The organism is Telluribacter humicola, from assembly GCF_017355935.1.
GTDB classification, from domain to species: Bacteria; Bacteroidota; Bacteroidia; order Cytophagales; family Spirosomataceae; genus Telluribacter; species Telluribacter humicola.
Genome location: NZ_JAFIQT010000006.1, coordinates 288356 through 346026, shown reverse-complemented (window position 1 = coordinate 346026; position 57671 = coordinate 288356). Strand labels below are relative to the sequence as shown.

The window sequence follows — 57671 nt, the reverse complement described above, 5'->3', positions numbered from 1 at the left end:
GGTCAGAAGAACATCTGCTGGCCGGGTCGTGTCAAGTACTTTGCTCTGAGCTCGGGTACTTCGGAGGCAGCCTCCAAGTATATCCCTGTAACAAAGGCCATGTCCAAGGCCATGCAGAAGACCAGTATCCGGCAGATCCTGTCGCTGGGCCGTTACGAAGATCTACCCGATAATTTATACGAGAAAGGCTTCCTGATGCTGGGAGGTAGTACCAATCTCAGCGCCCGTGACAACCATTTTGAAGGTGACCTGAGTGGAATCAATGCCAGCCAGATTCCCTTCTGGTTTAAGCCATACTACAAACCCGGTGAGAAGATAGCGGCTGAAAAGGACTGGGCGGTAAAGTTGAATGAAATAACCCTCGCCGCTAAAGACTGGGACATTGGCTTTATCGTAGGTGTACCGGCCTGGATACAGCTGCTGATGGAAAAGATCATTGCCCATTATAATGTAAAGACCATCCACGACATCTGGCCCAGCCTGCAGGTATTTGGTCACGGGGGGGTATCATTTGAACCATACCGTAAAGGCTTTGAGAAGCTCCTGGCTCACCCGCTTATCTATATTGATACCTACCTGGCATCCGAAGGCTTCATTGCCTACCAGACGCGTCCGGGAGCACCAGGTATGCAGCTGGTACTGGACAATGGTATTTTCTTTGAATTTGTACCCTTCAACGAAAAGAACTTTGACTCGGATGGTGGATTGGTAGAGAATCCGGAGACGCTGATGATCCATGAAGTCGAGGAAGGCAAAGAGTATGCACTGCTGCTATCTACCTGTTCCGGTGCTTGGCGCTACCTGATTGGTGATACCGTCAAGTTTGTAGATAAGGCCAAGGCTGAAATCGTTATTACAGGCCGTACCAAACACTTCCTGAGCCTCTGCGGTGAGCACCTTTCCGTCGACAACATGAACAAAGCGATTGACCTGGTATCGGATGAGATGGGAATAACCGTCAAAGAATTCACAGTAGCCGGTGTATCACATGAATCGCTCTTTGCACACCACTGGTACGTTGGCACCGACGATCCGGCCAATGCTGATGATTTAAAAACAAAGATTGATAACAGACTCAAAGAGCTTAACGACGACTATGCCGTTGAAAGAAATCATGCTCTGAAAGATATATTTGTTACCATACTCCCTAACGATGCATTCTACGGATGGATGGCTTCTAAAGGCAAAATGGGTGGTCAACACAAATTCCCCCGGGTACTTAAGAAAAACGTGATCAGTGACTGGGAAAGCTTTCTTAAGGATAAGCAGTACGTGTAACTAATCTCTACTAGCAAAAGCGAAGGGGCGGAATAGATGATTTTTCTATTCCGCCCCTTCGCTTTTATAAATTGTCCCCCTTTACCCTTTCAGGAAGTTGGTGTATAGAATCTGAAATGCTATTAGAACGAATACTACTCCTGTCACCTTATTGAAGATAGTCACGGTTCGGGGGGTAAAGAGCCGTTTGAGCTTATGGGCAAAAACCGCGATCATGGACTCGGTAAGAAATATAGCTAAGAGGCTGAAGCCAAAAAACACCAGTACCTGCTGAAAATCATATTCCAGGTTAGTACGTATGTAGGTAGCTATGGTGACCCAACTGATAAAGTTAACCGGATTGAGACCGTTCAAAAGAAAACCGGTAGAGAAGTAGTAAAGGAAGTTGCCAAACCGGGTCTTGGGATAGGCGATTTTGGGTTGCCCCTTAAACAGATTAGCTATACCCAGCACCAACAGGAAAAGTACCCCCACTCCGGCCATAGTCTTTTCAAAACCTTCAATGGAGGGTAGTAAAGTGGTGCCGAAGATGGCGAAAAAGACAAAAATCATGTCACAAATAAGTACGCCAAATGCGATTTTTACACCGCTGCGGTACCCGTTGTCAACACTGTTCTGGACCAGGGAGAAAAAAACGGTCCCGAACGTAAAGCAAAGTAAAACACCCGTTACGAAGCCGTAGGCTAAAGCTGCAATCATATTACAATCCCTTAATTCGTGCGACCATCAGTATACCCGCCACAGAAAGTGCGTCTGTTATATCTGATCTCATTACCATTTCTACTGCCTCCGAAAGAGGAAGCTTTCTGATTCGCAGGTCTTCGGTATCTTCCGGTTCCTGCTCATACTGGCTCAACCCCTCCGCCACGAACAGAAAACCTTCTTCATCGGTAGCCGAGTTAGAGGTATGAATCCGGGCAAAACGGGTCCAGGATTCGGCTACCAGTCCGGTCTCTTCTTTCAACTCCCGCTTGGCTGCATCCAGAGGATCTTCACCCAGAGGACCTCCCCCTTCGGGTATTTCCCATGAGTATTCATGCAAAGGGTACCGGTACTGCCCCACCAGGTATATGTTATCATCCGCGTCGAGGGGTACTATGCCAATGGCTTTATTTTTGAACTTTACAACTCCGTATATCCCTTCATTGCCAGCCGGATTGATTACCTCCCGGTGCTGGATTTCAATCCACGGATTCTCGTATACCGTTTCTGAGGTCAGGGTTTTCCAGTTATTTTCTGCTTCCATTACGTATGTTTATCTGGTACTTCTGTGGGTCTAAAGTTGGTTGTGGAGTGCAAATAAACCAAATAAAGTGCAAACAATGCCTGCCTTTGTCTCCATTCACAGCGATTTACCTCTCATCCTTGTAGCAGTCTATCCTCTTTATTTTTCAAGTATACCTCAGCAAAATTTCACAAGTACTGCACTTTTTTGCTCAGCCAATCGCTGCGTCCTTTCCTATCAAAAATAATATTTATCATTGTAATCATTAAATAAAGCGGAGTAGCTACTTTTATTAGCTGAACAAAATTCTACTTTCAATAAATAGCTTCAACCATGGATTTCTCAAGACGTGATTTTCTTAAAAAGGTAGGTGCCACGGCACTGGCTACTACCGCAATGACTGATATCTGGGCAGGACCAACTAAAAAGATGTTCTACGAGATATCACTGGCCGAATGGTCACTGCACAAAGCACTTTTCGCCAAAAAACTTACGAATCTTGATTTTCCTGAACTGGCCCGCAAGGAGTTTGGTATCGAAATCGTGGAGTATGTAAACCAGTTTTTCAAAGATAAAGCCAACGATACTACTTACCTGAAGGAGCTACTTAAGCGTAGTAAAGACAACGGCGTACGCAACCACCTGATCATGATTGACGGTGAAGGAGGTACAGCCGAGCTGGAAGATGCTACCCGTAAGAAAGCCGTAGAGAACCACTACAAATGGGTAGATGCCGCGAAATTCCTGGGTTGTAAGACCATCCGTGTTAATGCCTACGGGAAAGGCTCGGCCGAGGACGTAGCCAAAGCTGCTGTAGATGGACTTGGTCGTCTGGGAGAATTTGCTGCTAAGTCAAACATCAATGTAATCGTTGAAAACCACGGTGGGTACTCATCTAACGGTGAGTGGTTGTCAGGTGTTATGAAGCAGATCAACATGAAGAACGTAGGTACTCTGCCTGACTTCGGTAACTTTTGCATCGACCGCAAGCCTAACTCACGCGAGTGTGCTAACGACTACGACCGCTACAAAGGAGTAAAAGAACTGATGCCTTTTGCCAAAGGTGTAAGTGCCAAGACACACGACTTTGACGCTAATGGCAATGATACCGAGATTGACTACGTGAAGATGATGAAGATCGTGAAAGATAGCGGCTTCAAAGGAATCGCCGGTATTGAATACGAAGGAAGTACTTTGCCGGAATATGAAGGTATCAAGGCTACCAAAGCCCTGCTTGAAAAGGTAGGACAGATGGTATCTTAATCCTTAGATAAACAATTTGCTGATGGCTGGATGGTCCCGATGACCATCCAGCCATTTTTTTTATTTGAGCTTACCTATCCCACCATCCACTCCCAATACTTGCCCGGTGATCCAGGATGAATCCGGGCTTAGCAGGTACATGGCAGCCTGAGCAATATCAGCAGGTGTACCATACCGTTGCAAAGGATGCCGCCGTGCCGAAGCGTCTTTCTTATCGGGCGAAGAGAGTAACTGACCCGCCAGAGGTGTATCAGTCAGGGAGGGAGCAATAGCATTGAAGCGTATCTGAGCCGAGGCGTATTCGGCGGCCAACGATACGACCAGTCCCTCCACGGCTCCTTTGGCAGTAGCTACGGAGGCATGAAAGCTCATGCCCGTTCGGGCAGCCACCGTACTGAAAAGTACCACACTGGCTCCTTCCGCTTTTTTGAGTCGATTGATAGTGGCTTGCAGTACAGCTACCGCTCCCAGCGTGTTTATCTGCAGATCTTTACTGAAGTCATTCAGCGTCAGCCGACCGAATGGCTTGAGATTAATAGTTCCGGGGCAGTAAGCCACTCCATGAAGTACTTCGGGAAGGGCATCAAACGCGGCCGGATCTGGATGCTCCGCATCCCATTCTATATAGGTTGCAGCTAAAGAAGGCTGGGTACGTCCGGCCACAAAAACTTGAGCACCCGCATCAATGAGGCATTTGGCTATTTCAAAGCCAATACCTGAGCTGGCCCCCACGATCAGATAATTCTTATTAGTAGTAGTAAATTGCATACTATGACGTATATAGTTAAATAAAAAAAATCCGGAAGTGGCTTCCGGATTTGATGGTGTTAGTTGCTTATATGTCTGAGGAATTCCGACTTGGTGTCTTCCTCTCTGAACTTGCCTCCGTAGAAGGTAGTGATGGTTGAACTACCCGTATCCTGTATACCCCGCGAGTGTACACACATATGCTTGGCATCTATGACCACGGCTACGTCTTCGGTCTGCAGGGCTTCTTTCAGCTCATTGGCTATCTGTACGGTAAGTCTTTCCTGTACCTGTGGCCGTTTGGAGTAGTACTGCACGATACGGTTTAGTTTTGACAAGCCTATTACCTTACCACTTGATATATACGCCACGTGCGCCTTACCATATATAGGTACAAAGTGGTGCTCGCAGTTAGAGAAAACAGTAATATCCTTTTCAACCAGCATCTGGTCGTAGTTGTACTTGTTCTCAAAAAGCGTAACGCCGGGCTTATTCTCAGGATTCAGTCCGCTGAATATCTCCTTGATGTACATTTTGGCTACACGCTTAGGAGTACCCTTTAAGCTATCATCCGTCATATCCAGCCCCATGATCTCCATGATATGGCGGAAATGCTTTTCGATCAACTCTACTTTCAAATCATCATCCATATCAAAAGCATCCACGCGTAGAGGAGTTTCATAGGAGGTCATGATATGATCATTTCCTAATTCCTCTATGGCCTGGACATCAACCGACGGGGTATTCAACGAAGTTCCGTTCTGTTTCATATAATCTTATTTTCAGATCAAAAGTAGAGTCTATTTTATCTCGTAGTATGGAATAAATAACAATGGATATGTTTTCAGCCGAAGGATTCAGATCCCTGAATTCAGGAACATCTTCGTTAAAATTTTTATGGTCAAATCGATCCAGCACGTGCTCCTTGATCAGATCACTTAGTTGCTTCATGTCGTATACATAGCCTGTCTCTGGATCTACCTCGCCCGTTACCTGTACGATCAGATCATAATTATGACCGTGGTAGTTAGGGTTATTGCATTTACCAAACACACGTGCGTTCTTTTCATCCGACCAGTTCGGATTGTGTAGCCGGTGTGCTGCATTGAAGTTCTCTTTGCGGAACACCGCCACTCGGTTAGCCGTCATTCAATTTAGGTTTTGAGTAAAAAATATGCCTTAGATGTCGTTACAAAGTTTGTGTACAACACATTTAAAGCCTCAGAACAAGGTACCTTGTTCTTAGAAGTTAAATCCATAACTTAACAAGCACAACTTTCATTTTGTTTAACTAATCTAAAAATTAGTTAAACAAATCTGTTTAGTTAGTTTAAAAAAGCACCATAGTACCCAATAAAACCACTTTTAGGAGCATAGACAGGATGTACAATAATTAATAAAATAATTTAATATTTCCTGCAATGCTATTAATTTGCACAATTCAAACGACACCTACCCCTAAATCCTTACCAAACCCAATGACAAGTAGTCAAACTCTGCACAAAGCACCGGCTGCCCGCCTGGCAACCGTACCAAATCCCTGTATTCATAGTAAAAACCTCAACCGATCCGACAAAGTTCGTTTGACCTTCGACACTCTCGTAATCGCTCTTTTTTTACCTCTATTTTTTTAATTCTTGCCCTCTATGAACAAGCAAAACAGCTATCTGGGTCCATTGCTCATTATCGGAATCTTATTCTTTATTTTGGGATTCGTAACCTGGGTCAACGGTACCCTTATTGCCTTTTTCCAAAAAGCCTTTAATCTTGACAACACCAGCTCCTACCTGGTAACCTTTGCTTTTTTTATCTCGTATACCGTCATGGCCATTCCCTCTTCCTACGTACTGAAGAAGGTAGGCTTCAAGAATGGGATGTCCGTAGGTCTACTGGTAATGGCCGTAGGTACCATCATTTTCGCACCCGCCGCTAAGATGGCCTCTTACCCGATGTTTCTGGTGGGATTGTTCTCCATCGGTATAGGTCTTACTATTCTTCAAACGGCTATTAACCCTTATGTGACCATACTTGGTCCCCGCGAGAGCGCGGCTCAGCGTATCAGTATTATGGGATTGGCTAACAAGGGAGCCGGTATTATCAGCCAGGTTGTAATCGGAGGCTTACTCTTATCAGGTACTGCCGCAGCAAGTCAGGAAGAAGAACTTGATAAAGTAGTAGGTCCTTACCTCATCCTTACCGCCGTGCTGGTAGGTCTGGCCCTGTTGATCCGTTTATCCAAAGGTCTTCCCGAAGTAGATGAGGAAGAAGAAGATACCGTTGAAGAAGTTGGCGTAGCCAATACCAAAAAGACAAGTGTATTCCAGTTTCCCAATCTGGTTTTGGGTGTGATTACCCTTTTCTGCTACGTAGGTGTAGAAGTAATAGCCGGTGATACCATCATTGCCTATGGAGTATCGTTAGGCTTCCCCGAAGAAGAGGCTCGTCTGTTTGGTACCTATACGCTCTGGGCTATGATGATTGGATATGTGATAGGTATTATCCTGATCCCTAAGTTTGTGTCGCAGCAGGTATGGCTTCGCTTCTCTGCTATACTGGGGATTGTGGTGACTATCATAGCAGTTACCACTACGGGATTTTTGTCGGTACTTTGTATCGCCATTCTTGGTTTGGCTCATGCCGTTATGTGGGGCGCCATCTGGCCTCTGGCTATCGAAGGACTAGGAAAATTTGTAAAGACCGGTGCGGCACTGCTGATCATGGGTATATCGGGGGGAGCCATACTTCCGATTGTTTATGGTTCTATTGCGGATTCAATTGGCAGTACACAACAAGCCTACTGGATGATGGTACCCCTGTACATGTTTATCCTGTACTACGCTATTTCAGGTCATAAAAAGCATAGCTGGTAATGATTAAGATTTCGACCCCTGGCCGTATTTGTTTCTTTGGTGAGCACCAGGATTATCTGGGTCTTCCGGTGATAGCGGCTGCTATCTCCCGGAGGATTCAGATCGAAGGCGATAGACGCCAGGATGATCAGGTCATCCTCCACCTGCCGGATATTGGTCAGAAAGAGGAATTCTCGCTGTCTCAGTCGGAGCAGTACGGCAAGTCGCGTGACTACTTCAAGAGTACTATTAATAATCTCAGACGCAGAGGGCACCACTTCTCGAGTGGATTCGAATGTACCGTTAGGGGAAATATCCCGATTAACTCAGGTACCTCCAGCTCTTCGGCCCTCATTGTCAGCTGGGCACACTTCCTGTACCTGATGAGTGATAATCCCGCTAACTATTCTCCCAAAGAACTGGGTGAAATAGCCAACGCGGCCGAAGTACTCGAGTTTGGAGAGCCGGGCGGTATGATGGACCATTACTCAACCGCCATCGGTCATGTGATATATCTGGAATCCCGACCTGCCATCCATGTCGAGGCACTCACGCCTAAACTAGGTACCTTCGTCCTGGGCGACTCACTGGAGCCCAAGGATACATTGGGTATACTAGCCCGCTGCCGGTACGGAATGGAAGCGGTAATAGAGAAGGTACAGCAATATGATTCGTCGTTCTCAATATTCACCACCCCGGCTGAGCAAACGCGCGAGTACAGTCAGCTTCTGACTCAGGATGAAATGAGCCTGCTGATCGCTAATCTGGAGGACCGGGATATTCTGCTTGAAGGCAAAGACCTTCTCTCCCAAACTCAATCAGCGAATGGCAACGCAGACACCGACACCCGCTTCGGAGAGTTGCTCTATAAGCATTACCTCAATCTACGTGACCATAAACGTACTTCCACTCCAAAGATTGATCGCATGATGGATGCCGCGCTGTCTGCCGGTGCCCTGGGAGGTAAGATCAATGGCTCAGGAGGTGGTGGCTGTATGTTTGTATATGCCCCAGAAAAAGCCGAAGAAGTGGCCGAAGCCATCGAAAAAGCCGGCGGTAAAAGCTACATAATTACCGTTGACGAAGGCACTCGTTTAGAGGCATAAATAAAGTTTCTGCGCACGAACATTTAAATTGTACATCTGGTTTGTATAGTAAGGAAAACGAATAGCTTACATTTGCTTTTTAGATTCGATATTCTTCTTACTAATACAAACCAGATGACTACGATAGCCGCCCTATCTGACGTAAATCCCAAACTGTATTGCCCCTCACTGACTGAGTACAAACGCCGCCAGACCATTTCTGTTCCTATCGGTAATGTGTACCTGGGCTCCGAGTACCCTATTAGAGTGCAATCCATGACCACTGTGGATACCATGGACACCGAAGGCTCCATTGAGCAGGTGATCCGGATGGTGGAAGCCGGTTGTGAATATGTACGCATTACAGCCCCCAGTGTCAAAGAAGCTCAGAATCTGGAGAACATCAGGAAGGGGTTACGCCAGAGAGGTATTCAGGTACCGCTTATAGCCGATATACATTTTACCCCCAATGCCGCCGAACTGGCCGCCCGTATTGTAGAAAAAGTACGGATCAATCCCGGTAACTACGCCGACCGCAAACGCTTTGAACTTATTGATTATACCGATGCCTCCTACGCCGCTGAGCTGGAGCGTATTCGGGAAAAGTTTATCCCCCTGGTCAAGATCTGTAAGGAGTACGGAACCGCCATGCGGATAGGTACTAACCACGGCTCCCTTTCGGACCGTATCCTGAGCCGCTACGGCGATACCCCGCTGGGTATGGTGGAGTCGGCACTGGAGTTCCTGCGCATCTGCGAAGAGATGAACTACTACAACATCGTCCTTTCGATGAAGTCCAGCAATACGCAGGTAATGGTACAGGCGTACCGGCTGCTGGTGCAACGCCTCAATGAGGAAGGACTAAAGCCCTACCCGCTACACCTGGGTGTAACCGAGGCCGGCGAAGCCGAAGATGGCCGTATCAAATCAGCGGTAGGTATTGGTACTTTGCTAGAAGATGGCCTGGGAGATACCGTACGGGTATCATTGACCGAAGCACCCGAGAACGAAGCTCCCGTAGCTCGTGATCTCATCCAGCGTTATACCGTGCGGGCACCTCATGCTCCCATCGAGCCCGTTGAGCAGGTACCTATTGATCCTTTCCAGTACCATCGCCGGGAAACGAATGAAGTATTTAATGTAGGAGGTATCAATGTACCCCGGGTTATTGCCGATTATTCGCAGCTCACCATTGAGCAGCACGAAGATCTGCGCAGCATCGGTCACTTCTTCCTGCCCGTACCTGACAAGTGGCGTATGAACGACCAGGGCGCGGACTATATCTATACAGGTAGTACGCCGGTACCTTTCATGTTGCCCAATGGTCTGAAAGAAATAATCAATCACCCACAGTGGCTACTGCACCCGGATAAGGTAAATACCTTCCCGCTGCTGACAACCGTGGAGTATCAGGATACAACAGCTGATCAGCTAAGCGAAGTACTGAACTTTGTAGCAGGCGATATCCATAGCTTTAATGTAGCCCTACTGAATCAGGTGAAAGACGCTACTAATCTGGTACTAGTACTACGTTCCGAAAACAAGCATGCTATGCCCGAGATGCGGAGGCTGTTCTTCCGCTTACTGGACCTTGGTTTAAAACTGCCGGTAATTATCCAGCGCACCTATGGTTCAGATCTGGATGATCGTCTTCCCCTGTACTCCGCTACGGACATTGGTGGATTGCTCATCGATGGATTGGGAGATGGAGTTATTGTTTCACCCCAGTTTGCTGATGGTACAGCTAAGTCTGATAAGTTACAGGCACTGTCGACCTTTAACAGTGTTGGGTTTGGAATCCTGCAGGCAGCTCGTACCCGCATGTCCAAGACTGAGTATATTTCGTGTCCGTCGTGTGGCCGTACACTCTTTGATCTACAGGAAACAACCGCCATGATCCGCAAGCATACTGAGCACCTCAAAGGCGTAAAGATTGGTATCATGGGCTGTATTGTAAATGGTCCCGGCGAAATGGCTGATGCTGATTATGGTTATGTTGGCATGGGTAAAGACAAAATTGCCCTTTACCGGGGTCAGCAGGTGGTTAAAAGATCAGTCACTGCCGCCAAAGCCGTAGATGAATTAATAGAGCTGATTCGGGAGGATGGAAGATGGATAGAACCTGAGACCATTGAGGAACCTTTAACCTCCTAATCATGTACTACTTATAGCAGCATAGTACACTGCTGATCAACCCTGATTTTACTATTTCTTCCTATCATATGAAACGTTATTTTCAACTGGGAGAGGTATTTAGCTACTTCTTTCGCGTGTTCAGAAAGCCAGATCCCAATGCCCCCACCTCCTTCAATCTGAAGATGATGCACGGTATTAACCGGATCTCCATTATCATGTTCCTGTTTTGTCTGATCGTGATGATCACCAGAGCCATCATGCGATGAATATTGAGAATCTCCGTGACCTTTGTTTACAGCTTCCGGGAGTTACCGAAGAGTTTCCCTTCGGCGAGGAAACGCTTGTATACAAGGTCATGGGGAAAATATTCCTGCTTACTTCATTAGATAGTGCTGAATTTCGTTTTAATGTAAAATGTAATCCCGAAAAAGCCGGAGAGCTGAGAGAACAATATTCGTGCGTATTGCCGGGTTATCACATGAACAAAAAACACTGGAATACCATTATAGCTGATGGCTCCGTTCCGGACAAGCTACTTCGTGAATGGGTAACTGACTCTTACACATTAGTAGTCGAATCTTTACCCAAAAAAGTGCAGAATGAATTGATAAAGTAGCTATCTTAGTCTTACATCCAATGGAATGACTTCTCTTTTATTAGAGCTGGTATGGAAATATCATTATTACTCTTTTTGTCAATTCCTTATCTGATCATCAGGTACCACTTGCATGATCACGAAACACCTGCCGAAAAAGAATACCGGCATTACCAGGAGGGTATAGCACTTTTTCAGCAGCGTAAATTCGAAGAAGCATTCCAATATTTCAATCAGCAGGTCAAGCAAAATCCCAAATCAGCCGTTGCTTACGCGTTTCGTGGTAAGTGTAATTTGCGCGACGAGAACTACTACTCGGCTATCTACGATCTAACCCAGGCCCTCAGCTACAACAATACCTTAGCCGAATGCTACCTGGATAAAGGTAAAGCGCACATGGCTCTTGATGAGTACCAGGAGGCTTTCCGGGAGTTTGACAAAGCAGTCTGGTTCTTCCATAACTCCAATGCGGATGCCATGCGGATGCGGGGCCTGTGTCGACTGCGGATGCACCAGTACCACCAGTCTGCTCGTGATCTGCACCGTGCTGTTGAGATGGGTGACGAAGAAGCCCGATTCTTACTCACTCAGGCTCCCTTCTACGGACAGTTTTACTTTGTAGAAGAAAAGGACCAGCTTTGGGGCTGATCCTTTCTATATTTTCCTTACAGTACTTCCTTTAAATACTTCTCAGTAGTGCCTCCGCCTGGCTACTATCCGTTCTGGAAGCTTTGGAGATAGCTACCGAGCGTTGAGCTGTTTTAGTAGCTTCGGCTTTATTACCGGCTTTCTTAAAGGCTACTGCCATCTGGTAATGCAGGTCAGCCGCTTCTTTACTATTGGCACTTACTGTTTTCAATCCACTGGCAAACCACTTCTGGGCTGAGGGTACGTAGCTGGCATCAGGGCTCTTTTCGTTGAAGTACCGGATCAGGTAGATATAATCCGGAGCTTTCATGGGTACCTGAGTGGCGTGTGTATTAACCACGGCTACCGCCTGCGCAGGCTTCTTCTCTCTGAGGTAGGCATTCAGTAGTGGCAGAAGCACCCGGTTACGGGCTACTTGCGCACCGATACCAGCCTTGGTCAGGTAATCACGCATTTGAATTACCTTATTGCTGCTGTACTTGTTGCCCCGGCTGCTGTACAGCGAGTACATTACGATATTTTCGGCTGTATTCTGTACCAGTTTCGGATCGTACTTTTTTGAGTATACCGGTAGGTTTTTGATAAAGTACGTAGCCAGTGGGTTATCAATATCCATGACCAGTCTTTGCAACACCAGGAAGTTGGCTTCGCTTTGGTAGGCATTGGGAGCCTGTTGCTTGGCATAGGCATCCATAGCCTTGATATTAAGGGTGGTATCCGATACCACGCGGCTGTACATACCCAGGTCGATCAGAAACTGGTTAGCCCGCTCGCCGGAGGCAAAGCGTTGCCGCATAGATGAGGCCCGCTGACCTGGATTAAGTGCGACTTGTCCCTGCTGGATCACATTCTGAGCGCTGGGTTCGATGACGGCCATGTGCTGCAGGTTCTGATTTCCATCAAAGTACAGCATCAGAGGCAGCGAGGGGACAAATATCTTTTTTGCCAGAATAAATTGCTGGAAGTCCGGTGAGTTGACCTCAATTTTATAGTTTACAAAGCTCTGGTTATAAAAGTCTCCTACTTGCTTCTGATTGAAAATAGGAATAAAGCTCTGACACACATGGCAGGAACTGGAATATACTTCTACGAACACCAGTTTGTTCTGAACCCGGGCCTGATTAAATACATTACGCAGGTTGTTTTCAGAGAATTGTACGCCTTGGGCTAAGGCAGAATACATACTACTAACAACCAAAAACAAGCAGATAGAGATCTTTCTTAACATCATTCAATGATTTTGCAACTGTTATTACTGAGCAGCTTTCATTTCTTCATCCAGATTTTTGCTCAGGTTCTGACACAGCCCCTCAATGGCGTCAGCCATTTTCTTATCGCTGGTGGCCGTTAGGAGCGTATCCGCAATACCACTCATGATTTCGATGTAGAAGCGCTTCATATCAAACACTTCCATATCTTTTGTCCAGAGGTCAATCTTCAGGGTACCTTTGTGGTAGTGATCCCATACCGCAATAGCAATCGCACGGGTATCGTTAATCCCTTCGTTGGGGTTATCGGTAGCCTCCCAGAAGATCTTATCGGGGATATTTTGATTATCAAGCTCAACTGAAAAATGAATATCTGATTTTTTCATTGGTATTATTATTAATAAATGTTTTGACAAAAGTACATACTACTGACCGGCCTGCCCAAATACCCGGCGTAAAATATCACTCACACGAGCAGCAGGGTCCTGACGAATCTTCTTTTCTTCCTCAGCTATCAATACAAACAATCCATCAATAGCTTTCTGGGTAGCGTACTGTTTCAGATCCGGATTTACTTTCTGAACAAAGGGCAGCTTATTATAGGTATTGACCAGATCAGCGTAGTAACGGGTAGCTTCATTAAGATTCAATGTACTATCCACGACCGGATAAAAGGAGTTGTATAGTTCTTCGTTGGTGGTGCGGCGCAGGTAAGCCGTAGCGGATGTATCGGCACCCCTCAGAATACCCACTGCATCGTTAATAGTCATGGTGGTAATAGCGTCTATAAAAATAGGCTTTGACTTCTTGGCGGCATCTTCCGCAGCCCGGTTCAGCGAGAGGATAAAACGGTCTACCTCGTTGCCCAGTCCGATCTGACGCAGCCTCTGCTCTACCCGCTGGGCATCCGGTGGGAAGAGTATCTTAATATAAGCGTTCTTATAGTACCCGTCCGTTTGGGATGCCTGGGCAGAGCCATTGCTGATACCTACACGGAGGGCTTCTTTAAGCCCATTTACAATTTCTGATTCTGATAATCCTCCTGCCGGAGTAGTAACCTTCTCGAGTACTTTACCCAATTTGGTCCGGTTGATTTGCGCTTCGCCAGTACAGCTCGTAATCAGCATAATAAAGGCTACTAAAAGAATTTTACTTTCCATATGTGAATGAGTTTATCGTATTGTTACTACCCCACAAACGTAATTGTTAACAATAAAAATTGCGTATTTTTGAAAAATTAAGCCAATTACACACAAAACTAGACCTGTATGCGTCCTACAATTAGGGCTGAAATCATGACCATTGGGGATGAAATTCTCTTTGGTCAGATTACCGATACCAACACCCAATGGATAGGAGCCGAACTAACTTCTATTGGTATTCGTCCCGTCCGTAAAACCTCCGTAGGAGATAATGTCGAAGATATAGTAAGTGCTTTGCACGAGGCCTCTCAGCGAGCGGATCTGGTCTTGATAACCGGAGGCCTTGGACCTACCAAGGATGATATTACCAAGCATACGCTTTGCAAATATTTCAATACCGAGCTGATAATCAATGAAGAGGCGCTTGAGCTAATTACCGGTTTTTTTGCTAAAAGAGGCCGGGCCATGACTGAGCTCAACCGCCAGCAGGCGGCCCTACCGGCCAACTGTACCTACCTCGAAAACCGCTGGGGAACGGCTCCCGGGATGTGGTTTGAAAAAGAAGGTACCGTGTATATATCTATGCCGGGAGTCCCCTACGAGATGAAGAACCTGATGGAGCATGTTGTACTTCCTAGGCTGAAAGCTTTCTACAATCCACCGGTTATTATACATAAGATGGTACTTACGGTGGGGATCGGTGAATCATTCTTGGCGGAACGGATTGAGGCCTGGGAAGACGCTCTGCCTTCTCACATAAAACTGGCGTATCTGCCCCACCTGGGCCAGGTACGGCTCAGGCTTACCGCTACGGGTACCGACCAGGAGCAACTGGAGAAGGAGCTGACTCACGAAGTAGAACGCGTCATGCCGATCATCAAAGACCATGTGTTCGGCTATGATAACGAAGTACTGGAACAGGTAGTTGGGAAGTTGTTGCAGGATAAAGGAGCTACCTTGAGTACAGCCGAAAGTTGTACCGGTGGATATATCGCTCACCTGCTTACCAGCATTCCCGGATCATCCCGCTACTTCCTGGGATCGGTCATCAGCTATGACAATGCCGTTAAAATACGTACCTTAGGAGTAAAGGAAGAGACGCTACGGGAAAATGGTGCCGTAAGTGAGCAAACAGTCACTGAAATGGCCGGGCGTGTCAGGGAACTATTGGGCACTACCTACGGTATCGCCACCAGTGGCATAGCCGGTCCCGATGGAGGTACTGAAGATAAACCTGTTGGAACCGTTTGGATTGCCTGCGCTACGCCTTCCCATACCATTACTAAGTTACTTAAGCTAGGTGGTAGCCGGGTCCAGAACATACAGCTCACCTCCGTTTATGCTCTGAATTTACTACGCGAACAGTTGGTAAAAACAGATGAGCAACCAGTCCTATTACATCAACAATAACAGTTCAAATTCGTAATAGAATGAAAATTATTGAAATGGTTATGCCCCAAATGGGCGAAAGTATCATGGAGTGTACGGTACTGAACTGGCTCAAGCAGCCAGGCGAACCCGTAGAGGCCGATGATTCAATCCTGGAAGTAGCGACCGATAAAGTAGATACTGAAGTGCCTGCTCCGCACAGCGGGGTGCTTGTGGAGTGGTTGGTAAAAGAAGGAGATGTAGTACCCATTGGGAGTCCGGTAGCCCGCATAGAAGTGCAGAACGGAAGCGCTAAAACACCAGCCCAGGCACCAGTAATAGCACCGGAATCTCAGGAAGAAGTAAATGAAGAACAGGCCGCTCAGGAGCTGGAAGCAAAGATAGAGTCAGCTACTACCGGAGTCATTGACCCTGTACCTGCCCAGCAACCCGCCGCAGCTGTGACTGGTGACACCAACCATCGTTTCTATTCGCCCCTGGTACTTAGCATAGCCAAAGAGGAAGGGGTAAGTATAGAAGAGTTGGCAGGCATCACTGGTACCGGTGCCGAAGACCGTGTTACCAAGAATGATATCATCAGCTTCATAAAGAATCGCTCGGCTAAATCACCTTCTGCACAAGTGATGCCTGAGGCTAAAACAGCCTCTGCACCGCAGCCACGTTCAGTCAATGGGCAGGATGATATTATCGAAATGAACCGGATGCGCAAGATGATTGCCTCACGGATGGTAGAGTCCCTGCAGGTATCGGCACATGTGACTTCCTTTGTCGAAACAGATATGACTAATATCGTTTTATGGCGTAATAATGTTAAGAATGACTTCAAGAAGCAGAGTGGTGAATCCATCACCTTCACTCCTATCCTTATCGAGGCCGTCGTAAAAGCCATTAAAGACTTCCCCCTGATCAATGTATCAGTAGAGGGTGACAATATCATTGTTAAAAAGGATATCAATATAGGTATGGCAGTAGCCCTACCCGATGGCAACCTTATTGTTCCCGTAATTCACCAGGCTGATCAGTACAACCTGGTAGGTTTGGCCAAAAAGGTAAATGACCTAGCGAACAGAGCCCGTGACAATAAATTGACCGCAGGCGATCTGGCCGGAGGTACCTATACTATATCTAACATAGGCTCCTTCGGGAATATCATGGGTACGCCCATCATCGTGCAGCCTCAGGTAGCTATCATGGCCTTTGGTACCATTGAGAAGAAGCCCGCGGTCATCGAGACGCCACAGGGTGATCTGCTGGGTATACGTCATAAAATGTTTATCTCTCATTCGTACGACCACCGCGTTGTAGATGGAGCTTTGGGAGGGCGGTTTGTGAAACGGGTGTCGGACTATCTCGAACAGTTTGAACTGAACAGACCCATACTCTAATGCTGCGACTGACATTTGGTATGGATGATATTCTGGCTGATACTCACCAGAAACTGGTGAGTATCGTCATGAATGAATTTGATCCCCTTCACGACGAGGAGCTATTCTACCAGAAGCCCTTCCGCGAGCTGCTCCATCCCAAACAGGTTGACCGATTGTACCGGATGGTGAGTCAGCCCGGTTTTTTTGCAGATCTGCCGGTGAAAGCCGGCGCCGTAGAAACAGTGCATAAGCTTATGAAGTACTATGAAGTATTTATAGCAACGCGCGCTATGGAATTTCCAAACTCATTCCAGGAGAAGTACAACTGGCTGCGTCGTCATTTCAACTTTGTTCCCTGGACTAATCTGGTCTTTTGCGGGAACAAAAGCATCCTTATCACGGATTATCTTATAGACGATCAGCCCAAAACCTTATCATCATCAAAAAGCGAAGGAATTCTTTTTTCAGCTCCTCACAATTTACAAGAAAGAAGTTTTCGCCGGGTGAAGGACTGGGATGAAATAGCCGAACTGTTTTTACCATAAGTATGAAATTACTACTCATTGAAGATGAACCAAAAACCCTGCAGTCTCTTAAACAAGGCCTGGAAGAAAACGGATTCGAAGTAGATGTCGCCTACGATGGACTTATTGGTCTACAGATCGCCAAGCGTAATACCTACCAGCTCATTATTAGCGACATCATAATACCCGGGATTAACGGCATAGAACTTTGCCGCGAACTACGCAAACTAGGCAACCAGACGCCCATCCTGATGCTAACGGCGTTGGGTACTACCGACGATAAAGTAACTGGCTTTGACGCCGGTGCAGACGACTACCTGGTTAAACCTTTTGAATTCAAAGAACTCATGGCCCGGGTACGCGCCCTTACCAAGCGGGCAGGCAGTGTTACACAAACTGCACAGACCCTTGGCTTTGCAGACCTGGAGGTGAATCTGGATGCTAAAACAGTACATCGCTCAGGTATCAAAATAGAGTTGACCGCCCGTGAGTTTAACCTGCTGGTGTACCTGATTCGCAACCAGGGACGGGTGGTATCCAAAGCTGAAATCGCCGAACAGGTATGGGAGATTGATTTTGACTCAGGTACTAACATTATAGAAGTGTACGTTAATTATCTTCGTAAAAAGATTGACCGCGACTTCCCAACTAAGCTTATCCATACTCAGTTTGGGATGGGGTATGTACTTAAAGTAGATTAGCCATGCAGATTCGCACCCGACTGACTGTTCAGTTTTCTATGTTGGTAAGTGCAATCTTGCTTGTCACCTTTTTGGCTATTTATTACTTTACCTATATCAATACCAACGAAGATTTTTACGTTCGACTTCGTTCAAAAGCGATATCCACGGCCGAGTTACTACTTGAAGTACAGGAGGTCGATACTGAGCTCATTAAAATCATCGATAGATGGAATAGGAGTCTGATTTTTAATGAAAACATTCTGATTTTTGATGAAAAGAACCGGCTTATTTACCGTAATACAGACTCTCTTTCCATCAAAGTATCTAATTACTGGCTCGATGAAATCCGTCGGGCCGGGCAAATCAGGTATACCGACGGCGACTACAAGGTTGTTGGTATTTATTATAAGTACCCTTTTAATAAAGCAGTAGTACTTCTGGGTGCGCAAGATTTAAATGGTCAGGCTATCTTGTATAACCTCCGCTCCATGCTTGCTGTAACCTTCATTATCATGACTGCAATCGTAACCTTCGCCGGCTGGCTTTTTTCCCGTCGCGCGTTATTTCCCATTTCACGGGTTATGAATGAAGTAGAAGGCATCCTCCCCCAAAAGCTCAATACGAGGTTGGATACCCCCAATCAAAACGATGAAATCGGGCGGCTTACCATTACCTTTAATAAGCTACTCGACCGGATTGAAACGGCATTTCGGATGCAGAAAACGTTCGTAGCTAACGTATCCCATGAACTCAAAAACCCCCTGACCAAGATTAGCTCCCAATTGGAAGTAAGCCTGCTGAAGGAACGTACGATTGATGAATATAAAAATACAATGCATTCAGTACTGGAAGACATCCAGCAGCTCTCACAGCTATCGAATACCCTACTTGAACTTGCCAAAGTAAGCGAAGACCGTCGTGATATACTAACCGAAATAGTAAGGGTAGATGAGTTGCTCTGGGACGCACGTACAAGCATCAGTCAGGCCAATCGACAGTACCGAATTCAGTTCAATCTAGGCGAACTGCCTGAAGACGATACATGGCTGGAAGTAACAGGCAACCCCACCCTGCTGAAAACAGCTTTCCTGAATCTGATTGATAATGCCTGTAAGTTTTCGGAGGATAGTACTGTACAAATAAGTTTATCAGCCAGCCAGGAGGCTATAGAAGTTAATTTTTCTGACTACGGTAAAGGCATCCCCGAGAAGGACCAGAATCTGATTTTTCAGCCTTTCTTTCGGGGCGATAATACAGCCAGTGTTAAAGGGTATGGAATTGGCTTATCCCTAGTGGACCGTATTATGAAACTGCACAGTGGTACCATAGCCATAGAACCCAACGAGCCGGTTGGTACCACCTTTAAATTAACTTTTTTTAGGCTTTAAGGAAATTCTAAGCCCATTTTAACTTCATTCTAAGTATTCTATTATTTATTTGTATTGTCCGATAAAGGTTGAGGATGCTCATGGTTAACGGTATCGGGCAAATTTCCCATTTTGTATTTCATTTTTTGTGGTGTTAATAAGCAAACTTGGCAGGTACAGAGCGTACCTGCCAAAGTTTTTTATAGCCAATCCAATATAAAAGCTACGGCCGAACCCACAGGATTCGGCCGTAGCTTTTATAATTTATATAACTACTGTCTTTCCTTTTTCCTTACTTCTATGATCTTCAATTTATCCAACATCTTAATAACGGGATAAGTAGGATCAACCTCGTACCACTTCGAACCGAAGTTCAATGAGTTGGGACGCTTGTGGTGGTTGTTCTGGAACAATTCTCCCATCATCAAAAAATCTACGATCAGAGAGTTCTTTGACTTGTCGTTGTTATCAAAGTTCTGGTAGCCGTACTTGTGTCCGCTCCAGTTTACGATAGCACCGTGGATAGGCCCCATCAGGAAGTGAATAGGCAACAGGAAGAAGAACGCCCAGTGCATATCCAGATAAACATAAGCCAGTACATAGAAGGCAATATAAACGACACCCCAACCAATACGAGATGCCCAGGAGTCGCCCAGTTTCTCGATCAGGTTCCACTCAGGGTAGTTGCGCTCAAACTGCGACTCAATAGCTCTTTTACGATTAAGTACCGCGTTATAAATATCCTTGGTCTCCCACATCATAGTGAATACATTCTTGGTATGGTGGGGTGAATGGGGATCTTTTTCAGTATCACTGAATGCATGGTGCATCCGGTGCAGGATCGCATACGCCCTGGGGCTTAGGTACGATGAGCCTTGAGATACATAGGTAAGCAGATAAAAGAACCGCTCCCAGAATTTGCTCATCTTGAACATCTTGTGTGCTGAGTAGCGGTGAAGGAAAAACGTTTGGCAGAACAGCGACAGATACCAGTGTCCTACGAATGCGGCAATAACTGCGTACATGAATGAGTTAGTTTTGTAATCTTACTTTTATCCTACAAATTTAATGGTAAAGCGTCATTAAACAACTTTATACTTAAAAAGCCGTAGTAGCGTAATCAAGTAGGTTAGCCCCCATCCGAAGTGCTTGCTGGCGAATCTCTTCCGGATTATTATAAACACTCTGATCTTCCCAGCCGTTCCCCAGGTCACATTCATAGCTGTAAAAGCACACCAGGCGTCCCTGATAGATTAATCCAAATCCCTGCGGGGGACTTCCATCGTGCTCATGTACCTTAGGTAACCCATTCGGAAACTTAAACTTCTGATTATAGATCGGGTGACTATAGGGCAGTTCCACGAACGATAACTCCGGGAACACCTTCTTCATTTCACGCCGAATAAACTTATCCATGCCATAGTTATCATCAATATGCAGGAATCCTCCCGCCATGAGGTAGTTTCTGAGGTTGCGGGCTTCGGCATCTGTAAACACTACATTACCATGCCCCGTCAGGTACACAAACGGGTATGAGTACAAGTCAGGGCTACCTACTTCTACTATATCCTCTTCAGGGTATATGTTCATCTTAAGCTGTGTATTACAAAAGCGAATCAGGTTAGGCAGTGCCGTTTTATTGGCATACCAGTCCCCCCCGCCACCATATTTCAATTTTCCAATTTTATAGGAAGACTGGCCGTAACTCAAACTCGTAATAAACAAGGCCAGCAGACTGACACTAAGCCATTTACTATACTTTCTCATATACTTATTACTACAACTAATAGAATACAATTGTTCAAATATTAAATAAGCTGAGCCAGATGTACCGAATGACAGGCCATCACAGCCGCCGTTTCGGTTCGGAGGCGGGTTTCCCCCAGTGATACCGGCTTAAATCCTGCTTCCATAGCAGCGCCAATTTCCTCCGGTGAAAAGTCGCCCTCCGGCCCTATCAATACTACTATATCATTTCCGGATTCAATTTGTTTGAGCAAATGTTGGGGAACATCCGTATCCGTAACGTACGCTATAAACCGGTTAGTCTGCTGAGAGGCAGAAAGGTATTTTTTAAAGTCGTTATGAATCTGGATCTCAGGCACCAACACCTGCTGAGACTGTTTCATGGCAGCAACAGCTATACGTTCCAGTCTATCCAGGTTCACTACTCTTCTAACGCTCTCGTGGTGGGTATGCTCCGTCAGCACAAAATGGATAGCATCCACTCCCAGTTCCACCATTTTTTCCACCATCCACTCATTCCGCTCCGCTTTGCGGGTAGGAGCTATGGCCATACTAACCTTATACGGACGAGTGGATACCGGCAGAGTTTCAATGATTGTATACTGTACCTGCTTTTCTTTTACCTGAGTCAGACTGGCTTTGTATAATTTGCCTTTTCCGTCCGTCACCCAAATACTATCCTTTGGCCCAAGGCGCAAAACCTTTGCACAGTGCCTGGCTTCTTCTCCTTCTAATGTATGCTGATTATGATCCGGCTGATAAAATAGATGCATTCTACTTTTACTATGATTGGTACTTGTTACAAAATCCCTGTTCAATCAACTTATATAATCAACGCTAATCCTCTTTTTGTTCATCCTAGATATAGATGCTCATATATAGATATATGTCGATAGTGTGCCTCTGAGATTAGGGGTAGTGTAGTAATGATTCTACTCCCTCGCAAAGCTTACTCTACTCCTGCTTGTCTCTGACACCTGCAATCAATGTTAAGAATATTTTAGGGAAAGCGTTGCTAATCCCAAAAAAAGTCATATTTTAATATTTACACCATTTTTTGTCACTTTTACAATTTTGAACCCAGAAGCATATTATATTTATACTACTTTCTCAGCATTTCACATCTTTTATCAACCGAAGGGATTATTTAGAAACTGGTTTGTTTTAATGAAAATATCACACAAAAAACCCAGAATATTACAACACACACAACTTTCTGCAAGTAATTTCAAATTTTTATTCAATAATATTTTATAAAATTAACTATATACCTTACTTTTGTCATGTAGTTATTAAAAGTCATCTATCACCTCTTCTTTTTTAGTACCATTATGGCAAAAGCTAAACTTGAGTACATTTGGCTGGATGGATATAAGCCAACACAAAGTCTTCGTAGCAAAACCAAGATTGAAAACAATTTCAGCGGAAAACTGGAAGACTGCGACATGTGGTCATTTGATGGTTCCTCTACTGAACAAGCTCCGGGTGGTTCATCTGACTGCTTATTGAAGCCGGTGTTCATCTGTACCGATCCTCAGCGCAAGAATGGCTACCTGGTGATGTGCGAAGTTCTGAACGCAGACGGAACTGCCCACGAATCAAACGGTCGTGCTACAATCGAAGATGATGACAATGATTTCTGGTTCGGATTTGAGCAGGAGTACTTCCTGTGGGATCCTGAAACCAACCGTCCCCTTGGCTTCCCTGCCAACGGATACCCAGCACCACAGGGACCTTACTACTGTTCAGTAGGTGCCAAGAATGCATTTGGCCGTGAAATCGTAGAAGAACACCTGGATGCATGTCTGGACGCTGGTCTTAATGTTGAAGGTATCAACGCTGAGGTAGCTGCTGGACAGTGGGAATTCCAGATCTTTGCCAAAGGTGCAGCCGAAGCTGGTGACCAGATCTGGGTTGCTCGCTACCTGCTCGAAAGAATTGGTGAGAAGTACGGTGTTGCTATTAACTGGCACTGTAAGCCGCTGGGTGCTACTGACTGGAATGGTTCAGGTATGCATGCTAACTTCTCTAACACTACGTTGAGAACGGCCGGCAACAAAGAAACTTATGATACTATCTGTAATGCTTTCGCTCCTTACGTAGCTGAACACATCGCAGTATATGGTGCAGATAACCACCTGCGTCTGACAGGTAAGCATGAAACTCAGTCTATCGATACATTTAGCTACGGAGTATCTGATCGTGGTGCCTCTATCCGCATCCCTATCGCAACCGTAGACAGAGGCTGGAAAGGCTGGTTGGAAGACCGTCGTCCAAACTCTGCTGCTGATCCTTACAAAGTAGCAGCTCGTATCATCAAGACTGTTAAAACAGCAGAAGTGTAATTTGGAATATTGATATAGAAAAGCCTCCGACGTTTGTCGGAGGCTTTCTTTTTATAAGCTCTTCCTGACGAAAGAGCCTATGTCATTTCATTACTGCTGATTATTCTTCGTCTTCGCTGGAAAAAGTGTAGACCGCCTTATCCAGCTGCAGGCGTCCGGCGTTGAACTGGGCTATAAAGTCGTTGATTACCTTCTCCGAAATATCGGTGCGGTTCAGACCAACCTCCAGACCAATACCGTATTCAAATTTGTTATCGATTTCGACGTGTTCACTTACTTTAACCTCTTCGTTCTCCTCGATCTCTTCAATAAACTCGGTCAGAAGTAGCTCGGCCTCCTCATCTACCTCGGGGTCTACCTTATCATTGATAGTACGCTCATCGGGCGATACATAGCCAGGTATCTGCTTCTGTATCCGCTGTAAAGCCAAATCGTATACGAGTGTAGAATGGTGTAATCGTAGTGTGTAGATCAGGGCGTCGTAGATACATTCCTGCCCCTGGTATTGTCCTACAAATTGTATGTGAGCATGCTCATCATTCTCTTCCTCATCTTCAAACTCATCTTCCACATACACGAAGTTCATCCCTTCCGCTTTACATTCGCGTTTTAGCTGGGCTATTTCTTCTGGATCGAATCCGGGATTCATAGTTTCACAATAGCTGTTTAGTGATACAAGTTTACTTAATAGTTTCTTACAAATGTACTAGCTTATTCCGTGGGTTCAAACGAGGGTTGACTGATGGTATAACTCGCTCGCTCCTGCTCCCGTTTTTGCTGATACTACTACCCTCAAATGTACTGAAACTCACGTATATTACTAGATATCAATCTTATTCTTTTTACAATGAACCAGTTGTATAACAACAGAAAAGCCCGAGAGGCTCGGGCTTTTCTGTTGTTGGATATGAATTACTTGATGAATAGCATCTCGCGGTATTTCACGAGTGGCCAGTCCTCGTCGTCAATAAGTACTTCCAGCTTATCTACATGGTATCTGATCTGATCAAAGTAGGATTTGATCTCTGAACCGTACAGACGTGCTTTCTCTACAGTATCATCAATAGCATTGGCACGCTTCCGGTTCTCTGTCATATCATGTACCAATCCTTTGATGACTTTGACCCGGTCAGAGATTTCTTTTATAATCTCTTTGATAGGTTCCGCTTCACTAGGCATATCTATTTCAGTCAGGGATCGGGCCGTCTGTGCCAGCTTAAACTGGTACTTCACCGCAGTAGATACCACGTGGTTAAGCGCCAGGTCACCAATAACCCGTGATTCGATCTGGATTTTCTTTACATAGTTTTCGAGCTCGATCTCGTAGCGGGCGTGCAACTCGCGGTGCGAGAGTACTTCCATCTGCTCAAATACGCTGATGGTTTTTTCGCTGATGTACTCTCTGAGTGCATCATACGTAGAACCGATATTTGAAAGGCCACGGCGTTCGGCTTCTTCTACCCACTCCTGTGAGTACCCATTTCCTTCAAAAAGAATCCGCTTTGAATCCGAGTAGTACTTCTTCAGAATACTTACTACCGCAATCTTTTTCTCCTCACCCGAGTTCAGGCGCTCATCCAGTTCACGCTTGAATTCCATAAGCTGACGGGCTACGATAGTGTTCAGTACGATCATAGCTGAAGCACTGTTGGCACTACTACCTACGGCACGATACTCAAACTTATTACCGGTAAAGGCAAAAGGGGAAGTACGGTTACGATCCGTATTGTCACGGAGCAGATTAGGCATACGATTAATACCTAACTTATAGTAGAAGTTCTCTCCTTTTTCGACCGTTAGCTCACCTCGGCTTACCAGCTCTTCCAGCATTTTGGTCAGTTCGGTACCCAGGAAGATCGATACAATTGCCGGAGGAGCCTCGTTGGCTCCGAGGCGGTGTTCGTTACCCGCCGAGGCAATCGAAGCACGCAGCAGATCCGCATTATCATGTACCGCTTTGATCACGTTGACCAGGAAGGTCAGGAAGCGTAGGTTTTCTTTAGGCTTGGTAGTAGGTGCCAGCAGGTTGATACCGGTGTCAGTCGACATAGACCAGTTGTTGTGCTTACCGCTACCGTTGATACCGGCAAATGGCTTCTCGTGGAAGAGTACCTTGAAGTTGTGCTTCTCGGCGATCTTCTGCATCAGGTCCATCAGCAGGGCATTGTGATCGATGGCCAGGTTCATCTCCTCAAAGGTAGGAGCACACTCGTACTGACCGGGAGCCACCTCATTGTGACGGGTACGTACCGGAATACCCAGCTTCAGGGCTTCAAATTCGAAGTCCACCATGAAGGCATTGATACGCGGCGAGATTGAGCCAAAGTAGTGGTCTTCCAGCTGCTGACCGCGAGCCGGGCTGTGACCAAATACGGTACGGCCGGCCATCACCAGGTCAGGACGGGCATAGTACAGTGCCTTATCCACCAGGAAGTACTCCTGCTCAGCTCCCAACGTAGCTGTTACCTTGGTAACGTCACGGTTGAAGTACTGACACACGGCAGTAGCCGCTTTATCCAGCATGTTGATAGCACGCAGCAAAGGAGCTTTGTAGTCAAGAGCCTCACCGGTATAAGATATAAATACCGAAGGAATACAAAGGGTTTTTCCACCGGCACCATTGTCCATCAGGAAAGCAGGGGAACTGGGGTCCCAACCGGTATAACCACGAGCCTCGAAGGTAGCCCGCAGACCACCACTCGGGAACGACGAAGCATCAGGCTCCTGCTGTACAAGGGCACTACCTTTGAATTTTTCTACGGCCTTACCATTACCTGAAAGATCAAAGAAGGAATCGTGCTTCTCGGCAGTAGTACCGGTCAGAGGTTGAAACCAGTGGGTATAGTGGGTGGCTCCCCGTGAGATAGCCCACGACTTCATGGCAGTCGCTACTTCCTCCGCTACTTCACGATCTATATGTGAACCGGATTTGATGGCATTTGAAATCTTGATATAAGCCTCAGGCGAAAGCAGCGCCCGCATTACATCTTCATTGAAGGTATTAACCGCGTAAAGCTCAGTTACTTTTTCGCTGGGTTGGTTGGTAGGTAATGGACTACGCCCGAGGGAGGTCTCAATGGCTTTGGCACGAAAAGTCATTTAATAGTCTTTTAAAGGTTATAATTAGTATTTTGATAATTTTAGGTCTAAAAACATAGTCAATTTTAACTATGGCCATGCAATTTTCTCAAAATAAGGTATAAAAGCTACTAATATACCCAGGAATATTTTATTTGTTTTTGTATTAAGCCTTGAATTTATCGAAGCGGCCAAGAACTCTGGCGTTGTACCCGGTGTTGAAAACCCGTATATCTAATCTTTAGAAGGTCAACTCCACTGCAAACAGGGGCTGCATATTAGCCCAACATTTTGTACTTTTGCGAGATATTTACGTTAAAATGAAGAAAGTAGCTTTCTATACCTTAGGCTGTAAACTCAACTACTCTGAGACTTCATCCATCTCCCGGATGTTTGAGCAAAAGGGGTACCATAAAGTTGAGTTTAACGAGCAGCCGGATATATTTATCATTAATACCTGCTCGGTAACGGACAATGCCGATAAGAAATGCCGTAAGATAGTCCGTGAAGCACAACAGATCAATCCTGATGGCTACGTGGCTATCATTGGCTGCTATGCCCAGCTGAAGCCGAAAGAAATTTCTGAAATACCGGGCGTGGATGCTGTACTGGGCGCTGCCGAGAAATTTCAGCTAGTTGACCTGTTGGATACTTTCGAGAAAGTACCCGTTGGTCAACCGGGACAGGTACTGGCTTCGCCCATAGAGGAAGCGATCGACTACCATACCTCCTACTCTCTTAATGACCGCACCCGTACCTTTCTGAAAGTACAGGACGGCTGTGACTACCCCTGCTCCTACTGTACCATTCCCCTTGCCCGTGGCAAGAGCCGCTCTGATTCGGTAGAGAATGTGGTAAAAGCAGCCCGGGAAATAGCTCAGAAGGGAGTAAAGGAAATAGTACTGACGGGGGTAAATATCGGGGACTTTGGTATTCAGAATGGTCAGCGGCAGGAGTCATTCCTGGATCTGGTGAAGGCACTGGATGTTGTGGAAGGGATTGACCGCTTCCGGATCTCCTCTATTGAGCCTAACCTGCTCACGGATGAAATCATCGCTTTCGTAGCCCAGTCGAAGCGCTTTGTACCGCACTTCCATATCCCGCTCCAGTCGGGCTCCAACAAGATGCTGGGGCTTATGCGTCGCCGGTACCGTCGTGAGCTGTACGTAGACCGGGTCAATAAGATCAAGGCTCTGATGCCACATAGCTGTATCGGGGTAGATGTGATAGTAGGGCATCCCGGCGAAACTCAGGCTGACTTCCTGGATACGTACCAGTTTCTCAACGAGCTGGATATATCGTACCTGCACATATTCACCTACTCGGAGCGCCCCAATACATCGGCGCTTACGATTCGCCCTGTAGTACCTAACCGGGAGCGGGCCGAGCGATCGAAGATGCTGCACATCCTATCGGACAAGAAGAAGAGGAGCTTTTACGAGAATCAGTTAGGAGGTACCTATACGGTACTTTTCGAAGATGATGTACAGGGTGGTATGATGCAGGGCTTTACCGAGAACTACGTACGCGTAACTGCTAAGTACGACCCACTCCTGATCAATGAAACCAAGAAGGTTATTCTGACCGGAATCAATGAGAGCGGTCTGGTAGAGGTGGAAGAAGCCGAAACGGAGCTCTTGTCTCACCATTGATCTATAACCTTACTATTTAAAAAAAGAAGTTGCCCGTCAAAGACAGACAACTTTCCGAAGTACAACAAAACCACAGATGCACTGTGGTTTTGTTGTTTTTATAGGTTGGTTATAATGTTCTAATTATGCCTCAACCAGGAACTCGTCGTGCTGGCTGATATCCAGACCTACTTTCTCGTCCTCTTCGGTTACACGAAGCGGCAGGATCATGTCAGTTACTTTCAGGAGTACGAATGACATAGCAAAGGCGAAGGCCGATACCAGTACCAGAGCGATCAAGTGGTTAATGAACAGTGTGGTTTCACCGTAAGCAAGACCCTGATCTACTACACCGCTGTTAACACCACTGCTGGCAAATACACCTGTCATGATCATACCTACCATACCACCTACACCGTGGCAAGGGAATACATCCAGTGTATCGTCAAGAGCAGATTTGGTACGCAGGTGAGCGATGTAGTTACTGATGATAGAAGAGATAGTACCGATAAAGATAGCTACGGGAATAGTGACAAAACCAGCGGCAGGTGTGATAGCTACCAGACCCACTACGGCACCGATACAGAAACCTAGTGCAGATACTTTCTTGCCCTTAGCAGCATCAAAAAGTACCCAGGCCAGACCCGCTGCACCCGCGGCAGTGTTAGTAGTTGCAAAAGCAGATACTGCCAGAGCAGAAGCTCCTACTGCCGAACCGGCGTTGAAACCGAACCAGCCGAACCACAGAAGACCAGTTCCCAACAATACAAAAGGAATGTTAGCAGGAGGAAGTACGCTGGCTTCGATGTGTGATCTACGACGCTTCAGGTACAGGGCACCCGCCAAAGCAGCCCAACCAGCCGACATATGTACTACGGTACCACCGGCAAAGTCAAGTACACCCATCTTGAACAGCAGGCCTTCGGGATGCCAGGTCCAGTGGGCCAAAGGAGCATACACGAACAGGCTGAACAGGATCATGAACAGTACATAGGAGCGGAAGTTGATACGCTCAGCCATTGAACCTGTTACCAGCGCAGGTGCAATCACAGCAAACTTCAACTGGAAGAAAGCAAAAAGAGCCAGAGGAATGGTAGGAGCCAGCGACCAGGGCTTACCTTCCAGCACTCCATTGAACATGAAGAAGGTAGTAGGGTTACCAATAACACCTCCGATGGTATCACCAAAGGCTACACTAAATCCAACAACGACCCACAACACACTAATGACACCCATGGCTATAAAGCTCTGAAGCATCGTAGAGATAACATTTTTGTTATTCACCATACCACCGTAGAAGTAAGCCAGACCAGGAGTCATGAGCAGTACCATGGCAGAGGCTACGAGCATCCAGGCAATATCACCTGAATCAAGTCCTTCGGTTACGATCTGGGTGGGTACAGAGGGTAGAAAGACACCCAGCAGGCTTATTGCCAGCAGAATAATCAGAGGGATGTAATTTGGCTTTTGCATAATCTTGATGGTTTTGGTTGTACTTACTTTGTATTTTAGAATAGGTTATTCTCTTAGAACTTGTAGATGAAGGCCATTCCAATGGTAGTCTGGCTGCTCTTGGTGAAGTTGCCATCGGCATCTTCAAACTGCTGTACTTCGTTTCTGCCCGCTATTTTAGGGTAGCTATCCAGACGTACCTCAGGTTTCAGCAGTACATGTCCGTCAGCTAGGGTGAAGTTGCCGGTCAGAGTAAAGGAGTTAACAGAGGTACCATTGCCCTGGCTGTCCACCATGGCTCTTACACCACTCTTGTTATTGAAGTTTTCGTAGCGACCACCTATGGCGAATACATCCGTCAGGGCCAGGTTGGCATATACCGCTGCACCACCCCAGGATTTCACTGACGAAGGTCCACCTGCTCCCTGATAGTCACCCTTCTGGGCACCATAAGCAGCATTTAAGCCCAGCAGGAACTTTTCGGTAATCTGGTAGCTGGTCGTCAGATCAAGTACCCGGTAGAAGGCATCAGGAGTTGTGCCCGTAGCAGGATCTTCGGCGGCTTCGTTACTGCCGATATAGTTTAGGTACACATTCCAGTTTTCAACCGGAGCCAGGAATAGCTGGCTGATAAAGCCTTTCTTACGGTTGTTGTCACCTAGTCCGTCTACATTATTAACAAAGCCCATCATCAGTGACGCTTTATCAGAGAATGCGTAGGTGGCTTTCAGACCAGTGTGATAGAAAGGACCGTTGTTGAATAGGTTAGATAGCGAGTAGTTGAAGTTAACGGGAGCATCAATGACCTCATAACCGATATGGGTACCGAACTGACCCGCTGTCATGGACAACTTATCGGTGAAGTTATAGGTAAAATACGCCTGCTTGATAGCTAGTGCCATACCAGTACTACCCAGTGGTCCAATGGCATTACCGTAGTTACCCAGATCGGCATTGGGACCGAAGGTAAGATCTACTACTGCCTCAGACTTATCATTGGTGTACGTCATCTTGGTCTGCACCAGACCAATCTGGAACTGTCCGGATTTCTGATCGAATACACGTGCGTTGGATGCTCCCATGTTTGAGCGTGAAGCAGGACGGTTCAGGTTGGCAACATAGTAGGAGTCCAGATAGCCCGAAAAAGCAAATACACCTTTCTTCTCTTCGTCAGCCTTTGTGTCTTCGGCTTTTTTTACCTCCTCGGTTTTGTCAGCCTTTTTGTCGCCCTCCTTAGCAAAACCCAAAAGAGGTACCATAATAGATAATGCGGCAAAATAGATTTTCTTCATAATTTTATTTTGTTAGGTGGGTAAACTCAAATCATTGTGTTTGTGATGACAAATATTAACTATTTATGATTATCATCAAATACCTACCTTAAATTAATAGTACTTTATGGCTAATTTTCATAGAAAAGTGAAAAAGCTTTATGTTTTAAAACCATTTTTTCTTTAAAAATCATATATGTCTACAAAACATGTTTATTCTGCCGATAGCTACTTACACAGAATTTTCCACATTTGACACAAAACGTATATAGTACATTATATAGAAGATTTATACAGCAGACTGCTAGTGGAAAGGCACAAAAAAAAGCCCACTTTGCAGTGGGCTTTTAATGAGGAGTAAAAGTATATCTATTCGGCGTGCAGCCAGGCTTTCTTAGCTAAAAGGGTATCTTGCTCTTCTTCGTGATCCGGATCTGGTACACAGCAGTCTACCGGACATACAGCAGCACATTGAGGTTCTTCGTGGAAACCTACGCACTCTGTACATTTATCTGATACTATATAATAGAATTCGTTGGATATAGGAGATTGCTTTTCTTTACCACTTACCACAGTACCGTCTCCAAAGTCTACTTCATCAAGACTGGTACCATCTCCCCAGGTCCACTCAACCCCTCCCTCATAGATTGCGGTATTGGGGCATTCTGGCTCACAAGCACCACAGTTGATGCATTCATCGGTTATCATTATAGCCATGGTCGTCGGATTGGTTATATTTGTTCTGTATTCACTATTTTCAATCAACAAATATAACTATTTATAGTTTCACAACAATCATAAAAAAAGGCAAAAGCTTTTACTTGTAACTATTTAAAGACTATTTAGAATGATATCCAGAACAACACGATATAAATCGTTTGCAAAACTCGGTGAGTACCTACGTGATCCCGCTAATGAGCTATTATTAGAGGATTGGGCTTTTCGGGCACACCTGACCAACAACTGGTTTACACCCGATAATGTAATGAACTCCCTAAAGGCTATCGGAGAGCAGTACCTGACCGAAGATGAGCTTCAGAAGTGGGCTGATACCTATCCTGAACCCGCTGCCTCTAAAAAAATAGGAGTCGTGATGGCAGGTAATGTACCGGCCGTAGGCTTTCATGATGCGATGGCAGTACTTATAAGCGGACACGTCCTGCTCGCTAAATTGAGTACCGATGATACTGTCCTGATCAAGTTCCTGCTGGACAAGCTCAGTCTGATCGAACCTGCCTTCCGTGAGTCCATCCATTTTGTGGAAAGGCTCAACGATGCCGATGCCTATATAGCAACCGGAAGTGATAACACAGCCCGGTACTTTGAGTACTATTTTTCCAAGAAACCGAATATCATCCGTCGTAATCGGGTATCGGTAGCTTTACTGACCGGAAAAGAATCCAGGGAAGAGCTGGCGGCCCTGGGTAGTGATATCCTGCGCTACTACGGTCTGGGCTGTCGCAACGTTGCCAAACTCTATGTACCCTTGGGTTATGACTTTGTCCCTTTCTTTGAGGCTATTCAGCCATTTGAAGAGTACTGCCGCAACCACCACAAGTTTTTCAACAACTACGAGTACAACAAGTCGATCCTGCTGGTCAATGGTACGCCCCACTTTGACAACGGATTCCTGATGGCGGTTGAAAATCCGGCCCTGGTATCGCCCCTGAGTGTAGTGAACTATGAAACCTTCCAGGACCTGGCCGAAGTGAAAGCCCGCTTGGCGGAGGATCAGGATAAGATCCAGTGTGTAGTAGGTAAGCCTGAAACCAGCGTTGCCAGTCTGCCCTTCGGACAAGCCCAAAAGCCCGGGTTGAGTGACTATGCCGATGGTGTAGATACCATGGAATTTTTGAGTAAGCTATAACAGGAAAAAGGGAGCCGTTGGCTCCCTTTTCTATAACTGGTTATTTTTTTCTGTACTCAATCTGACGGCTACCTAGCTTATCTCTGAGCACCAAAGCATAATAATTCATTCGGGCAAAAGCTTCGGAAACTCCCCTCCTTTCTGAAGCCATTGAGGCTATATATGAAGTACCAAACCGATCATAGGCTTCTCCTGATATTCTCACCACTCCTACCTTGAACGAGGTACTGATCTTCATGTCATAGTTAGTATTCAATCTAAACGAGACAGTCTTGATCGTGTCTGTACCATTCCCGGCACTATCTATATACATTCCATTTGACAGCAGTACTTGCCTGACCCTTTGAATAATTTCAGCATCGGGAAGTGTCGAGGTAATCAGTATGACATTAGCCCCGCTGACTATATCAGGCTCACTGTTCCTACCGGGCTTTTGTCCATAGACTATATAAGGAAGACAAAGTACCAGAAGTACAAGCTGTCGCATATGGATTGGCTGGTTAGATACTTAGGCAATATATAACAAAACTTTATATTATTTAAAAACCCACTTAATAAATTCAGGCATGACCCTACCCCATGTTTTAGGATTGTGTTCTCCCCCCTCTACCTCTACATATTGGATATCTTTCCCCCAGCGGTAACCTTTACGTTCCAGTTCTGCGATACAATCCAAAGTGTCGTCAATGGAGTCTATCACACCATCACCATCCCGGTCCTCGGTTTCGTCATGAGTACCTACCTGAAACCAGAATTTCAGGTCAGGCCGCACACTGGCCTCCCGTATCTGCCTGTGCATAATCCGATCGCTGTCCTGGTAGTCTTTGTCGAAGGCTCTTCGGCGCCACCACAACGCTCCCGAAAACACCCCCACTTTCGAGAAAGCATCGGCATGATTCCAGGCCAGGTCCAGTGCCATCAATCCTCCCAGTGAAAAGCCCGCCACGGCTCTATCAACTGCTGTATTTTTGACAGGGTACTTTGCTTCTAAGTAGTGAAGCAGTTCATCCAGCACAAACAGGGTGTGGTTTCGGGCTTTATTCCCCCGATTGGCGTAGTCAGGCTGGTGAGCGGTGCCGTATTCATTCAGCCGATCCTGGTTGGCGTGTACTCCTACTACCACGAGGGGAGGTAAATTTTGTTCAGTCAGCAACTCCGCCACGCTTTCCCTTAGGTGCAGAGCTGGAAAGTCCTGCCCGTCATGTACCAGTAACAGCGGATAGCGCTCAGTACTGCCAGCTGTAACATCGGGGATAAGCAGGGTAAGTTTAACGGTACGCTTGAGATGGACAGAAACCAGGCTATCCTGTACCTGCCGAATAGGGTGTTGGGGCTGTGCCGCCAGAAATGTAGAACTCACTAAAACAATTGCTAAATAACTAATATAAGATTTCATAGTTTACTGGTAGCAATATACGGGTATTTTGTGGGGAAGCGCGATGTTACGGACGGGTTAAATCTTAGGTCAGGATTGGCATCATTGGAGATACTTTATATATTACAATCATTAATCTAATCCATACCACCTTGCAGGAGAACTACATCCGGTACTACTCACACCATCTGGGGCGTGACATCGAAATGCTTGTATTTGGACACTGGGGATATCCCATTCTGCTATTTCCGAGTACACTCAACCGCTACTACGAAGCCAAAGACCAGGGACTCATTGAGTCAGTAAGAGGTTTTATTGAAGCAGGGCATTTCAAGATTTACTGTGTTGATTCCATTGACTCGGAAACCTGGTATGGCAAACACCTTGAGCCATCACAACGTGTCCATAACTATATGCAGTACGACAAGTTCCTGACCGAAGAACTGGTCCCTTATATCCAGCATGAAAACAAAATTGATCGTATAGCCGTAGGTGGATGTAGCTTTGGCGGGTACCATTCACTCAACTTTGCCTTCAAACATCCCGAACAGGTGGACTATCTGCTAAGTATGAGCGGGGATTTTGACATCCGAAGCTTCCTGAATGGCTACTATGATGAAAATGTGTACTACAATAATCCCGTGGATTTTGTCCCGCACGAACAAGGTTGGCGGTACGGCCATATGAATATAGTACTGGGGAGTTCGGAATGGGATATCTGCCTGAATGGCAACCTGACCATGTCCCGCATCCTTAATAACAAAGGCATAGACCACTGGCTGGACATTCGGGGCTGGGAAGTACATGACTGGCCCCTCTGGCGCCAGATGTTTCCGGATTACTTATCCAAAATGTTAATCAAATAGTGGCTATCACTATTTTTATGATATTAAGGGAGTGTAGTAGCTCCTTGCTTGCAAATAATTGTAACGTTTAAATCAGTAGCTCGAATGAAAAAAATTGGTATCCTCCATGGCATGGAAAACACTTTTCCGCAGGCTTTTATAGATCGTGTTAATAGCAAGGGAGAAAAAGGTATAGTGGCCGAGGCCGTCTCAATTGGTAAGGTCATGCAGGCTGAGCCTACCGAGTATGCAGTCATTATTGACCGGATTTCACAGGATGTTCCCTTCTATAGATCCTATCTGAAAAACGCGGCCCTTTGTGGTACAGCCGTGATCAATAACCCCTTCTGGTGGAGTGCTGATGAGAAGTTCTTTAACAACTGCCTGGCCGAAAAGATAGGGGTACCTGTTCCCAAAACCGTGATCCTCCCCTCCCACGAGCGGCCTACAGATACCTTCGAAACCTCTTTCCGTAATCTTAAATATCCGCTGGAATGGGAAGCCATGTTTGACTACGTAGGTTTCCCGGCATACATGAAACCTCACGCCGGTGGTGGTTGGAAAAGCGTTTATCAGGTACACGATGCCAATGATCTGTGGCGCAAACACCAGGAAACGGGGCAGCTGGTCATGATGCTGCAGGAGGAGATCGTATTCAGCGACTACTTCCGCTGCTACTGCATCGGGCAGAAGGACGTACTGATGATGCCCTACGAGCCACGCAACCCGCACCACCTGCGTTACGCCGCTCAGATGAATACCGAAGGTCCCGCGGGTAAAAAGCTGCTGGCTACCATGAAAGACTATGTACTCCGGCTCAACCAGGCCTTAGGGTATGATTTTAATACGGTGGAATTTGCGGTACGTGATGGTATTCCGTATGCTATTGACTTTTGCAATCCGGCCCCCGATGCCGATGTGTACTCGGTAGGTCAGGACAATTTTGAATGGGTCGTAGAAGCCGCGGCTAATATGGCCATAGCCCGGGCCAAAAAACAGAAGGAAGGACAGGACAATCTCACTTGGGGTACCTTTGTACGGTCGGCAGTGGGTGCTACGGGCGGTGCACCTACCCAGAAAACCGAACCATTACCAGGTCTGTCAGAAGCCAAAGCAACCGCCGCCCCAAAGGCGGCTCCTAAAAGTCTCGAAAAAGTAGCAACACCAGGCAAAGCTTCGGCTCCCAAAAAAGAGGCTCCGAAGAAGAAACCTTAACCCAATAATAACAGAGTATGCCTGCATTCACCCTGGGAATAGAAGAAGAATTTATGACCATCGATCCGGTTACGCGCAACCTGCGCTCGCACATGTCGAAACTGGTTGATGGAGGAAAAATCATACTAAAAGAGCGTGTCAAGGCAGAGATGCACCAGTCGGTGGTAGAGGTAGGTACCAACGTATGTAATAATATAGAGGAAGCCCGGGAAGAGGTCACGTACCTGCGTCGGATGATCCTTGATATGGCGGGCGAACAGGATCTGCTGGTCGCCGCCGCCGGTACCCATCCTTTTTCCGACTGGGTTGACCAGCTCATTACTGACGATCCCCGCTACGATCAGCTCATTGATGAAATGAGGGATGTAGCCCGGGGTAATCTGATCTTTGGCCTGCACGTACACGTCGGGATCGAAAACCGGAATGATGCGGTGCAGATCATGAATTCGGTCCGGTACTTCCTGCCCCATGTGTACGCCCTTTCTACCAACTCACCGTTCTGGTGCGGACGGAATACCGGCTTCAAATCGTACCGCTCAAAGGTATTTGATAAATTTCCGCGCACGGGTATACCCGATTTTTTTGCCAGCGCGGCCGAGTACGATGAGTACATCAAACTGCTCATCAAGACCAACTGCATTGACAACGGCAAGAAAATCTGGTGGGATATCCGACTGCACCCCTTCTTTGACACCATCGAGTTCAGGATCTGTGACGTACCTATGCGCACCGACGAAACGGTATGCCTGGCGGCTATCATGCAGGCGCTGGTGGTTAAGATTTATAGACTCCAGAAAAAAAACCTCAACTTCCGCAACTACCGCCGTATCCTGATCAACGAAAATAAGTGGCGGGCTGCCCGCTATGGTATCCACTGCAAATTGATTGACTTTGGTAAGCAGGAAGAAGTGGAATACAGGGAGTTAATATTGGAACTGCTTGACTTTATTGATGATGTGGTAGACGAACTGGGTAGCCGCCACGAAATAGAGTACGTACACAAAATTATGGAAATGGGTACCGGAGCCGATCGCCAATTGGCTGTATTTGAGGAAACTAATGACCTCGCTGCCGTTGTTGACTATATTGTATCCGAAACTAAGGTAGGAATCTCTTAATTTTGCGGGATAATAGTGTGGAATTGAACAAGTGAAAATGAATCCAGATAAACCAGCACTCCGAATAGCTATACTTGACATGTACGCGGGTGTAGCTAATGAAGGAATGCGCTGTATCAAGCAGCATATAGAAGATTTTAGTGTAAAGGAAAAACTACCTGTACAGTACCAGGTTTTTGACGTACGTCAGCGCCAGGAAGTACCGGATCTGAGTTATGATGCCTACTTCTCAACGGGTGGGCCCGGTAGCCCTATACTGGAAGGTACCCCCTGGGAGCGCCGCTACTTTAAGTTCCTGGACCAGTTGTGGGACTATAATGCCAGCCGCCGTAATACCAATAAGAAGTACCTGTTCATAATTTGTCACTCTTTTCAGCTGGCATGCCAGCACTGGCAGGTTGGCTACGTCGGCAAGCGTCGCTCCACGTCGTTTGGTACCTTTCCGGTACACCCAACCCGTGCCGGTCATAAAGAGCCCCTGTTCAAAGGCTTGGAGGATCCATTTTGGGTAGTGGACTCCCGCGACTACCAAGTTGTTCAGCCCAATCACCAGGTACTGGAGCGGATGGGTTCAAAAATCCTTTGTCTGGAAAAGATTCGTCCGCACGTCAATCTGGAAAGGGCTGTGATGGCTATTCGCTTTTCCAAAGAGATATTCGGGACGCAATTTCACCCCGAAGCCGATGCGGAAGGGATGCTACGGCACTTCATGAAGGAAGATAAAAAAGCGAACATTATTAAAAACCACGGCGAGGAGAAGTACCAGGCTATGATTGACCACCTGAATGATCCGGATAAGATCATGCTGACAGGTGCCACTATTATTCCTACCTTTCTGGAGACAGTCGCGAAGTCCCTTCTTACTTCACAGCAGGCCTAAGTTTTTTCTTATTCTAATCCATTACCCATGCACAAAGAAGCCCGGGACCAATTTAATCAGTCATTCAGTGATGACAAATATCAGGGGTTTCTCTCTGCTATTCATCATGATTATCCGGGTCAGCTTGATTTCAGAGTAGCAGAAAGCCCGGTACTAGTACCTCGTGCGCTGGGCCGGCAACTCGTCGAAGCCAGTGAAGATATCATTAATACTATCATCAGTGATGATTTTAGGGACAAAACGGACCGGGCCATTCCACCCGATCAGTACGTCCCAAACGAGAATAAGCATACCTCTTTTCTGGCTATTGATTTCGCGGTATGTCAGGATGAACAGGGAAACTTCATACCTCAGCTCATTGAGCTGCAGGGCTTTCCTTCGTTGTTTGGGTACCAGGGATATATTTCAGAACTCTACCGGAAAAACTACCAGATTCCCGCTGACTTTGCCTATGCTTTTGGGGTAAATACTTTTGAAGAGTATGTAGCTGTACTCAAAAAGACCATTGTAGGTAATCAGGATCCGGAGAATGTCATCCTGCTGGATATATACCCTGAGCAGCAAAAGACCCGCATCGATTTTGCTATTACTGAGCAGCTACTTGGGGTGAAGGCGGTATGTTATACCCAACTAATCAAAGAAGATAGAAAGCTATACTATATAAAAGAGGGGCGAAAGGTGGAGGTAAAGCGAATTTACAACCGGCTCATCTTCGATGATTTTAACAACTTCCCGGATTTAAGTACCAGCTACCATTTCCTGGATGATGTGGATGTGGAGTGGGCAGGACATCCCAACTGGTTCTTCCGAATCAGCAAGTTTACGATTCCTCTCTTACAGAGCAAGTACATCCCCGAAACCCGCTACGTCAGTGACTACGCTGAAACCTTTCCGCAGGACCTGGAAAATTATGTCTTGAAGCCCCTGTTTTCCTTTGCTGGCACGGGGGTACAACTTCACGTTACGCCGGACATGCTTCTCCAGCTACGCGACCCCTTCAACTACATACTGCAGCGCAAGGTAGAGTACGCGCCGGTTGTCAAGGCACCCGATGGGCTAGTGAAGTGCGAGATCCGGATGCTATACGTATGGCCGGATGCGGACGAGCGCCCTACCCTGTTGACCAGCCTGAGCCGCCTCAGCCGTGGCGAAATGATCGGTACCCGCTTCAACAAAGACTTTACCTGGGTAGGTGGCAGCGCCTGCTTCTTCGAGCCCTTCTGATCCTGAGTTACCACTCTTCTTCTTTACCAACATTCTTAGATTTACCCATAATGCATATTAGTCAGCGACAGCTTTTTTTTGATCACCTTGCTCAAACCTCTGATTTCCCCCTGGCTATCGAAATAGAGCGGGCCGAGGGGGTATATATGTACGGCACCAATGGCAAGCGCTACCTCGATCTCATATCTGGAATCGGCGTAAGTAATGTGGGGCACCGGCATCAAGCCGTTCTGGAAGCCATTCAACAGCAACTGGACAAGTACCTGCACCTGATGGTCTACGGCGAGTATGTTCAGGGGCCACAGGTACAGCTAGCAGAAGCCCTGGCTCAAACTCTTGACATACCGCAGGCTGCTCACGCTCCCTACGGGAACATTAACAACGTGTACTTTACCAACTCCGGCACCGAAGCCGTTGAAGGAGCCTTGAAACTGGCCAAGCGCTTCACCGGCCGTTACGAGATTATTTCCTGCTTCAATGCCTACCACGGTGCGACCCAGGGAGCGCTGAGTCTATCCGGGGCTGAGTTTTTCAAACGTAACTTTCGTCCTTTGCTACCGGGGGTACGTCAGATCCACCACGGCGTGATGGCAGACCTTGACCTCATCACCACCAAAACCGCGGCGGTAGTGATAGAGGTTGTAGGTGGTGAAGCGGGAATACGGGTACCTAGCCTCGAGTACCTTCAGACGTTGCGTCAGCGCTGTACTGAAGTAGGTGCCTTACTTATCCTTGATGAAATACAAACCGGCTTTGGCCGCACAGGTACATTCTGGGCTTTTGAAGGCTATGATATCTATCCGGATATACTACTCAGTGCCAAGGGGATGGGGGGCGGAATGCCGGTAGGAGCCTTTATGGCCTCACAGGAGGTAATGAGCGTATTCAAAAACAACCCCATCCTTGGACACATTACTACCTTCGGTGGTCACCCGGTAAGCTGCGCCGCTTCACTGGCTACCCTTACGACCATTCGTGATCAGGCACTGTACCAATCAGCTACCCAAAAGGGTGAGATTATAGTTGAGATGCTTCAGCACCCCATGATTAAAGAAGTAAGGGGAAAGGGCTTGATGCGCGCGGCTGAATTCGAATCATTTGAAGTACTTAAGAAAGTAATAGATTCCTGCATAGAGCGGGGCGTGATCACGGACTGGTTCCTGTTTTGTGACAACTCTATGCGTATTGCTCCTCCGCTCACCATTACCGTAGAGCAACTACGTGAGGGGCTGCAAACTATACTTGACGTACTGGACGAGCAATAAATAAGCCCCCGAAATCGGGGGCTTTAAATTTATCTGGTAAAGCTTTGGATCATTATCCTATTTGCTCGTTCAATTTCTGCTCGAGTACAGACTTAGGTACTGCACCTACTACTTTATCTACCAGTTGTCCACCTTTGAAGATCATCAGAGTAGGGATGCTGCGAATACCAAATTTGGCAGGTACCTGAGCATTCATATCTACGTCCATCTTAGCGATAACGGCTTTACCTTCGTACTCGCCGGCCAGTTGCTCTACAACAGGTCCGATCATCTTACAAGGCCCGCACCATTCGGCCCAGAAGTCTACAAGTACTGGTTTATCACCTTGAATGATTTCTTCAAAGTTGTTGTCGGTTACTTCAAGTGCTTTTCCCATAATGTTTAGAAAGTGTAAATAAGAAAAAAGTGTTCTTGTCAGTACAATCAAAAAATCAGACCAAAAGTTCCTCTGCTATACGTCAGCAATGACTAGTTCAGCGAAAACTTTATACCCCCCAGATTTTTGAGAGAATTGAAGAACTCATTGGAAGCCGATACCCTGAACCGACGGGAGAGCATCTCTACCTCCATGCGGGTCTCAGGATCAACCACGGTCATGTTCAAAGCACAGTTGCCGGGGTTATTGTTAATGGCTTTATTAAGGTTCAGCACAAAGCGCTCATCAATCTGATCCAGTGACAGTTGCACCTTTATCTCTTTACACATCTTTTCCCGAAGCTCGGTCAGCAGCTGAATGGTTAGCGGCTTAAATTCGAACTGATCCTCCTGCTTCCAGCGGTTCTGTACCTTGCCTTTGATGTACAGAAAGCGACCCGGCTGTATGTAGTTGCTCAGCCGCACATACTCCTCACCTCCCAGCAACATTTCCATGGATCCCCGATAATCTTCCACTTTAAATATCATGAATGGATTACCGTTACGGGAAATACGCTCCTGAGCACTACTCACGATACCCCCTACACTAATCTCTTTACCAAAGAAGGTAGGGTTCCGCTCTCCTTCGGGTATTTCCATCACCCGGTCCAGCGTACAGTTGCAGTAGTTATCGAGTTCAATCCGGAACGTATCCAGCGGATGTCCCGAGATGTAGAAGCCCACAACCTCCTGCTCAAAACGCAGCTTTTCCAGATCGCTCCACGGCTGTACCTGGGCTGGCTTAGGTTTGACCATTAGAGCGTCATTACCACCAAAGGCACCAAACAGAGAAGCCTGACTGGAGGCCTTCTCGGCGTGGTAGTTGTTGGCATACTTGATCAGCTTTTCAATGAAGGTGGAATTATCTCCATCTACTGAATCAAAGTACTGCGCCCGGTGAATGTCCTCAAAGCAGTCAAATCCACCCGCGTAGGCCAAACTTTCCAGTGTTTTCTTATTTACCGTCCTAAGATTTACCCGGATTATGAAATCATATATATCTGAGAATGGACCTTTTGTATTACGCTCCTCAATGATCGACTCTACGGCCGCGTCACCTGTTCCTTTAATACCTCCGAGTCCAAAGCGGATCTCACCCCGCTTGTTGACATTGAACTGACGATCTGATTCGTTGATATCCGGTCCCAGTACGGGAATGCCTATACTCTTACACTCTTCCAGGAAGAAGGTGATCTTTTCGATGTTACCCAGCGAACTGGTCAATACCGCTGACATGTACTCCGCCGGGTAGTGGGCCTTCAGGTAAGCCGTCTGGTACGCTACGAAGGCGTAACAGGTCGAGTGCGATTTGTTGAATGCATAAGATGCAAAGGCTTCCCAGTCGGTCCAGATCTTGTCCAGTTTCTTCTTATCGTGACCACGCTCTTCGCCGCCCTTCATGAAGTCGTTTTTAAGCTTATTCAGGATCTCGATCTGCTTTTTACCCATCGCCTTCCGCAGGGTATCGGCCTGGCCTTTGGTAAAGCCGGCCAGCGACTGGGAGAGTAGCATCACCTGCTCCTGGTAAACCGTAATACCGTAGGTATCGGACAGGTACTCCTCCATCTCGGGCAGGTCGTAGGTGATCTCTTCAAGTCCGTGCTTCCGCTTAATGAAGTTAGGAATATAGGCCAGAGGTCCGGGACGGTAGAGTGCGTTCATGGCGATCAGGTCCTCGAAGCGGTCAGGCTTGAGTTCGCGCATGTACTTCTTCATCCCGTCGGATTCAAACTGGAATATGGCGTTGGTTTCCCCGCGCTGGAACAGTTCGAATACCTTCTGATCGTCCAGTGGGATGTAGTCAATGTCTATCTCCCGGCCGTGGTTCTGCTTGATGAGACGCAAGGCTTCTTTGATAATGGTCAGGTTTCGAAGCCCCAGGAAGTCCATCTTGATTACCCCCGCATCCTCAATCACCTTTCCACCAAACTGCGTAATCAACAGGTCCGAATCCTTGGAGGTACTTACCGGGATAATTTCCGTCAGGTCAGAGGGGGCAATGATGATACCTGCGGCGTGAATACCTGTGTTACGTACGGTACCTTCCAGCCGGCGCGCTTCCTGGATTACCTTCGCCTGTAGGTCTTTACCGGAGGCGATGGCCCGGAGGCGCTTCACGTTTTCCATCTCGTCGGGCGAGATACCTTCCTTTTTCAGCAGACTCCCCTCGCCTTCCAGCGGCGCCGTAAAGATCCGGTTCAGGGTCATGTTGTAAGTAGGCTTATCGGGTACCAGCTTCACCAGGGCGTTGGCATCCTGCAGGGGCAGATCCATTACGCGGGCTACGTCTTTAAGCGACGACTTGGCCGCCATGGTACCATACGTCACGATCTGCGCTACCTGATTATAGCCGTACTTTTTTACTACATAGTCAATTACCCGCTGCCGGCCTTCGTCGTCAAAGTCCGTATCAATATCGGGCAGTGATACCCGGTCGGGGTTAAGAAAACGCTCAAAAAGCAGGTCGTACTTGATAGGGTCAATATTAGTGATACCCGTACAGTAAGCTACCGCCGAACCCGCCGCCGAACCACGACCCGGTCCTACGAATACCCCAATCTCACGAGCCGCCTTGATAAAGTCCGCTACAATGAGGAAGTACCCCGGGAAACCCATGTTCCGGATGGTATTCAACTCGAAGTTGAGGCGCTCCTCGATCTCGGGAGTAATAGTTTCATACTTCTGGCGCGCTCCTTCAAAGGTCAGGTGGCGCAGGTACTCCCACTGGTTTAGTACGTCGGGCGTCAGCTCCTTTTTACCTACTACTTCCGATATGGTATGCGTCTTGAACTCATCAGGGATCGGGAAGTTGGGCAGGAGGATATCCTTCTTGAGCTCAAGGTTATCGATCTTGCTTACGATCTCATTGGTATTGTCCAGCGACTCGGGTATGTCGTTGAACAGGGTAAGCATCTCGTTGGTATTCTTGAAGTAGAACTGGTCGTTGAAGAAGGCAAAGCGTGAGCCTTTGGGTATACCTACTTCATCGTCAAAATCTTTGGCCGACGGGGTACTCTGCTTATCGCCGGTGTTGATACACAGCAGGATATCGTGGGCGTTCCAGTCGTCCTGGTCTACGTAGTGAGAATCATTGGAGGCGATGATCTTCACCCCATGCTTACGCGCAAACCGCACCAGTACTTCATTTACGACCAACTGCTCCCGGATCTCGTGGCGTTGTAGCTCCACGTAGTAGTCTTCACCAAACAGGTCCAACCACCATTTAAACTCCTTTTCCCCCTCAGCTTCCCCTTTTTTCAGGATGGTCCTGGGTACCTGGGCTCCGATACAACAGGTCGTTGCGATCAGGCCTTTGTGGTACTTTACAATAAGATCCTTACTGATACGGGGGTACTTTCCGTACATCCCTTCCATGAAACCCAGCGAGCAAAGCTTCACCAGGTTCTTGTAGCCTTCGGCGTCCTTAGCCAGCAGCAACTGGTGGTAGCGTACGTCTTTTTGTTCTTTGGTAAACTGCCGCTTATGGTGGTCCTCTACTACGTAGAACTCACATCCTACGATGGGTTTGACGCCCTGCTTATTACCCTCTGCCACGAATTCGAAAGCCCCAAACATGTTTCCATGATCAGTAATGGCAATGGCCGGCATGTTATCAGCTTTGGCTTTTTTGAAAAGCTTCTTGATATCAGCCGCTCCATCGAGCAGTGAAAACTGGGTGTGGCAGTGTAAATGAGAAAATTGCATTGGATAAGTACTTATTTGTTAGCTATCAGGTATCAGCGAGTAGCTATATGTAATTTGAATTATCTGTCTTAACGATACTGCTTCGTATTCTACTCCTCTTCCGGTTCGTCGAAGAAAATGTAATTCAGGAATTCACAGTAGGGCTTGATAAGTACCACTCCCTTCATGATCTCCTGCACAAAGCCTTTCTGCTGTACTTCCTTATCGGTAAAGTAGTGCATGAAGAACAACTGCTTGCGCCTTAGTAGTTCTATTTCCGGATGATCTTTTGAATACCCTTTGGGAGATGTTTTCATAGTCTCTCCCCATACCTCTGGGAAGTAGCTCTTGAAACTATCAGCATGGATGATCCGCTTCAGTTCTCCGGCATTATAGTCAACCTCCTGGCGGTACTTGGCGAGTTGCTGGGCCGTGGGGTTCCACATACCGGCACCGATAAATGACTCTCCACCCGGCTGCACGTGCAGGTAGTAGTCGATCCGGCCGGACTTGCGCCCGCCGGGGCCGATGGCGGCACTCAGCCAGCTCTTGTAGGGTGTCTTGTCGTTGGTGAAGCGGATGTCCCGGTTGATCCGAAAGATGCAATCTTTAACCTGCGTATTTCCCAGTTCATCCACTTTCTTCACCTCTTCCAATAGGGCATCTAAAGTTTTTTCAAAGTCTTTTTTAGCTGTTTCGTAGCGTTTACGATTATCTTGAAACCAGTCCCGGTTGTTATTTTCACTCAAATCACGCAGGAAGTGGAGCGTTTCGGCCTGAATCATACGTATTATCTTATTCTTGGATTTCTATAAGGTGCAAGATCAGGTGGCTAAGCAGATTGTAACTAAGTAAGGTGCCTTATTTCCTGCAAATGAGCCAACTAATGATTAATCACTATTTTCGTTTCAAATATTGCCCTAATTTAACGAATTTTGACGCTTCGACATTAATCTAACAGTATTAATCTTCCTCACTATGGCAAGAATCCTGACCGGCATCCAGAGCAGCGGAAGGCCTCACCTTGGCAACATACTTGGCGCTATTGGGCCGGCGATTGAACTTTCCAAAGATCCCAACAACGAGTCTTTCTTCTTTATTGCAGATCTGCACTCCCTGATTACTATCAAGGATGGTCCCCAACGCGAAGAATTCGTACGGGCTATAGCGGCTACCTGGCTGGCTTTTGGCTTTGATACCGATCGCAACGTATTCTGGAGACAGTCGAGGGTACAGGAGCATACTGAACTAGCCTGGTACCTCAACTGCTTTACGCCCTTCCCCATGCTGGCCAATGCCCATTCCTTCAAGGATAAATCCGAGAGGCTGGCCGATGTCAACGCCGGACTATTTACCTATCCGGTCCTGCAGGCGGCTGACATCCTGCTGTACGACGCCAACATAGTACCCGTAGGCAAGGATCAGAAGCAACACCTGGAAATGTCGCGTGACATTGCTACTGCGCTTAACCGACAGGCTGGTCAGGATATACTGGTTCTACCTGAGGCACGTATTGATGAGCGTCTGATGGTGATACCCGGAGTGGATGGTCAGAAAATGAGCAAGTCGTATAACAACTACATTGATATATTCCTGCCGGAGAAAGAGCTTCGGAAGGCGGTGATGAAGATCGTGACCGACTCGACCCCGCTCGAAGAACCCAAAAATCCAGATACGGATATTACCTTCCAGCTGTACTCCCTGATTGCCAGCGAACTGGAGGTAGCCCTCATGCGCCAGAACTATGAGAATGGCGGATTCGGCTACGGCCACGCCAAGCAGGCCCTGTATGAGATGATCCTGGAAAAATTCAGCGAGCCCCGCCGAATCTTTAACTACTACATGGAAAACACCGCCGAACTGGAGCAGAAGCTGGTAGAGGGAGAAGAAAAGGCTCGTCAGATCGCTCAGGGAACCATCAGGAAAGTACGTAAAGCCTTAGGATTCGGTTCATGACCCCAGCCATAGAGGCTCTCGTACAGGCCGATCAGCAACTGTTCCTGACGCTCAACGGGCTGCATACGCCCTGGGCTGACCGGATCATGGAGGTCTTTACGTATAAGTTCACCTGGATTCCCATGTACCTGTTCCTGATCTACGTGATTGTATGGGAGTATCGCAAACAGGCCATTGGCATACTTTTATCTGTCATAGCAGCCATTGGTCTGGCCGATCAGATAGCCTCTGGTGTATTTAAGCCCTATTTTGCACGGCTACGTCCCTGCCATGACCCAGAAATTGGTTCGCTGGTGCATGTGGTGGATGGTTGTGGCGGGCAGTATGGTTTTGTTTCCTCCCACGCTTCCACGGCTTTTGCACTGGCTCTTACGTTTCAGGTACTGACTGCGGGGCGCTTTAAAGGTGCCAGCTGGTTGTTTTTTTGGGCCATAGTCTACTCATTAAGCCGTGTCTACGTAGGGGTACATTATCCGGCCGACATACTGGTAGGGGCTATTGTAGGTATTCTGTCAGGAACAATATGTATACTCCTCTATAAAAATGTTTTACAGCAAAAGCTGTCATAATTAATTGATTTTCTCTAATTTTGCGCAAATTTTGAAAAAGCCATGGGCTCCATCAACACAGTAAAAATCTTCTCCGGTAGTCAGTCCGAATATTTGTCAAAAGATATCGCCCGGTACTTCGGGAAGGATCTTGGAGGGTATACTCTCCGCAAATTCAGTGATGGAGAACTATCGCCTAGTTTTGAAGAATCCGTACGTGGTTGTGATGTTTTTCTGATTCAGTCTACCTTCCCTCCCACCGATAACCTCATGGAGTTGTTGCTGATGGTAGATGCCTGCCGTCGGGCCTCGGCTCACTATGTCAATGTGGTTATCCCGTACTTTGGGTACGCCCGTCAGGACCGTAAGGATAAGCCACGGGTACCTATCGCGGCTAAGCTGGTGGCGAATCTGCTTTCGGCTTCCGGGGTAGATCGCCTGATGACGATTGACCTGCACGCCGGCCAGATCCAGGGCTTTTTTGATTTTCCGGTTGATCACCTGGAGGGTACTACGGTACTTGTCCCTTACATCAAGTCACTGAATCTGGACCGCCTGCTTATCGCTTCTCCTGACGTAGGAGGTGCCGGAAGGGCCCGGAACTTTGCCAAGATGCTCAACGTTGATATGATTCTTTGCGATAAACACCGCAAGCGCGCCAATGAGATAGCCTCCATGCAGGTGATTGGTGATGTAGAGGGAGCCGATGTGGTACTGGTAGATGACCTGATCGATACCGGTGGTACCATTTGCAAGGCCGCGGAGATCATCCTGGATAAAGGAGCACGCACAGTAAGAGCGATTTGTACACACCCGATAATGTCAGGTAAGGCACATGATAACATTGCCAATTCCGTTTTAGAAGAATTAATTGTTACGGACACCATTCCTTTGAAACAATCAAATCCAAAAATACGGGTTATATCCGTGGCTGAGCTTTTTGCCAAAGCCATAGGCCGTATACGTGATCACGATTCTATTAGCTCACTATTCATAAATAATCAGTAAATTTTTTAATCATAGTTATTTTACACTTAGTTTATCTTTTCAAATTATGAAAAAACATGAGATTGTAGGGTATAAAAGAGCGAATCTCGGCAAGTCTGAGTCTCAAGACCTGCGTGCCCAAGGTTACATTCCTTCAGTACTTTACGGTGGAAATTCACAGGTACATTTCTATGCACCTTCTATTCTTTTCCGTGATTTGCTGTATACACCCGATGTATTCGAAATAACCTTGAACATCGAAGGCGACCTATATACTGCCATTTTGCAAGATACACAGTTCCATCCCGTTAACGATAGTCTGCTACACGCTGACTTCCTAGAGATCGTTGAAGGGAAAGAGATAAAGGTAGAAGTACCCGTTAAACTGACAGGTGCATCAACCGGAGTAATGAAAGGTGGAAAACTTAACCAAAAATTGCGTAAATTGCGTGTGCAAGGTTTGGCTAAGAACATTCCTGACTATATTGAAGTTGATATAACAAACCTCGACCTGGGTAAATCGGTTAAAGTAGGAGCAATCAAACCAGAAGGTTACGCTATACTTAGCCCTACCAGCAACCCTGTTGCTTCGGTTGACATCCCACGTGCACTACGTGGACAATTGCGCGGATAGTAATTTATTTTTCATGGCTAATAGATGCAAACGTGCCGACCTCTGGTCGGCATATTTGTTTTGTAGCAACCTAAATTGCTAAATACTACTTTCTTCCTCAGTTAAAAACAGTCCAGCTATTTTCATATCACCTAAGCTGGATTAACTTCCATTTAGTACATATGCTGCAGTACCAAACATTCCTTTGCGGAGAGTTATAGTATTCTCATGTTAAATTTTCTCTTTCTCTTGATTATATACCTCCTGAGGATGGCTCGTGGCACGAATATTTAATATATAGATGTAACTCTAATTATCAGGTAACCAATTTTATCTTAATAATTGTCCTTTGAGGCAAAACCCTGATTATTAGGAGTTCTTTCTATTTACAAGTGCTTGTAAAAAAAACGCTACTCACTACATGGGAAAAAAATTCAGCATGGCTGCAACCGAGCCATCTTCCAAAACAAAAACAAAAATTTATCCTGGAAGCCCCTATCCTCTTGGAGCTACCTATGATGGTAAAGGTGTAAACTTTGCATTATATGCCGAAAATGCAGAAGGTGTAGATCTTTGCCTTTTTGATTCTGAAAAACCTGATATTGAAACGATTAAAGTTCGTTTATCAGAACGTACCCATCATATCTGGCACGTATATATTCCAGATCTAAAACCCGGACAACTTTATGGATATCGTGTTTACGGACCATATGATCCTCAAAATGGTCACCGTTTCAATTCCAACAAGCTCCTGATTGATCCTTATGCCAAAGCACTTTCCGGTACAATTGAATGGGATGATTCCCTGTTTAGTTATGAGCTGGGGCATCCTGACGGTGACCTCAGCTTCAGCAAATCCGATAGTGCTCCTTTTATTCCAAAATCTGTGGTTATAGATCACTATTTTGACTGGGAAGATGACAAAGCCCCTAAAATCCCCTACCATAAAACGGTTATCTACGAAACCCACGTAAAAGGGTTTACTATGATGCATCCGGAAATTCCTGAGGAGATCAGAGGAACTTACGCGGGTTTAGCTCATCCTGTTACGATCAAGTACCTGCAAGAGCTCGGTATAACAGCGATTGAGCTGATGCCTGTTCATCATTTTATCACGGACTGGCATCTCAAGGAAAATGGGTTAACCAACTACTGGGGGTATAATACCATTGGGTTCTTTGCACCGGATGTACGGTACTCTAGCAGTGGCACGATGGGACAGCAGGTAGTAGAATTTAAGGAAATGGTAAAAGCATTTCATAAAGGTGGCATAGAGGTAATTTTGGATGTGGTATACAACCATACGGGCGAAGGCAATCATATGGGCCCTACTCTTTCCTTCAAAGGCATTGATAATGCTGCGTACTATCGCTTAGTAGAGGACGACAAGCGGTTCTATATGGACTACACCGGAACTGGTAATACGCTGAATGCACAGTTACCAAGCGTGTTGCGTCTGATTATGGATAGTCTTCGCTACTGGATTCTGGATATGCACATCGATGGTTTCCGTTTTGATTTAGCATCAACGCTAGCTCGCGAATTACATGAAGTAGACCGGCTAGGCTCATTCTTTGATATCATCCACCAGGACCCCACCATTTCGCAGGTAAAACTAATTGCTGAACCGTGGGATATTGGTGAAGGGGGTTATCAGGTAGGCAAGTTTCCTGCGGGCTGGGCGGAATGGAACGGTAAGTACCGTGACTGCATGCGGGACTATTGGCGGGGAGAATCAAGTATGCTGGCCGAATTTGCTGAACGCTTTACCGGCAGCTCCGACCTGTACCAAAGCGACTACCGGCGTCCAACAGCCAGTATAAACTTCATTACGGCGCATGATGGCTTTACCTTAAATGACCTGGTGTCTTATAATGAAAAACAAAATGATGCCAATGGAGAAGATAATAATGATGGTGAAAGTCATAATCGCTCTTGGAACTGCGGAGTGGAAGGTCCTACGGACGACAAATTGGTAATTTCCCTTCGTGACCGGCAAAAGCGAAACTTTCTGGCCACGCTATTTCTGTCGCAGGGAGTACCTATGCTTGTGGCCGGAGACGAAATCGGTCGGACCCAAAACGGCAATAACAACGCCTACTGTCAGGACAATGAAATTTCGTGGATAGACTGGGAAAAGGCTGATCATAACCTTCGTGATTTTACAAGAAAATTAATCGAACTCCAGCGCAACCACCCGGTATTTTGCCGTAGAAGATGGTTCCAAGGGCAACCTATCAAAGGTATTGGTATTGAAGATATAGCTTGGTTCCAGCCAGACGGTACCGAAATGAATGATGAAAACTGGAATCACGATTTTGCTAAGTCACTAGCTGTGTATCTAAATGGAAAAGGGCTTCGTTCGGTAGGATCAATGGGCGAAAAAATAGTAGATGATTCTTTTTACGTGATTTTTAATGCGCATCATGAACCCCTTAGCTATAAGTTACCATCTTCAAAATACGGCAAAAAATGGATCAAAATAATGGATACCAGCGAAGATATGCTAAGCGAGGAAGGAGAAGTTTATGAGGCTGAGGAATCGATAGAAATACCTAACCGGTCGGTTATTCTACTAAAATGCCCTATGAATACTTGACAAACACACTATGATTCCATTAAATATAAGTAATAAATCCCTCGGTGTTAGCTTTAACACCGAGGAACAAGCCGAAGTATATATTTGGTCGCCCAAAGCCAAGAAAGTAGCTATTTCACTTCCCGACCAAAAAAAGACCATTGCCCTGTCCGAAGGTGAAATGGGATACTGGCAAATCACTACCTCCGAAATCAAACCCGGAGACTTGTACAAGGTAGTACTGGATGAAGAACACGAACGCCCGGACCCTGCCTCCCTGGCGCAGCCCGAGGGGGTACATGGTCCTTCGCAGGCCATAGATGTAAAATCATTTAAGTGGACGGATAGTAACTGGAATAACGTACCTCTCGAAGACTATATCCTGTACGAATTGCACACGGGTACCTTCACGCCCGAGGGTACCTTTGCTGCTATGGAGCAAAAGCTGGATTACCTGAAAGAACTCGGTGTTAATGCCATTGAGATCATGCCCGTAGCACAGTTCCCCGGCTCACGTAACTGGGGCTATGATGGGGTACTTCCCTTCGCTACACAAGACTCCTACGGTGGCGCCGAGGGACTGCAACAACTGGTGGACGCCTGTCATCAGAAAGGAATAGCTGTTATACTGGACGTGGTCTATAACCACATGGGCCCGGAGGGCAACTACCTTAATGACTTTGGCCCCTACTTTACCGAGAAGTACAATACTCCCTGGGGACCGGCTCTTAACTTTGATGACGCTGGTTGTGATGGAGTTAGAAAGTACTTCACCGAGAATCTGCTAATGTGGTTCAGGGATTTTCATATTGATGCCGTACGGATGGATGCCGTACATGCCATCAAGGACTTTAGCGCTACCCACATCCTGCGCGAGATGAAGATGTGTGTGAACGACCTTATGAAGGAGACAGGCCGCACCCACTACATGATCGTTGAGCTGGACCTGAACGATACCCGCTTTATTAATCCTTTGGAAGAGCAGGGATTTGGTATGGACGCGCAGTGGGTGGATGAGTTTCACCATGCGCTGCGGGTAACTGCCGGTGGCGACCGCAACGGCTACTATGCTGACTTTACAGGATTGCAGCACCTGGCTAAGGCTTATACTGATGCCTACGTATATGATGGGCAGTACTCACCGCACCGTGATAAGATATTCGGTATCAAAGCCGAGAATAATCCGGGTAAGCAGTTTATCGTATTCTCCCAGAACCACGACCAGGTCGGTAACCGAATGCTGGGTGAACGTACCAGTCAGCTGTCAAGCTTTGAGATGCAGAAATTGATGGCCGGTGCGGTAATGGTAAGTCCGTTCCTGCCAATGCTATTCATGGGAGAAGAATACAGCGAACCCAATCCGTTCCTGTACTTTGTGAGCCATACCGATCCTGAGCTGGCTGAGGCTGTACGCAAAGGCCGAAAGGCCGAGTTTGCCGCTTTTCATGCACAGGGCGAAGCGCCTGACCCTATGGCCGAAGGTACATTCAATGAGTCAAAGCTGCAGTGGAACCTGCTGGATAAGGACCCACACTCAACCATGTTGAAGTACTATCAGACTCTGATCAGGCTACGCAAGGAATTGCCGGCACTCAGTAAGCTTAACCGCCGGCAACTGGATGTGGAACCCAACGATGAGCAGCAAACGCTGATCCTTCACCGCTGGCATAACAACGACCATGTTGTCTGCCTGATGAATTTTTCAAAGTCGCCACAGCAGGTTACCCTGCCATCACACGTTAAGAACTGGACCATAGTACTGGATTCTGCCGCTCCCGAATGGAAAGGGCCTGCTTCGTCACCTGACAAGGCTGATGCCGCCCAGTCCGTAACAGTTCAACCTGAGTCTATCATAATCTACGCCAATCATGCATAATCCTGTCGCAACTTATAGGATACAGTTCCATGAGAACTTTACCCTGGCTGATGCAGAAAAAATATTTCCCTACCTCCAGAAACTTGGGGTAAGTACTCTTTATGCTTCACCCATTTTTGAAGCCACGCCCGGTAGTACCCACGGGTACGACGGTGTCAATCCGCACCGGGTCAACCCTGAGATAGGTACCGAAGAACAACTGAGAAATCTTTGTACCCGATTGAAGGAGCAGGGAATCAGCTGGCTACAGGATATAGTGCCCAATCACATGGCCTTCCACCCTAATAATGAGTGGCTCATGGATGTGCTCGAAAAGGGACAGCAGTCTGAATATGCGTCTTTCTTTGACGTAGCCTGGACCAGCCAGCTCTACAGCGGGCGCATCATGGTACCTTTCCTGGGTAGCCCCGTAGAGGAGGTCATTAAGAATGGTGAACTCAAAATTAAATACCAGCCCGACCGCCAACGGTTATACCTATCCTACTTTGACTCTGATTATCCTCTGAGTTTCCGCTCCTACGCCAGAGTACTTGAGGCAGGTAGCAAGGAGAAGTCAGAAGCTATTCACCAACTCCTGGAGAAACTGGATGAGGTTCATAAGGAGGACGAACCCGAAGCGTACGCCAGTCGGTGGGATGAGTTTCGGCAGCAGTTCGCTTCCCTGATGAAGGACAAAACTACCGGTGCTTACATTGAGTCCGCCCTGAAAGCAGTTAATGATGATCAGGAGATGATCGCTCAGATTGCCGATGACCAGGCTTACCGGCTGTGTCACTGGCAGGAAACAGACAAGAAGATCAACTTCCGCCGTTTCTTCACAGTCAACAGCCTAATTTGTCTCAATATTCAGAATCCTGAAGTTTTTAAAACATATCACCAGTTTATCAATACATTGGTGCAGGAAGACCTCTTCCAGGGTATACGAATTGACCACGTCGACGGACTTTTTGATCCGACGGGCTACCTGCAGCAACTACGGGAACTGGTCGGTGAGGAAAAATACATTGTTGTTGAAAAGATCCTGGAACCGGGGGAGGACCTCCCTCAGCAGTGGCCCATTCAGGGTGCTACGGGATACGAGTTCCTGTCGGATGTCAATAACCTGTTCACCAACCGCAACAGCAAGAAAAGCTTTACAGACTACTATTCCAAACTGGTAGGAGAAGAAGCTTCTGCTCACGATCAGATCCACGACAAGAAAGCCTATATCCTCAACGAACACATGGGTGGTGAGCTTGACAACCTGCACCAGCTATTCGTCGAGCTTAATCTTGTGGATGAAAAAGCAATCTCTAAAGTAGACGCGGAGGTAATGAAAAGGGCCATTGGCGAAGTCCTGATCCAGTGCCCTGTCTACCGGTACTATGGCAACAGCCTGCCGCTGGACGAAGAAGAAACCACGGTCGTAAAAGAAATATTCGATAATATCCGAAGCAGCAAAAAAGAGTTAGCTCCGGGTATCGATCTGCTGGAACAGGCTATTCTTAAAAAACCGGCCAAAGCAGATAAAGCGTATAATACAAACGCACTGCGCTTCTACCAGCGTTTGATGCAATTTACCGGGCCTCTGATGGCTAAGGGGGTTGAAGATACCCTCATGTACACCTATAACCGGTTTGTAGGACATAATGAGGTAGGTGACTCACCGGAGGCGTTCGGACTTACTCCTGACGAATTCCACCAGAAAATGCTGGATCGTCAGAAAAACTGGCCGCTGGCTCTTAATACTACTTCGACCCACGATACAAAGCGGGGTGAAGATGTACGGACCCGGCTCAATGTACTGACGGACCTGCCTGATGAATGGCTGAAGACCGTAAAAGAGTGGCAGAAAGCCAATGCTGATCTTAAAAAGAACAATGCGCCTGACGCTAACGATGAGTACCTGATCTACCAGACTATACTGGGAGCGCTACCTATGCCTGGTGAAGACGAGGATCAGTTCACAGAGCGCGTACAGGAGTACCTGCAGAAGGCTCTGCGAGAAGCTAAGCGCCACTCCAACTGGACTACCCCCAACGAAGAATACGAGCAGGCCACCAAAGATTTTGCCAGGAAGCTGCTGGATCAGTCTAACCCCTTCTGGAAGAGCTTTGCTCCTTTCCACCAGAAGGTGGCAGACTATGGTATTGTCAACTCCCTGTCCCAGGTGCTGCTTAAGTTTACTTGTCCGGGAGTACCTGACGTATATCAGGGGACCGAGTATTGGGATCTGAGTCTGGTAGACCCGGATAACCGCCGCAAAGTAGACTACAAAAAACGACAGCAGTGGCTGGATGAACTGGACTCGCAGGATAGCAACCAGCAGGAAGAAGTATGGCAGGATCTGTGGCAACAACGGTCCAATGCCAAGATCAAACTGTGGCTGACCCATATCCTGCTTAACGAGCGCAAGCGTAATGCGGACGTCTTTGCCAAAGGTGACTATTCACCTCTGGAGGTAAGCGGGAAGTACAAGGATAACATTATGGCCTTTGCCCGTACCTACCAGCAGACCAGTTATGTGGTGGTAGTACCCCTGAACATAGCGCAGCTTTGCGAACAACAGGGCAAGGATCTGCTGGAACTGGATTGGAAGGATACCAGGATTACGCTACCTAAAGGTATCGCAACCGAGTGGCAGCATCTTCTCCTGAAAACAGAGGGTACCGCAGAGAAAGAACTAGCCGTTAGTGGTTTGTTCTCCATACTACCCATAGCCGTTCTGAAGTTCAAAGCCAGGAATGAGCGGGGTGCTGGTATCCTGCTACATATCACGTCACTTCCTTCACCGTTTGGACTGGGTGATATGGGACCCGAGGCTAAAGCTTTTGCTGACTTCCTCTACCGTACTAATCAGAAGTACTGGCAGCTACTCCCCCTCAACCCAACCGAGCAGGGGCAGGCGCATTCACCGTACAGCGCCCTGTCCAGCCGAGCGGGTAATCCATTACTAATCAGTCCGGAGCTACTGGCTCAGGAGGGTCTACTGGATCCAAAGGAACTCAAGAAATACCAGCTTCCTATGAAGGATACAGCTGACTACGCCGAAGCTGAACGGATAAAAACTGAACTGTTTGAAATAGCCTGGAAGAACTTCGGGGAAGGCGAATTCGCTACCATGAAGCAGCAGTTCCAGGACTTCTGTAAGCAGGAGGCGCTGTGGCTGGATGACTTTGCAATATTCATTGTACTTAAAGACCTAAATGATAAGAAGCCCTGGTTTGAGTGGCCGAAAGAATTCAAGCTGCGCGACAAAAAAGCCATTGACAAAGTCATAAAGGAACAGGCTGATAAGATTGAAAAGACCAAGTGGCTACAGTTTGTATTCCTGTCCCAGTGGAAGCGACTCCGCACCTACTGTAACAACCGGGGTATACAGCTTTTTGGGGATATGCCCTTCTACACCAGCTACGACTCCGTTGATGTATGGGGCAATCGGGAAATATTCAGCCTGGACAAAGAAGGTAACATGACTGGTATAGCCGGTGTACCACCAGACTTTTTCAGCGAGGATGGACAGCTATGGGGCATGCCGGTATTTGAATGGGACGTACTCAAAAAGCAGAACTACAAGTGGTGGATCGAGCGACTCACCAAAAATATTGAGCTGTTTGATATCGTACGCCTTGACCATTTCCGGGCCTTTGCTGACTACTGGGTAGTACCCGCCGGAGAAAAAACCGCCCGCAAGGGTGAGTGGAAGCTAGGACCGGGTTCTGAGTTTTTCAATCATGTGAAGAAAGAGCTGGGTGGCCTGCCCTTCATCGCGGAAGACCTGGGCGATGTCAGTGATATCGTACTGGAACTTCGGGATGAATTTGACCTACCGGGTATGAAGGTAATTTTGTTTGCTTTCGACGAAACCATGCCTAAGAACATCTTTACTCCCCACAATTATGTTCCTAACTTTGTAGCCTATACAGGTACCCACGACAACAATACGATTATAGGCTGGTACCACCAGGAAGGCAAAGAAGACAAAAAACGTCTGGATAAATACGTGGGACGGGTACTTCCGGAGGATGAAATTGCTCCTACCATGTGTCGGTTAGCGTTTTCTTCCGTAGCCAAAATCGCTATCATTCCGGTGCAGGATTTGCTTGGTCTGGATGAAAAATCCCGGATGAACTACCCCGGTGAAGGTGAAGGAAACTGGCTGTGGCGTATGAAGCCCGGACAGATCACCATAGAAGCCGAGAACCAGCTGCGGGAATG

General features: G+C 46.9%; 50 protein-coding genes (2 of these 50 running past the window's edge). 29 read left to right on the top strand and 21 right to left on the bottom strand.

All coding sequences use genetic code 11. The annotated features are described in order from the left end of the window. Positions 1–1278: the 3' portion of a GH3 family acyl-acid amido synthetase gene (locus tag JUB14_RS22500; protein ID WP_207509099.1), read on the top strand. Its footprint begins 279 nt before the window's first position; only the last 1278 of its 1557 coding nucleotides appear in the window; its start codon lies off the left edge, out of view; it ends in the stop codon at positions 1276–1278. 81 nt (positions 1279–1359) lie between these two features. Here JUB14_RS22500 and JUB14_RS22495 read toward each other — a convergent pair whose 3' ends face one another. Both JUB14_RS22495 and JUB14_RS22490 read right to left on the bottom strand, forming a co-directional pair. After that, complete coding sequence (locus JUB14_RS22495) at positions 1360–1977, bottom strand: LysE family translocator (protein WP_207509098.1); 618 nt, start codon at positions 1975–1977, stop codon at positions 1360–1362. A gap of 1 nt (position 1978) precedes the next feature. Then, positions 1979–2524 carry an NUDIX domain-containing protein gene (locus JUB14_RS22490; protein ID WP_207509097.1) on the bottom strand — a complete coding sequence of 182 codons (546 nt, stop codon included), beginning with the start codon at positions 2522–2524 and terminating at the stop codon, positions 1979–1981. Positions 2525–2836: 312 nt separating this feature from the next. Here JUB14_RS22490 and JUB14_RS22485 point away from each other — a divergent pair, with 312 nt between their 5' ends. Beyond that, positions 2837–3766 carry a sugar phosphate isomerase/epimerase family protein gene (locus JUB14_RS22485; RefSeq protein WP_207509096.1) on the top strand — a complete coding sequence of 310 codons (930 nt, stop codon included), beginning with the start codon at positions 2837–2839 and terminating at the stop codon, positions 3764–3766. A 60-nt stretch (positions 3767–3826) separates the two neighbouring features. Here the strand turns inward: JUB14_RS22485 and JUB14_RS22480 are convergent, their stop codons facing one another. The 3 genes from JUB14_RS22480 to JUB14_RS22470 are packed head-to-tail and all read right to left on the bottom strand — an operon-like array spanning position 3827 to position 5662. Further along, positions 3827–4534 (bottom strand): SDR family NAD(P)-dependent oxidoreductase, encoded by a 708-nt coding sequence (locus JUB14_RS22480; RefSeq protein ID WP_207509095.1) that lies wholly within the window; start codon positions 4532–4534, stop codon positions 3827–3829. Positions 4535–4593: 59 nt separating this feature from the next. Further along, the gene (gene folE / locus JUB14_RS22475; RefSeq protein ID WP_207509094.1) at positions 4594–5283 is read right to left on the bottom strand and encodes a GTP cyclohydrolase I FolE; all 690 of its coding nucleotides are present in this window, start codon (positions 5281–5283) and stop codon (positions 4594–4596) included. Beyond that, positions 5243–5662, bottom strand: coding sequence for a 6-pyruvoyl trahydropterin synthase family protein (locus JUB14_RS22470; protein WP_207509093.1), 420 nt, complete (start codon positions 5660–5662; stop codon positions 5243–5245). Before JUB14_RS22470 ends, folE begins: the two co-directional genes overlap by 41 nt. Positions 5663–6159: 497 nt before the next feature. Between JUB14_RS22470 and JUB14_RS22465 the strand changes: the two genes are divergently transcribed. From JUB14_RS22465 to JUB14_RS22440, 6 genes are all read left to right on the top strand, one after another. Continuing rightward, positions 6160–7383: a sugar MFS transporter gene (locus JUB14_RS22465; RefSeq protein ID WP_207509092.1), complete on the top strand. Its 1224-nt coding sequence runs from the start codon at positions 6160–6162 to the stop codon at positions 7381–7383. Continuing rightward, a complete protein-coding gene (locus JUB14_RS22460; protein WP_207509091.1) occupies positions 7383–8468 on the top strand; it encodes a mevalonate kinase family protein in 1086 nt (361 codons plus the stop codon). The genes JUB14_RS22465 and JUB14_RS22460 overlap by 1 nt, the downstream gene beginning before the upstream one ends. Positions 8469–8582: 114 nt before the next feature. Then, the gene (gene ispG / locus JUB14_RS22455; RefSeq protein WP_207509090.1) at positions 8583–10601 is read left to right on the top strand and encodes a (E)-4-hydroxy-3-methylbut-2-enyl-diphosphate synthase; all 2019 of its coding nucleotides are present in this window, start codon (positions 8583–8585) and stop codon (positions 10599–10601) included. A 68-nt stretch (positions 10602–10669) separates the two neighbouring features. Then, complete coding sequence (locus tag JUB14_RS22450) at positions 10670–10849, top strand: DUF6728 family protein (RefSeq protein WP_207509089.1); 180 nt, start codon at positions 10670–10672, stop codon at positions 10847–10849. Next, positions 10846–11199 carry an MmcQ/YjbR family DNA-binding protein gene (locus JUB14_RS22445; RefSeq protein WP_207509088.1) on the top strand — a complete coding sequence of 118 codons (354 nt, stop codon included), beginning with the start codon at positions 10846–10848 and terminating at the stop codon, positions 11197–11199. Before JUB14_RS22450 ends, JUB14_RS22445 begins: the two co-directional genes overlap by 4 nt. Positions 11200–11250: 51 nt before the next feature. Next, complete coding sequence (locus tag JUB14_RS22440; RefSeq protein WP_207509087.1) at positions 11251–11826, top strand: tetratricopeptide repeat protein; 576 nt, start codon at positions 11251–11253, stop codon at positions 11824–11826. A gap of 31 nt (positions 11827–11857) precedes the next feature. On the opposite strand, the gene JUB14_RS22435 is transcribed toward JUB14_RS22440, so the two are convergent. The 3 genes from JUB14_RS22435 to JUB14_RS22425 form a co-directional block, all read right to left on the bottom strand. Then, positions 11858–13009 (bottom strand): thioredoxin family protein, encoded by a 1152-nt coding sequence (locus JUB14_RS22435; RefSeq protein WP_207509086.1) that lies wholly within the window; start codon positions 13007–13009, stop codon positions 11858–11860. A 69-nt stretch (positions 13010–13078) separates the two neighbouring features. Beyond that, a complete protein-coding gene (gene gldC, locus JUB14_RS22430) occupies positions 13079–13420 on the bottom strand; it encodes a gliding motility protein GldC (RefSeq protein ID WP_207509085.1) in 342 nt (113 codons plus the stop codon). A gap of 39 nt (positions 13421–13459) precedes the next feature. Beyond that, a complete protein-coding gene (locus JUB14_RS22425) occupies positions 13460–14194 on the bottom strand; it encodes a DUF4197 domain-containing protein (protein WP_207509084.1) in 735 nt (244 codons plus the stop codon). A 108-nt stretch (positions 14195–14302) separates the two neighbouring features. Here JUB14_RS22425 and JUB14_RS22420 point away from each other — a divergent pair, with 108 nt between their 5' ends. From JUB14_RS22420 to JUB14_RS22400, 5 genes are read left to right on the top strand one after another with little or no spacing between them, the layout of a single operon-like run. Then, positions 14303–15586 carry a competence/damage-inducible protein A gene (locus JUB14_RS22420; RefSeq protein WP_207509083.1) on the top strand — a complete coding sequence of 428 codons (1284 nt, stop codon included), beginning with the start codon at positions 14303–14305 and terminating at the stop codon, positions 15584–15586. A 20-nt stretch (positions 15587–15606) separates the two neighbouring features. Next, a complete protein-coding gene (locus JUB14_RS22415) occupies positions 15607–16950 on the top strand; it encodes a dihydrolipoamide acetyltransferase family protein (protein ID WP_207509082.1) in 1344 nt (447 codons plus the stop codon). After that, entirely contained in the window at positions 16950–17477 is a 528-nt protein-coding gene (locus JUB14_RS22410) for a 5' nucleotidase, NT5C type (protein ID WP_229368136.1), read from the top strand. The genes JUB14_RS22415 and JUB14_RS22410 overlap by 1 nt, the downstream gene beginning before the upstream one ends. Before the next feature lie 2 nt (positions 17478–17479). Continuing rightward, complete coding sequence (locus JUB14_RS22405) at positions 17480–18157, top strand: response regulator (protein ID WP_207509081.1); 678 nt, start codon at positions 17480–17482, stop codon at positions 18155–18157. Between the two features lie 2 nt (positions 18158–18159). Next, on the top strand, positions 18160–19527 hold the full coding sequence (locus JUB14_RS22400) for a sensor histidine kinase (RefSeq protein ID WP_207509080.1): 1368 nt from the start codon (positions 18160–18162) through the stop codon (positions 19525–19527). A 251-nt stretch (positions 19528–19778) separates the two neighbouring features. Here the strand turns inward: JUB14_RS22400 and JUB14_RS22395 are convergent, their stop codons facing one another. The 3 genes from JUB14_RS22395 to JUB14_RS22385 form a co-directional block, all read right to left on the bottom strand. Then, positions 19779–20531: an acyl-CoA desaturase gene (locus tag JUB14_RS22395; RefSeq protein ID WP_207509079.1), complete on the bottom strand. Its 753-nt coding sequence runs from the start codon at positions 20529–20531 to the stop codon at positions 19779–19781. A gap of 73 nt (positions 20532–20604) precedes the next feature. Next, positions 20605–21273 carry a DUF4159 domain-containing protein gene (locus JUB14_RS22390; RefSeq protein WP_207509078.1) on the bottom strand — a complete coding sequence of 223 codons (669 nt, stop codon included), beginning with the start codon at positions 21271–21273 and terminating at the stop codon, positions 20605–20607. 41 nt (positions 21274–21314) lie between these two features. Further along, positions 21315–22025, bottom strand: coding sequence for an RsmE family RNA methyltransferase (locus JUB14_RS22385; RefSeq protein ID WP_207509077.1), 711 nt, complete (start codon positions 22023–22025; stop codon positions 21315–21317). Positions 22026–22583: 558 nt separating this feature from the next. Here JUB14_RS22385 and JUB14_RS22380 point away from each other — a divergent pair. Next, on the top strand, positions 22584–23597 hold the full coding sequence (locus JUB14_RS22380; RefSeq protein WP_207509076.1) for a glutamine synthetase beta-grasp domain-containing protein: 1014 nt from the start codon (positions 22584–22586) through the stop codon (positions 23595–23597). A gap of 100 nt (positions 23598–23697) precedes the next feature. Here JUB14_RS22380 and JUB14_RS22375 read toward each other — a convergent pair whose 3' ends face one another. Both JUB14_RS22375 and JUB14_RS22370 read right to left on the bottom strand, forming a co-directional pair. Beyond that, entirely contained in the window at positions 23698–24246 is a 549-nt protein-coding gene (locus JUB14_RS22375; RefSeq protein WP_207509075.1) for a hypothetical protein, read from the bottom strand. A 263-nt stretch (positions 24247–24509) separates the two neighbouring features. Further along, positions 24510–26696, bottom strand: a complete 2187-nt coding sequence (locus JUB14_RS22370; protein WP_207509074.1) for a glutamine synthetase III family protein — start codon at positions 26694–26696, stop codon at positions 24510–24512. A 299-nt stretch (positions 26697–26995) separates the two neighbouring features. On the opposite strand from JUB14_RS22370, the gene mtaB reads away from it, so the two are divergent. After that, positions 26996–28327 (top strand): tRNA (N(6)-L-threonylcarbamoyladenosine(37)-C(2))-methylthiotransferase MtaB, encoded by a 1332-nt coding sequence (gene mtaB / locus JUB14_RS22365; protein WP_207509073.1) that lies wholly within the window; start codon positions 26996–26998, stop codon positions 28325–28327. Between the two features lie 123 nt (positions 28328–28450). Here mtaB and JUB14_RS22360 read toward each other — a convergent pair whose 3' ends face one another. The 3 genes from JUB14_RS22360 to JUB14_RS22350 all read right to left on the bottom strand — a co-directional run bounded on the left by JUB14_RS22360 (position 28451) and on the right by JUB14_RS22350 (position 31746). Beyond that, positions 28451–29779, bottom strand: coding sequence for an ammonium transporter (locus tag JUB14_RS22360; protein ID WP_207509072.1), 1329 nt, complete (start codon positions 29777–29779; stop codon positions 28451–28453). 53 nt (positions 29780–29832) lie between these two features. After that, positions 29833–31050: a porin gene (locus tag JUB14_RS22355; protein WP_374757829.1), complete on the bottom strand. Its 1218-nt coding sequence runs from the start codon at positions 31048–31050 to the stop codon at positions 29833–29835. A 348-nt stretch (positions 31051–31398) separates the two neighbouring features. After that, on the bottom strand, positions 31399–31746 hold the full coding sequence (locus JUB14_RS22350) for a 4Fe-4S binding protein (RefSeq protein WP_207509071.1): 348 nt from the start codon (positions 31744–31746) through the stop codon (positions 31399–31401). Between the two features lie 130 nt (positions 31747–31876). On the opposite strand from JUB14_RS22350, the gene JUB14_RS22345 reads away from it, so the two are divergent. Continuing rightward, positions 31877–32896, top strand: coding sequence for an acyl-CoA reductase (locus tag JUB14_RS22345; protein WP_207509070.1), 1020 nt, complete (start codon positions 31877–31879; stop codon positions 32894–32896). A 40-nt stretch (positions 32897–32936) separates the two neighbouring features. On the opposite strand, the gene JUB14_RS22340 is transcribed toward JUB14_RS22345, so the two are convergent. Together JUB14_RS22340 and JUB14_RS22335 are read right to left on the bottom strand one after the other, a co-directional pair. Beyond that, positions 32937–33383, bottom strand: coding sequence for a hypothetical protein (locus JUB14_RS22340; protein WP_207509069.1), 447 nt, complete (start codon positions 33381–33383; stop codon positions 32937–32939). A gap of 48 nt (positions 33384–33431) precedes the next feature. After that, complete coding sequence (locus tag JUB14_RS22335; RefSeq protein ID WP_310586185.1) at positions 33432–34256, bottom strand: alpha/beta hydrolase; 825 nt, start codon at positions 34254–34256, stop codon at positions 33432–33434. 167 nt (positions 34257–34423) lie between these two features. Here JUB14_RS22335 and JUB14_RS22330 point away from each other — a divergent pair, with 167 nt between their 5' ends. The 6 genes from JUB14_RS22330 (at position 34424) to JUB14_RS22305 (ending at position 40818) form a co-directional block, all read left to right on the top strand. Next, a complete protein-coding gene (locus JUB14_RS22330) occupies positions 34424–35137 on the top strand; it encodes an esterase family protein (RefSeq protein ID WP_207509067.1) in 714 nt (237 codons plus the stop codon). An 84-nt stretch (positions 35138–35221) separates the two neighbouring features. Beyond that, the gene (locus JUB14_RS22325) at positions 35222–36331 is read left to right on the top strand and encodes an ATP-grasp domain-containing protein (protein WP_207509065.1); all 1110 of its coding nucleotides are present in this window, start codon (positions 35222–35224) and stop codon (positions 36329–36331) included. 17 nt (positions 36332–36348) lie between these two features. Then, the gene (locus JUB14_RS22320; protein ID WP_207509064.1) at positions 36349–37449 is read left to right on the top strand and encodes a carboxylate-amine ligase; all 1101 of its coding nucleotides are present in this window, start codon (positions 36349–36351) and stop codon (positions 37447–37449) included. 37 nt (positions 37450–37486) lie between these two features. Further along, a complete protein-coding gene (locus tag JUB14_RS22315; RefSeq protein ID WP_207509063.1) occupies positions 37487–38329 on the top strand; it encodes a type 1 glutamine amidotransferase in 843 nt (280 codons plus the stop codon). Positions 38330–38356: 27 nt separating this feature from the next. Then, positions 38357–39553 carry a hypothetical protein gene (locus JUB14_RS22310; protein WP_207509062.1) on the top strand — a complete coding sequence of 399 codons (1197 nt, stop codon included), beginning with the start codon at positions 38357–38359 and terminating at the stop codon, positions 39551–39553. A 50-nt stretch (positions 39554–39603) separates the two neighbouring features. Next, positions 39604–40818 (top strand): aspartate aminotransferase family protein, encoded by a 1215-nt coding sequence (locus JUB14_RS22305; RefSeq protein ID WP_207509061.1) that lies wholly within the window; start codon positions 39604–39606, stop codon positions 40816–40818. A 52-nt stretch (positions 40819–40870) separates the two neighbouring features. Here the strand turns inward: JUB14_RS22305 and trxA are convergent, their stop codons facing one another. The 3 genes from trxA to JUB14_RS22290 all read right to left on the bottom strand — a co-directional run bounded on the left by trxA (position 40871) and on the right by JUB14_RS22290 (position 45701). Then, complete coding sequence (gene trxA / locus JUB14_RS22300) at positions 40871–41194, bottom strand: thioredoxin (RefSeq protein ID WP_207509060.1); 324 nt, start codon at positions 41192–41194, stop codon at positions 40871–40873. Positions 41195–41286: 92 nt separating this feature from the next. After that, entirely contained in the window at positions 41287–44937 is a 3651-nt protein-coding gene (gene dnaE, locus JUB14_RS22295) for a DNA polymerase III subunit alpha (protein WP_207509053.1), read from the bottom strand. Positions 44938–45026: 89 nt separating this feature from the next. Next, the gene (locus JUB14_RS22290) at positions 45027–45701 is read right to left on the bottom strand and encodes a DUF2461 domain-containing protein (protein ID WP_207509051.1); all 675 of its coding nucleotides are present in this window, start codon (positions 45699–45701) and stop codon (positions 45027–45029) included. A 193-nt stretch (positions 45702–45894) separates the two neighbouring features. On the opposite strand from JUB14_RS22290, the gene trpS reads away from it, so the two are divergent. From trpS to treY, 7 genes are all read left to right on the top strand, one after another. Beyond that, positions 45895–46872 (top strand): tryptophan--tRNA ligase, encoded by a 978-nt coding sequence (trpS, locus tag JUB14_RS22285; protein WP_207509049.1) that lies wholly within the window; start codon positions 45895–45897, stop codon positions 46870–46872. Continuing rightward, positions 46869–47441 (top strand): phosphatase PAP2 family protein, encoded by a 573-nt coding sequence (locus JUB14_RS22280; protein WP_207509047.1) that lies wholly within the window; start codon positions 46869–46871, stop codon positions 47439–47441. The genes trpS and JUB14_RS22280 overlap by 4 nt, the downstream gene beginning before the upstream one ends. 42 nt (positions 47442–47483) lie before the next feature. Next, on the top strand, positions 47484–48428 hold the full coding sequence (locus tag JUB14_RS22275; RefSeq protein ID WP_207509046.1) for a ribose-phosphate pyrophosphokinase: 945 nt from the start codon (positions 47484–47486) through the stop codon (positions 48426–48428). Between the two features lie 46 nt (positions 48429–48474). Beyond that, complete coding sequence (locus JUB14_RS22270) at positions 48475–49041, top strand: 50S ribosomal protein L25/general stress protein Ctc (RefSeq protein ID WP_207509040.1); 567 nt, start codon at positions 48475–48477, stop codon at positions 49039–49041. A gap of 400 nt (positions 49042–49441) precedes the next feature. Next, positions 49442–51619 carry a glycogen debranching protein GlgX gene (gene glgX / locus JUB14_RS22265; protein WP_229368134.1) on the top strand — a complete coding sequence of 726 codons (2178 nt, stop codon included), beginning with the start codon at positions 49442–49444 and terminating at the stop codon, positions 51617–51619. Positions 51620–51629: 10 nt separating this feature from the next. After that, positions 51630–53474 (top strand): malto-oligosyltrehalose trehalohydrolase, encoded by a 1845-nt coding sequence (gene treZ, locus JUB14_RS22260; protein ID WP_207509038.1) that lies wholly within the window; start codon positions 51630–51632, stop codon positions 53472–53474. Next, on the top strand, positions 53467–57671 hold the 5' portion of the coding sequence (gene treY / locus JUB14_RS22255; protein WP_207509034.1) for a malto-oligosyltrehalose synthase. Its footprint extends 25 nt past the window's final position; 4205 of the gene's 4230 nt are visible here — the first part of the coding sequence; it begins with the start codon at positions 53467–53469; the stop codon falls past the right edge of the window. Before treZ ends, treY begins: the two co-directional genes overlap by 8 nt.

What these genes read in the sequence shown, in the direction of transcription:
- JUB14_RS22495 (WP_207509098.1), bottom strand. Translation starts at nt 1,977, where the DNA reads ATGATTGCAGCTTTAGCCTACGGCTTCGTAACGGGTGTTTTACTTTGC.
- JUB14_RS22490 (WP_207509097.1), bottom strand. Translation starts at nt 2,524, where the DNA reads ATGGAAGCAGAAAATAACTGGAAAACCCTGACCTCAGAAACGGTATAC.
- JUB14_RS22485 (WP_207509096.1), top strand. Translation starts at nt 2,837, where the DNA reads ATGGATTTCTCAAGACGTGATTTTCTTAAAAAGGTAGGTGCCACGGCA.
- JUB14_RS22480 (WP_207509095.1), bottom strand. Translation starts at nt 4,534, where the DNA reads ATGCAATTTACTACTACTAATAAGAATTATCTGATCGTGGGGGCCAGC.
- folE (WP_207509094.1), bottom strand. Translation starts at nt 5,283, where the DNA reads ATGAAACAGAACGGAACTTCGTTGAATACCCCGTCGGTTGATGTCCAG.
- JUB14_RS22470 (WP_207509093.1), bottom strand. Translation starts at nt 5,662, where the DNA reads ATGACGGCTAACCGAGTGGCGGTGTTCCGCAAAGAGAACTTCAATGCA.
- JUB14_RS22465 (WP_207509092.1), top strand. Translation starts at nt 6,160, where the DNA reads ATGAACAAGCAAAACAGCTATCTGGGTCCATTGCTCATTATCGGAATC.
- JUB14_RS22460 (WP_207509091.1), top strand. Translation starts at nt 7,383, where the DNA reads ATGATTAAGATTTCGACCCCTGGCCGTATTTGTTTCTTTGGTGAGCAC.
- ispG (WP_207509090.1), top strand. Translation starts at nt 8,583, where the DNA reads ATGACTACGATAGCCGCCCTATCTGACGTAAATCCCAAACTGTATTGC.
- JUB14_RS22450 (WP_207509089.1), top strand. Translation starts at nt 10,670, where the DNA reads ATGAAACGTTATTTTCAACTGGGAGAGGTATTTAGCTACTTCTTTCGC.
- JUB14_RS22445 (WP_207509088.1), top strand. Translation starts at nt 10,846, where the DNA reads ATGAATATTGAGAATCTCCGTGACCTTTGTTTACAGCTTCCGGGAGTT.
- JUB14_RS22440 (WP_207509087.1), top strand. Translation starts at nt 11,251, where the DNA reads ATGGAAATATCATTATTACTCTTTTTGTCAATTCCTTATCTGATCATC.
- JUB14_RS22435 (WP_207509086.1), bottom strand. Translation starts at nt 13,009, where the DNA reads ATGTATTCTGCCTTAGCCCAAGGCGTACAATTCTCTGAAAACAACCTG.
- gldC (WP_207509085.1), bottom strand. Translation starts at nt 13,420, where the DNA reads ATGAAAAAATCAGATATTCATTTTTCAGTTGAGCTTGATAATCAAAAT.
- JUB14_RS22425 (WP_207509084.1), bottom strand. Translation starts at nt 14,194, where the DNA reads ATGGAAAGTAAAATTCTTTTAGTAGCCTTTATTATGCTGATTACGAGC.
- JUB14_RS22420 (WP_207509083.1), top strand. Translation starts at nt 14,303, where the DNA reads ATGCGTCCTACAATTAGGGCTGAAATCATGACCATTGGGGATGAAATT.
- JUB14_RS22415 (WP_207509082.1), top strand. Translation starts at nt 15,607, where the DNA reads ATGAAAATTATTGAAATGGTTATGCCCCAAATGGGCGAAAGTATCATG.
- JUB14_RS22410 (WP_229368136.1), top strand. Translation starts at nt 16,950, where the DNA reads ATGCTGCGACTGACATTTGGTATGGATGATATTCTGGCTGATACTCAC.
- JUB14_RS22405 (WP_207509081.1), top strand. Translation starts at nt 17,480, where the DNA reads ATGAAATTACTACTCATTGAAGATGAACCAAAAACCCTGCAGTCTCTT.
- JUB14_RS22400 (WP_207509080.1), top strand. Translation starts at nt 18,160, where the DNA reads ATGCAGATTCGCACCCGACTGACTGTTCAGTTTTCTATGTTGGTAAGT.
- JUB14_RS22395 (WP_207509079.1), bottom strand. Translation starts at nt 20,531, where the DNA reads ATGTACGCAGTTATTGCCGCATTCGTAGGACACTGGTATCTGTCGCTG.
- JUB14_RS22390 (WP_207509078.1), bottom strand. Translation starts at nt 21,273, where the DNA reads ATGAGAAAGTATAGTAAATGGCTTAGTGTCAGTCTGCTGGCCTTGTTT.
- JUB14_RS22385 (WP_207509077.1), bottom strand. Translation starts at nt 22,025, where the DNA reads ATGCATCTATTTTATCAGCCGGATCATAATCAGCATACATTAGAAGGA.
- JUB14_RS22380 (WP_207509076.1), top strand. Translation starts at nt 22,584, where the DNA reads ATGGCAAAAGCTAAACTTGAGTACATTTGGCTGGATGGATATAAGCCA.
- JUB14_RS22375 (WP_207509075.1), bottom strand. Translation starts at nt 24,246, where the DNA reads ATGAATCCCGGATTCGATCCAGAAGAAATAGCCCAGCTAAAACGCGAA.
- JUB14_RS22370 (WP_207509074.1), bottom strand. Translation starts at nt 26,696, where the DNA reads ATGACTTTTCGTGCCAAAGCCATTGAGACCTCCCTCGGGCGTAGTCCA.
- mtaB (WP_207509073.1), top strand. Translation starts at nt 26,996, where the DNA reads ATGAAGAAAGTAGCTTTCTATACCTTAGGCTGTAAACTCAACTACTCT.
- JUB14_RS22360 (WP_207509072.1), bottom strand. Translation starts at nt 29,779, where the DNA reads ATGCAAAAGCCAAATTACATCCCTCTGATTATTCTGCTGGCAATAAGC.
- JUB14_RS22355 (WP_374757829.1), bottom strand. Translation starts at nt 31,050, where the DNA reads ATGAAGAAAATCTATTTTGCCGCATTATCTATTATGGTACCTCTTTTG.
- JUB14_RS22350 (WP_207509071.1), bottom strand. Translation starts at nt 31,746, where the DNA reads ATGGCTATAATGATAACCGATGAATGCATCAACTGTGGTGCTTGTGAG.
- JUB14_RS22345 (WP_207509070.1), top strand. Translation starts at nt 31,877, where the DNA reads ATGATATCCAGAACAACACGATATAAATCGTTTGCAAAACTCGGTGAG.
- JUB14_RS22340 (WP_207509069.1), bottom strand. Translation starts at nt 33,383, where the DNA reads ATGCGACAGCTTGTACTTCTGGTACTTTGTCTTCCTTATATAGTCTAT.
- JUB14_RS22325 (WP_207509065.1), top strand. Translation starts at nt 35,222, where the DNA reads ATGAAAAAAATTGGTATCCTCCATGGCATGGAAAACACTTTTCCGCAG.
- JUB14_RS22320 (WP_207509064.1), top strand. Translation starts at nt 36,349, where the DNA reads ATGCCTGCATTCACCCTGGGAATAGAAGAAGAATTTATGACCATCGAT.
- JUB14_RS22315 (WP_207509063.1), top strand. Translation starts at nt 37,487, where the DNA reads ATGAATCCAGATAAACCAGCACTCCGAATAGCTATACTTGACATGTAC.
- JUB14_RS22310 (WP_207509062.1), top strand. Translation starts at nt 38,357, where the DNA reads ATGCACAAAGAAGCCCGGGACCAATTTAATCAGTCATTCAGTGATGAC.
- JUB14_RS22305 (WP_207509061.1), top strand. Translation starts at nt 39,604, where the DNA reads ATGCATATTAGTCAGCGACAGCTTTTTTTTGATCACCTTGCTCAAACC.
- trxA (WP_207509060.1), bottom strand. Translation starts at nt 41,194, where the DNA reads ATGGGAAAAGCACTTGAAGTAACCGACAACAACTTTGAAGAAATCATT.
- dnaE (WP_207509053.1), bottom strand. Translation starts at nt 44,937, where the DNA reads ATGCAATTTTCTCATTTACACTGCCACACCCAGTTTTCACTGCTCGAT.
- JUB14_RS22290 (WP_207509051.1), bottom strand. Translation starts at nt 45,701, where the DNA reads ATGATTCAGGCCGAAACGCTCCACTTCCTGCGTGATTTGAGTGAAAAT.
- trpS (WP_207509049.1), top strand. Translation starts at nt 45,895, where the DNA reads ATGGCAAGAATCCTGACCGGCATCCAGAGCAGCGGAAGGCCTCACCTT.
- JUB14_RS22280 (WP_207509047.1), top strand. Translation starts at nt 46,869, where the DNA reads ATGACCCCAGCCATAGAGGCTCTCGTACAGGCCGATCAGCAACTGTTC.
- JUB14_RS22275 (WP_207509046.1), top strand. Translation starts at nt 47,484, where the DNA reads ATGGGCTCCATCAACACAGTAAAAATCTTCTCCGGTAGTCAGTCCGAA.
- JUB14_RS22270 (WP_207509040.1), top strand. Translation starts at nt 48,475, where the DNA reads ATGAAAAAACATGAGATTGTAGGGTATAAAAGAGCGAATCTCGGCAAG.
- glgX (WP_229368134.1), top strand. Translation starts at nt 49,442, where the DNA reads ATGGGAAAAAAATTCAGCATGGCTGCAACCGAGCCATCTTCCAAAACA.
- treZ (WP_207509038.1), top strand. Translation starts at nt 51,630, where the DNA reads ATGATTCCATTAAATATAAGTAATAAATCCCTCGGTGTTAGCTTTAAC.